Genomic DNA, 56,547 nt, shown 5'->3' with positions numbered 1-56,547 from the left:
TGATGGCGAACCGTCTCCGACAGCGACGACAACAACGTCTCAATATCCACCTTTTCTGGCTGCAGCTTGCGCTGGCCATCGCGGGATATCTTCAGGATGGCGTTGATCAGTTGATCCATTTTTTTGGTGGATGACCGAATGAAGCCGATCGCCTCCGGTATATCCTCATCAACCGCCAGCCGCGCTTCGCGGATGACCTCTTCTGTCGGACCTTTGCCGTCAGCCAGAATATAGCTCGTGACGGGCTTCAGCGACGTGTCGAATTCAGACAGGAAGCCCATGATATTGACCAGCGGGGCGCGCAGGTCGTGGGTGACGATATAGGCAAAGCGTTGGATTTCCTGATTGGCACGACGAAGATCCCTGGTTCTTTCCTCGACGCGTTCCTCAAGATGCCGGTTCAGTTCGTCTACGTCTTCCCGCGACTTGTTCAACGCGCGGATATAGGTGAACACAAGCAGGATCGAGCCGCCGACGACGGCGAGAATCGCGACAGCACCACCAATCGTCACCCAGCGCAACGTATTGGCGGCCTCAAGTTGATCGGTAACGATGATGCGAAGCCGATCGTCGGTATGCGACTGCAAATCCGACAACACGGTTCTGATCTCGTTCATGAACCGTTTGCCGTCATTATTGCGAACGACCTCAACCGCCTCAGTGATACGACCCTCGCGCTGCAAATCAATGGTCTCGCGGGTTTCCGCGAGCTTTGCATCGATTGCCTGCGTCAAGCTCGAAAGAGCCGCCTTGTACTGTTCATTGTCCTTCAGGAGATCGAGAAGTCTTGACTGGCGTTGAGGGAGGCCTTGCAGGGCCTCCTCATATGGCCCCAGATAATCCTGATTATTGGTAAGCAGATATCCGCGCTGACCGGTTTCGATGTCCTGCATCGTGGTCAGCACATCAAGAATTGCTGCACGCACACGACGGAGCTGCGCCGTCTCCTGGGAATAATGATTGTTCACCTGCACAAGCCACAGGGATGTGGAGACCATTCCAATCAAAATCGCAACGCCGACAGCAAGCATCAAAAGGCTTCGCTGGGCAAACGGTGAAAAACCAGTCACAGCAACAACATTCCCGGTAGGCAGCTAATTCGCGGGCCAACCTAGAGTACCGCTGCGCTTGAAGCGAATGATTTATTTTTAAGCGCTAATGGAACCGACCGATGATTTAATCATTATGTGACTCCACCCTCGCATATCGGAAGTTCGCAAGCCCGTTCCGTTAAGCTGACAGCGAGAGGGGAATCAAACCTTCGCCATGAGATAATGGCCGACACCCCAGATGTCTCCATCATCATGCCCGAAAAGCCCTGCGGTTGCCAGAAAGAACAATCGCCACCGTCGCTCCCACAGACGCGCCTCACTGCCATAAACGCGCTTCAGGATGGGCCTGATATGGTCGATTTCGCGATCGAAGTTTGCTAGCCAGTCGAGAGCGGTACGCCGATAATGAGAGCCAGACCAGCGCCACTCGCGCTCAACGCTGAAGATACCATCAAACCGGCGGGGGAGATCGAAAGCGGGCATGATGCCGCCCGTGAAGAAATGCTGCGCAATCCAATCCGCAGAATTGTTGTGATCGAAACGATACGACCTGTTGTGATGGTTGAACACATGCAGGAAAAACCTGCCGTCGGGCTTTAGCCAGGAATGCACGCGCGCAAAAAGCGCGCTCCAGTTCGACATATGCTCGAACATTTCAACCGAAACGACCCGGTCGAACTGCATGTCGGCCGCGAAATCATTCATATCCGCCGTTACGACCGATAGGTTGGAAAATCCCCGTTCCCGCGCACGCGCCATGATGTATTCGCGTTGGGATGAGGAATTAGAGACGGACGTGATCCTGGCGTGGGGATAGCGGCCGGCCATATACAGGGACAGCGAACCCCAACCGCAGCCGAGTTCGAGAATGTCCATGCCGTCCTCCAGGTCGGCATGCTCCACGGTTTCAGCCAGAGCGACATCCTCAGCCTCGTCGAGCGTTGTCCTGGCATTTGGATAATAGCAGCAGGAATATTTACGCTGAGCCCCGAGGACCAACGCAAAGAATTCTGCGGGCACCTCATAGTGCTGCTTGTTGGCCTCATCGGTATGACTTGCGACCGGGAAATTCGTCATATTCGCCACGAAATCGAGCTCGGCCTTGGTCGGAATTTTCGCAAGCCGTCGTTTGGTTCGCCCACAGAGCATGTCAATCCCAGCGAGCGTGAGGCTATCGGCGAGCGGCGCACGCTCGGCTGCGTTGATGGCGACGGCAAGCATATTCATGGTGTTTCCTCGATTTTGCGTGGGCCGGGGAAGAAAGCGTTGACGCGCTCCTGCAATGCGCGGAATTTTTCGCCGCGAGATTTCAACATGTGCTCTTCAAGCGGCGGAATGCCCGAGACGTGGACGAGCAGCCAGTACATCATGGCGGGCGCGGCGAGCGACGCCCACGACACGGCCTGGCCATGAACGGCGAGCAGCGGAAAACTGCACCAGAAAAGCCACTCGAAGAAATAATTGGGATGGCGGGAGTAACGCCAGAGGCCGGTTTCGCAGACGCCGGTCTTGGCTTCGGGAGATTTCCGGAACGCGGAAAGCTGCGCGTCCGAGATCGCTTCGCCCAGAAGCGCGCCAAGCGCGATGGCGATCGCAAAACAATCGACGAGGCGCGGAAACTCGGTGCCGTTACTGGCGGCAAGATAGACTGCAAGGACGAGTACGAAGGCAGCGACGGCCTGAATCTGCAGAAAGACGAAAAGCCGAAAAGAAGCGGCACTGCCCCATCCCTCGATAAGCTTTGCGTAACGAGGGTCTTCGCCGCCGCCGCGCGTGCGCAAGCCGATGTGTCCTGCGAGCCGTAACGACCAGACGACTACGAGAGCGGCAACGGCGACACGACGATGAGCATCGCCTGCAGCCAGAAGAATGGCGGTAATCCCCCCCACGCCGACGCTGGCTGACCAGACGGTATCGATCCAGCCGCTCGAGCCCGTCGCTCTCTGCAATGCCCAGGCACCTGCCATAAGCAACGACATCAGAACGGCAAGCATGATTACCACAGAAAACGTCACTGCTCCGGTCACCGTACTTTAAAGGTTGAGGTCGCGTTTCGTGACAGCAAATACGACCGAACCACCGAAAGAGTTTCAGGTTTCAGAAAAAAATTCAAAAAAACATTGGCCGCCTGAAACTTATCAGGCCACTCGCCCGTATCTGCCGCCAGACGTAGACAAATTTGTGAAATGCAACGGCGAGGAAACATGAGCGGCACTGAAGCGAGACAACACGTAGGCCAGCGCCGGATCGCCGTGGTGGGGACGGGCATTTCGGGCCTGTCGGCGGCGTGGCTTCTGTCGCAGCGGCATGATGTGACGGTTTTCGAAGCATCTGACCGTATTGGCGGCCATACCAATACCGTCACCTTCGACACTGATAATGGACCTGTTCACGTGGATACCGGTTTCATCGTTTATAACGAGGTGACCTACCCCAACCTCACCGCACTTTTCAAAGTCCTCGGCGTGCCAACGGCCGCATCCAACATGTCTTTCGCGGTGTCTCTCGATAATGGCAGCTTCGAGTATTCCGGCGGAACCGGATTTGGGCTTCTCGCACAGAAATCCAATCTCATCAGGCCGCGTTTCTGGTCCATGCTTGCCGACGTCCTGCGATTTTACCGCAACGCCCCTCGCGATCTGCCCAACATGGGCGACCTTTCGCTCGATGACTATCTGACCCGCAACCACTTTGGCTCGGCGTTCCGTGACGATCACCTCTACCCCATGGCAGCGGCGATCTGGTCAACGCCGGCGATGGAAGTCGGCCGATACCCGGCGGCACATTTCATAAAGTTCTGCCGCAATCATGGACTGCTGCTTTTGCGCAACCGACCGATCTGGCGCACAGTTGTTGGTGGCGCGCAAGAATATGTCAAACGCATCACCGCACCTTTCGATGACCGCGTGCACCTCTCAGCTCCCGTGACGCGCATCCACCGCCTGCCCGACGGCGTGGAGATCGTCAGCGGAAATGGAAAAGTCGAGCGTTTCGATGACGTTGTGATCGCGGCCCATGCCGATCAGGCCCTAGACATGCTGGCCGATGCAACGCCCCTTGAGCGGCGCATTCTCGGCGCATTTGCCTATACACAAAACCGAGCTGTCTTACACACCGACAGCAGCTTCATGCCGCGCCGTCGCGCCGCCTGGTCCAGCTGGAACTATGTGACGGACACGAAGAGGGATGCCGGCCAGCCGAGCATCACCTATTGGATGAACAGGCTTCAACCGCTCGGAGACACCGCCGACACTTTCGTGACGCTAAACCCGTTACGAGAGCCGGAGCAGGAAAAAATAATTGCCGAGGAAACCTATCAGCACCCCGTTTTCGACGCAGGCACCGAACAGATGCGCCAGCAGCTATGGGCGTTGCAGGGTCTGCGAAACACCTGGTTCTGCGGCGCCTATTTCGGCTCCGGCTTTCATGAAGACGGACTTCAGGCAGGCCTCGCCGTTGCCGAAGACCTTGGTGGGGTCAAACGACCGTGGCAGGTTGCCGACGATAGCGGCCGGATAATCCGGCTGGATATGTCAACGATCGCGAAAGACGAAGAACCGGTGGAGGCTGTTGCATGACGCCTCCCCTCGCCTCTGCACTCTTTCCAGGCCATGTGACCCATGCTCGCTTCAAGCCCAAAAGTCACAAGCTGGCCTATCGCATTTATTCTCTGCTTCTCGATCTCGACGAGCTGGACCTTCTCAACCGAAAACTGCGATTTTTTTCCGTCGACCGGTTCAACCTGTTTTCTTTCCATCGCAAGGACCGGGGCAATGGGAGCAGGACAGATCTTCGCCGCCAGATCGAAACAGCAATGATCGCGGCGGGCATCGTCGCCGACGGAGGGCCCATCCGACTGCTCACCATGCCGCGTCTGCTCGGCTGGTCCTTCAACCCTCTCAGCGTGTTCTTCTGCTACGGCCGCGACATGTCGCTGAAGGCAATCCTGTGGCAAGTGGATAATACCTTTGGTGAGCGACATTCCTATCTGATCCCCGTGGAGGCGCGTGAAGACGATGAGGTCGTCCAGCGGTGCGACAAAGCCTTCTACGTCTCCCCCTTCATGGACATGGAGCTGCGCTATGTTTTCCGCGTCGCGCCCCCTGCCGATACGCTTAAGATTGTTATTCAGACTTACGACAGGGATGGCATCGTCTTGACCGCGCGGCATCTGGCCCGACGCGAGGAGCTCACCGACCGTGCGCTCCTCAAAGCCTTCGTTCGCATACCGTTTCTGACACTCAAGGTCGTCCTGGGCATCCATTGGGAGGCCCTGAAAATCTGGTTCAAGGGCGTCGGCCTTCGAAAACGCCCGCCGCCGCCTGCCGAGCCTATCTCCTTCATTCCACCATTATCGTCGCAAATCGAGGCCAAGATTCATGACCCCGTTTGACAATCTATCGGAACTACCGGTGCAAAATGCCAGCCTGAACCGTGGCCCGCGCTTGGGCATCTGGCTCATCAACCGGCTCTTGAACAATATCGAGCGTGGCCGAATCCGTATCACCCTTCCAGGCGGCACAACGCTGGAACGATCGGGCGAGTCCGATGGCAGCGAGGCGGTCCTCGTACTGCACAACTGGCGGGCGATCCGCAGGCTTCTCGTCAACGGCGATATCGGCTTTGCCGAGGGCTACATGGAAAATGATTGGTCGACGCCCGACCTGACCGCACTTATCCGTTTCGCCGCGCAAAACCGCGAGGCCTTCGAAAATTCGACGCGCGGGAGTTTGCCGATGCGTTTCGTCAACCGGATCGCACATGCGTTGAACGCCAACACAAAACGCGGCAGCCGTCGCAACATCGAAGCGCATTACGATCTCGGCAACGAGTTCTACCGGCAATGGCTCGATTCCTCGATGCTCTATTCTTCGGCAATCTTCGATGACACGACAAAAACGCTCGAAACTGCGCAGCTCAGGAAACTGGATCGCATTGCCGAAAAGCTGCAACTGACCGGCGGCGAAAGCGTGTTGGAGATCGGCTGCGGCTGGGGAGCGCTGGCGATCCATCTCGCGACGCATAGCGGCTCCAACGTCACCGGCATCACGCTCTCTCCCTCGCAATTGCAATGGGCGACATCAGCGGTCGTAAAAGCAGAGAAAACAGCTTCCATCGATCTGAGGCTGCAGGATTACCGGGACGTGAATGGACAATTCGATCGTATCGTCTCGATCGAAATGTTCGAGGCTGTCGGAGAGGCCTATTGGCCCAGCTATTTCGAAGCGCTGAAGCGGTGCCTGAAACCTGGCGGCCGCGCAGTCCTCCAGATTATTTCGATCGATGAGGACCGCTTCGATACCTACCGGCGAAAGGCCGATTTCATTCAGAAATATGTTTTCCCCGGTGGCTTCCTGCCGTCCGACAGCGCACTTGAAAAAGCGGTCGGCAAAGCCGGCATGAAGCTCACTGACAAGGAGCTCTTCGGAAAGAGCTATGCTCGCACCCTCGCAGATTGGCGACACCGTTTCCATGCGAAGTGGCAGACGATATCGCTGCTAGGCTTTGACGAGCACTTCCGCAGGCTCTGGGATTATTACCTGTGTTATTGCGAGGCCGGCTTCATTGAGGGGACCATCAATGTAGGCTTCTACACGATCGAACATCCATGAGGCGCGACGAACTCGGAGATAAGCAATGCGCATCAAAAGGTTGAACATCGCATTCGCGCTGGTTCCTCTGCTTGCAGCGTTCAGCGCTACGGCAGCGGATATCGAGGGCAATTGGGCGCGCGGTGACGGCAAGGCGAAAGTGGCCATTGCTCCCTGCGGGCAAAACATGTGCGCCACCAATACCTGGATAAAGCCGGGCACGCCGAAGGAAAAGACTGGCGACCGGCTGATCATGACCATCAAGGAAAGCGGGGCTGGAAGCTATTCCGGCACCGCCTTCGACCCGCAGCGCGACAAGTCCTACAAGCTAACGGTGAAGGTGGCGGGTAACAGCATGACCACGAAAGGCTGCATTGTCGCCGGCCTCCTTTGCAAAGGCATCGACTGGACCAGGATCGACTAAGATTCTCCTCGGCTGTCCCATCGATCCAATTGATTGAACCGCTTCAACACCAACCTCGCATTCTCTCATGTCCTGAAAGGGAAAGTATCGATGAAGACCTATATCGCCGCCTATGTCCTGACCCTCGTCGCCTTTCTGGTGATCGATTTCATCTGGCTGAGCACGATGGCATCGCGCCTTTACCGACCGGCCATCGGCGAGCTTCTGGCAGACAATTTCAGGGCTGCGCCGGCGATCATCTTCTATCTCATCTACGCTGCGGGGCTGACGTTCCTCGCGGTCCGGCCTGCCCTGCTCTCGGGAGAATGGACGTCCGCGCTCCTCTATGGCGCAGTTGTTGGCTTCATGGCCTATGCCACCTACGATCTGACCAACCAGGCGACGTTGAAGACTTGGCCGACGACCCTTACCATTGCCGATCTGGTGTGGGGAACTTTTGTTTCCGCCGCCGCGGCGACCATTGGTTATCTCGTTACCGTGCGTCTGCTTGGCCCACTTGAAAATTCGGCGGGCGTCTCATGACAGCCTGTTCATTCACCACTCTATCGCCCTCGGTTTTGCCATGGCGCGAACTTCCTGTCAGGCGTCTCTTGTCTTCCTGCGAAAGACAACCCTATAAAGGGCGAGCAGCAAGGAAGGTTCGAATGCAGGGCACAGAGATCGCTACCCTTATCAACCGTGTCGGCATGGGTGATCGTTCAGCATTCGTCTCGCTTTATCAGGCAACCAGCCCGAAGCTTTTCGGCATCTGCATGAAAATCCTGCGCGACAGAACCGACGCCGAAGAGGCCCTGCAGGAAATCTATATCAAGGTCTGGCAGCGCGCCCGGACTTTCGCCACAACCGCCGGCAAGCCGACCACCTGGCTTGCGGCAATCGCCCGCAATCATGCAATCGACACGATCCGGGCACGCAAACCGATTGGCGACGACCTCGATGAGGCCTACGATCTGGCTGACGAGTCCGTCCGCGACCCCGAACAACAGGTCGTTCTGACAGATGAAGGCCGCAGGATCGACGATTGCATGAAGCAACTGGAGACGGTTCATGCACAGGCGGTGCGCCGGGCCTATGTCGAAGGTTTGAGCTATATCGAACTCGCAGACGAGCTACGCGTGCCGTTAAATACCATCAGAACATGGCTGCGGCGAAGTCTTCTCAAACTTAGAGAGTGCATGCAGCGATGACAACGGGCGACCAGAGCGGCGGAAAGCACTCGCGCGATGAAATACTCGCCGGCGAATATGTGCTTGGCGTTTTACCGCTCGAAAAGCGCCGCGAACTGGAACGGCGGATTGAAGACGACAGGGCTTTCGCGCAACTCGTGCAGCGCTGGGAAGCCGAGTTTTCCGACTTCAATGCCGAATATGCGGAACAGGTGCCAAGCGCCACTGTTTTTGCCCGTATTGAAGAGCGCCTGTTCGGCGGCAAGGCCGCCAACAACAACGGCAGCCTTTGGAATTCGGCATCGTTCTGGCGCTGGATTTCAGTCGCGACGAGTGCGGCGGCGGTGGCAGCCATCGTCTACGCAGCGCTGCCCGACAACCGGCAGGGCACCGCACCGCTTGTGGCTGAGCTTGCCACCACGGACAGCCAGGTCAATCTGCTCGCCTCTTACGATGCGGAATCGGGACGAATGCATATCGTCCCTGTTGCGACCGGCAAGAGCGACGAGAAGTCACTGGAACTGTGGCTTGTAATGGATGGCGGCAAGACGCGTTCGCTGGGCGTATTCCAGCCGGGGGCGACGGGTGACCTGATCATCCCCGCCAACATGCGCCAAGAGATAACGGCGGGCACGACCTTCGCCATCAGTGTGGAACCGTTCGGCGGATCGCCCACCGGTCAAGCGACCGGTCCGGTCATCGCGGTCGGCACGGCGCGGTCTTCATAGCCGCGCTTCGCCGCGCCTCAGGAGAGATTCTCTGGCTGGGAGGGCGGCAAGATCACTTTCGGACACAGAAAATTCAACGCCCGCGCCGGGAACGTTGAAAGCCTGCAATCTCTTCTTATGTCCTGTCAGGATGTATATCCGCGTTTGGAAACGCTGCGGAGAAGGAAGGAGATTTGATGATCGACGAATATGGCCCATACGTGCAGATGTCCACGCTGGGCGAACGGATGGCGGCCTGCTACCAAACGGACAATAATCTGGCGCTCGAACCGCATCTGGCTCACTATATGGACGAGGTGGAGGTTAATATCGCCGCCGATCGCTTCGATCATCTTGGTTTTCTGAACAGGATCAGCAGCCGCTTGCAGGTGACGCTGGCGGCGACGACCAACGGGCGGCGGCGGGAGTTTCTGGAGGCCGTCGTCGCGTCATTGAAAGACCGTATCGATAGCCATTCTCTGAACGTGGCTCAACAAGGGCAGGACGCCACGGATCTGGCGGAGCCTTGAAAACCGGCGCGAATCGCCACTCCGCTCATTCAACGAACACGCGAACACTCGACGCCCGGCCGTCAGCGTCTATGACCGTAAGTGTCGAAAAGCCTTGTCCCTCCGGCCGCCACTCGCTGTTGCGGCGATGAGATGGGTCTGGCAGCGGTCGGCCGTTGGCAAGCCACCGGAAGGGTGCGCGCCCGCCCTGGAGCTTGAGCACGAGCGGCGAAATGCCAGACTGACTGGAAAGCTCTACCCGCGCGCCTTCCGGCGGGTAGACGATGCGGGGTGCGCTCTCTCGCCTTGACGCCGACAGCAACCCGCTTGCCGTGGTCGTGAAACGGCGCTGGTTGGCTGGAAGGTCCGCCACCGAAAGGCGCGCCACGCCCGATGGCGCCGCAGGCATGGGCGTGATGGCGACGCCGGATTTCGCGAAAGCGTCGAACAGGATCGGGGCTGCCGTCGCATAGCCGGCAATCCCGGGGACGGAACCATTATCGGCGCGGCCAACCCACACACCGATGACATGCCGCCCGTCGTAACCCACCGACCAGGCATCGCGATAGCCATAGCTGGTGCCGGTCTTATAGGCGATGCCCCGCTGCTTCATCCCAAGCGGCGGCAACACGCCGGAGAGCGTGTCAGAGATATTCCAGATGGCGGCATCCGAAAACAGCCGGTCGCCCTCCATCCGTTCAGGCGAGGAACGTATGCCGTCTCCAAGACGAACCGGCTTCCCGCCACCGGCAAGCCCGGCGTAAAGCTGGACCAGATCAACCAGAGAAATCCCTGCGCCACCGAGCGCGATGGCAAGGCCCGGCGCTTCATTGGCGGGAAGCACAAGCTTGACACCCGCCCGCCGGAACCGGACCATCAGCGCAGCCGGGCTGACCGCATCCAAAAGCTTGACTGCCGGGACGTTGAGCGACAGTTGCAGCGCTTGGCGGATGCTGACATCGCCTTGATAATGCATGTCGAAATTGCGTGGCCGGTAACCTGAAAAATCTGCAGGCCGATCTTCAATAATGGTTTCCTGTCCGACAAGGCCGTCTTCAAAGGCGAGCCCGTAGATAAAGGGCTTGAGCGTCGAACCTGGTGAGCGGATGGCGCGGCTCATCTCCACGAAGCCGCGTCTTGCCGTATCGAGATAGTCCGCGGAGCCAACTTCTGCCAGAATATCGCCGGTCTGTGCATCCGCCATCACGATGGCAACAGAGACCTTGTCACCGATTTTTTCGGCCGCATGCCGGGCAACAGCTTCCAACTCCCGCTGAATCGTCAAATTTAGCGTCGAACGGACATTGGCAGCATTTGGATACCGGGCGCGGGCGGCGACTGCCATATGTGGCGCAAAGGCGGGCAAGTCCTGCCGGTTCAGAGGCACTGCCGCGGTTGAAGCCCGCTCCGCCTCTCCCTCTCCCACCACGCGCTCCACGGCAAGCCGTTGCAGGACCCGTTCGCGCGCCTGTTTCGCCGCGTCCGGAAAACGGTCCGGGCGGCGTTTTTCCGGCAGTTGCGGCAGCGCTACCAGAAGCGCCGCTTGCGCCGTGTCCAGCCGGGTCGGCTCCTTGTCGAACCAGGCGAGGCTTGCAGCTCTAACACCCTCGAGATTACCGCCATAAGGGGCAATATTCAGATAGAGATCAAGAATCTCGGCCTTATTAAGCCTTCTCTCGATCTGGAGTGCGCGCGCGGCTTGCAGCAATTTCGCTGAAAAAGATCGGTCGGCGCGCGGCTCGATCAGCCGCGCCACCTGCATGGACAGCGTCGAGGCGCCGGAGACGATCCGCCCGTTGCTCGCCAGTTGCCAGGCGGAGCGCAACAATGCCCAGGGGTCGACGCCGTGATGATCGTAAAAGCGCTGGTCTTCGTAGGCGACCAGCATCCGCAGGAATTGCGGATCGACCTCGCCGGCCGTGGTCCTCAACCGCCAGCGGCCATCCGGTGTCGCGAAGGCGCGCAACAGTTTACCGTCGCGGTCCAGCACCTCGAAGGATCGCTGCCCTGCGGCCTGCAACGGCGGCGGATAGGCCTTGTCGAGCGCATCAAGACCGAAGGCCGCGCCGCCGATAAGCAGCGCGGCCGTAACGATGCCGACGATGACAGCCTTTTTCCGCCTCATGGGGTTGCCGAGCGCACCTCCATGCGGCCGGTTGCCGTGCGGGCGGCGAATTGCGGCCGGTACATATCCTCAACCGAGGCTGCCGGATGGTCGTAGGTGCCGGGGGTGACGGCGCGAACCACATAAGCGAGAGCAATCTCCGAACTGTCGCCGGCCGATCGATCAAAGGCCGCGACGAAACGGTCGTAGCGGAATTCGGTATGTGCCGCTTCCGTCTCCGGCAACCAGTCGAAATTCGAAAGCGCCGCCGAATTGACAAGGCTCGGATTGTCGATTTCGAAACCGGAAGGCAAAAGATCGGTCACCAGAATACGCGACTGCCAGTTATTTTGCGGCACCACGTTCAGGACCACCACATAACGCTCGTTTTGCGTGACCTCGCTCGGGTTCACCTCTTCACCATCCATGGAATAATAGGTGCGGGTGATGGTGAAGCCCTCGCCTCCCGCGGCAAGCGGCTGCGCCGGGGGGGCCACGGTGGTGACAACAGCCGTGACCGGGTCGGCCGAGGCATTGGCGATCTTCAGGGGTGCCGCCAGCAATTCATCGCCGCTCATCCGCTTGCCGAAACCGCCGGTCTGCAGATCGCCGTTCACATCCAGACGGATATCCTTGTCCTCGCCTTTGACGGCGCGGGCGGCCAGCAGCATCCATGCCTGTTCCTGGGTGCTGGTATAGGGCTTCTTTTCCCACTCTTTGGCCACGGTACCCGCAAGCTGCGGCACGACGGCCGGAACAGGACGGCTTTCAGCCGCAAGCGCTAGCGTTGCCGCACCATCACGCAGGGCAGAACCATAATCGGCGCGGGCGAAGCTGACATTGGTTGTACGGCTTGCCATATCGAGCGAAGCGCCGAACACACTCTTCGAACGGGTCTGGTCGCCATAAAGCGAAAGGGCAGCGGCAACCTGCGCCTTGGCAAGCGGCGTCGGGAAATCGGCAAGCGCCGTATCGGCGTAATAACGCAGATCGTTGATCGCCGCCTTGCGGTTGCGCGCCAGCACATAAAGCGAATAGGCGATCTCGTTGCCGCGATCCTTGACATTGCTGTCATAGGAAAGACCATTCTGCAGGTTGTTCAGCGCCTGCACCATGGCCGCTTCGGGAACGTCGTAACTCTGCTCACGCGCCCTTGTCAGGAAGTCGGTGATATAGGCATCGAGCCACAGATCGCCATACCCTGGCGACCAGAGGCCGAAACTGCCGGAGCTCGACTGGAAGGACAGCACGCGGTAAATCGCTTCCTGCACCCGCTTGCGGGTGTCGGGGTCCTCGGCCATGCCGCTGTCCTTCGTCAGTTCCGAGACATAGAGCAGCGGCAAAGCGCGGCTCGTCGTCTGCTCGGCGCAGCCATAAGGATATTTATCCAGCATCATCACCAGCGCCGGAATATCGAAGGCGGGCGAGCGCGTGACGTTGATGGCGACGGAGGAACCGAGCAACATGCTGTCGGCCAGAAGATCACCGTTGATCGTCAGGCTGCTGTTCGGCGCGATCTTGATTTCGCGCCGCGTCGTCACCGGCAGAACGGCCGGGCGGACCGGAACATTCAGCACCTGCTCCAGCGAAACGCCTGATGCATTGGAAACCTTGATGGTGATCGCACCGTTGCCGGGCTGTTCACCCGTCAGCGGAACGGTGAGCGACGACTTGCCGCCTTTTTGAAGCGCCAATGTCTGCGACATCTCGCCCTGATCAACCGTCAAGGCCGTATTGCTCGTCACATCCAGTCGGTAATCACCGGCCTCGCCATCTGTATTGGCGATATCGAGCCGCAATTGCGAGACATCGCCGGGGGCGAGGAATTTCGGCGCGCTGGCGGTCACGACGACAGGATCGCGAATGATGGTATCGGAGACCGCATGGCCAACACCCGTCTTCGTCCAGGCCACAGCCATGATGCGCGCTGTGCCGTTGAACTGCGGAATATCGAAACTGACAGTCGCCTTGCCGCTAGCGTCAAGTTCGACCGGGCCGGCAAAGAAGGCCACCAGCTTTTCGGTGGGCGGACTGCCCTGAAGGGCTGCCTGCGCCCCGTCACCACCGGTGCGCAGCCGGCCGGTGGCGCCGAGCGAGCCGTCGATCAGGCGGCCATAGAGGTCGCGGATTTCAAGCCCCAGCCGACGCTGGCCGAAATACCACTCATCCGGCTTCGGCGGCTCATAGCGGGTGAGGTTCAGGATGCCCACATCCACGGCCGCAACGATGGCATAGGCTTTCTCACCGACGCCAGCACCGGCGACGGTGATCGGAATTTCAAGCGGCTGGCGCGGCAGCGTCTTCTGCGGCGCGCCGAGCGTGACAGCAAGCTTGCGCTCGGCCGGATCGACGGCAAGCCACTTGATGCCGATGGCGCGCATCGGCATACGGCTTTCCTGCGCATCGCCGGGCCGGAACAGCGTCGCCGTCACATAAGCGCCCGCCCCCCATTCCTCGGTGACCGGAATGTCGATCTCGCCACCATTCTCACCAATCTCGGCGTTCTGAACGGAAATCAGCTTCTCGGAACCGGACGTGATCATCAACTCGCCGGCAAAACGTGAGGATACCTTGAGTTTCGCCGTATCGCCGATCTTGTAGCTCTGTTTGTCGAGAGCGATTTCCAGCGCATCCGGCGTTTCCGTCGAGCTTGCCTCCACATAGAAACCGGCATCGAATTCGACGCTCGAAACGGGTGCGCCGTTACCCGCGCCTTCCACTTCCAGCCGGTAACGGCCCCAGGTGACGGGAACGGAAATCTCGCCGCCACTGGCATCGACGGAAAGCTTACCCGCTTCCTGCTGCTTGGTGTATTCCACCGGCTCATAGCGCCAGGAATTGCCCTGACGATACCATTGATAATTCCGCTCGACCTTGATGAGCTTCCAGGTGAGACCGTTCATCGCCTGTTTCTCACCATCGGCGCTGACGCCGATGATATGGAAACGACCGACGGAATTCTGGGCGAGATCGCCGGAAAATTGCGGCTTGATACCGATGAGAGGCGCTTCCGCCTTGATGGGTAGCGTCAGCGAGCGCTCCACGGCACGTCCGCCCGCCTCCTGCATGCGCACGGTAATATTGGCGGAAAGAAGCTGCGTGGTGGAGGGTAGATCGGTCAGATCAACATTGAAGCTCGCCTTGCCCTCTTCATCCAGCACCGGCAGATCGGCAAGCGTCGTGCGGTTTTCTTCTTCGCTCTCCTCATCGGCCAGACCGAAGAAGTAACCTTCGAAATCGGCGCTCGTGCGCGTCGGCTTGATCGCGATCTCGCCTTCCAGCGTCAGGCCGGCCGCCGGGGCGCCATAGAGATAGCGGCCATCGACATCGATTGCCGTTTCCGCGCCCGGATCGATCTGCTTTGCTTTGCTCGAAAGGTCGAATTCGGTGCGATCAGGCACGAAATCGTCAACGAGGAAGCTCTTTTCGCTGATCGCAGCCGTCTTCGGATCGGTATGGATGCGCAGCGTCCAGGTGCCGCGCATGGCATTTGCCTGTAACGGCAGATCCACCGAATGACCGCCAAGCGCCTTTCCGTCGCTGACAAAGCGCCGGTCCTCCACCCCGTCAGGGCGGGAGAAGATGAAGGTGAGCGGCAGATCCTCGATTGCCTTGCCATCGACATCACGGGCAAGCGCTGCGGCATGTACGGTCTCGCCGGCGCGGTAGATACCGCGTTCCGTCCAACTGAAAACGTCGATCGCGCCGGGTGCCGCACGTCCCGTCACGCCGCGATCCGAAAGATCGAAGCCGGCGCGGGTCATATCGAGGAACACATAGTCCTTATCGCCGTTGCGCGCCGTCAAGATAGCGGGCGCCTGCGCCGCCGTGCCGCGCATCAGGCCGGCAGAAAAGACGGCGCGGCCATCCGCATCGGTCTTCGCGGTACCCAACACCTCGTTGTTTTTGGCAAGCAACTGCAAATCCACGTCGGCAAGCGGCTTGGCGCTGCCGAGGGCGCGCACGAACACGTTCAAACCGTCGGTTCCGGCATAGGTGATGATGCCGGTATCGGACACCAGGAACCATTGCGTGGCGCGGGAATCCCATGTTTCCTGCGCCGTGCCAGGCGGAACGGCGGTCAGTACATAGATGCCGGGTTTGCGCTCCGGCAGGGCTTCATCCACCGGGAAGCTCGTCACCACATCCTTGTTGAGGTCGCGCTGGATATCGATTGATCCCTGCCAGACGAGTTCCCCAATCTCGTTTTCAATACGGTCGGCGTTGTAACCGTCCATTTGTGTCAAAAACTGAGAATTGGTCAGAAGCGCGGTGATGTTGCGGTCGCCAACGCGGTAGAGCTTCAGGTCTGCCTTGTCGGCATTAACGGAAACGATCGGAATGCCACGGCGCGCCGTACCCGGCAGCACGAAGTTTTCCCCGGTGAACCGCACAGTGGCGCTCCGGTCACGCACATAGATATCAAGATCAACCTGCTTTTCCAGCGGCTCTTCCACCGAGGACGGCAGGCCGGCGCGCAACGCGATCTTGTAGCGTTGGCCGTGGGTGAGGCCTTCGACGCAGATCTCACTGCCCTTCGCTTCGATGGCCTTGGGAGCGGCGCCGTCCAGCGTGATGAAGGAGGAATAATCGACACCGTTCTTAACCAGCGGTTCGGAAAACTGGACGCAGGCCCGCGGGCTTACGCTATCCGTATCCACCGTGTTGTTGATGACGCGGAAACCCTGACGCGTGCGCAGGTCGGCATAGGCCGCCTTTATCTGCGCATTATCCGTGAGCGCAAGGCTCTCCTTATAGGCATTGAGCGCCGCGCGATAATTCTGGGTTCTTTCAAAAGCTTTCGCCAGCCGATTCAAGGCCTCAGTGCGGGCCGCCACCGTGCGGCTCAGTTGATAGGCATTGATGGCGGCGGAAGCGGCCTGTCCGGCAATGGAATAATTGTCGGTGACTTGCGCGGCCTTTTCGGAAAGCTCCGCCCAAAGTGCGCCGTCATCGGGTGTGATGGCGAGCGCCTGCTTATAGGTGGTGACGGCATCCGGAATATTGCCAGCGGCAGCCTGTTGCCGTGCTGTTTCGACAAGTGTTTCCACGCCCTGCTGCGCCTCAGCCTCATCCACAGCAAGACCCGCTTTTAGCCGGCGCGCTTCCTGCTGCAGGCTGTCAGTGACGAATGACAGGCGCTGCGGCGCGCCGATATCTGGCTCTGTTGCCACTTCGACAATCTTGCCGGCGACAGCGCCCGGGAAGGCGTTCAGCTGATTGAAATCCGATTTAAGGAAGCACCATTTCACCTTTGGATTGTAGGTAAAGGCCTTGCAGGACGCGTCGCCCACGCAAATCTCACCGCACTGCTCCAAGGAGACGTTCTGCTCGGTCCGCAGATCGAAGCCGAAATAATCGCCATTCTGAGTCGTAACCACCTTCCGCGAAGGTTCTGCTGCCGTGACTGACGAAAAAATGAGGGCAGTCGAGACCGCAACCAACGAAATCCGGACGAGCGCGCGCAACGACATCAATATCCTCCCGCATCAGATATGTCGGGCGGAACTCTGGTCAAATCCACGCATGGTTGTCAACGCATCTTCGTCAATTAGCGACAGGCGATACGCACGGACGCATACCTTTGCGCCCCTAGTCCTCGATTTTGCGCGCTTCCGAGATCAGCATGATCGGCACCCCGTCACGGATCGGATAAGCAAGCCTTGCGCTTTCGGAGATGAGTTCGTTTCGAGCGCGATCATAGGAAAGACGGCCCTTGGTCAAAGGGCACACCAGAAGTTCCAAAAGCTTCGGATCGACATTGCTTAACCGGTCGTCCATGGCACCCGATCCTATTGCAGCACCGTTCCGCCCTCGCCGGAGCCCTGAGCCAGGACAATCTCGGTGATGGCAATCAGCGTTTCGGCGCGTGTCTTGAGATCGGGCGCTTCCAGAAGGGCCTGTTTTTCGGCCGGTCCGAACGGAGACATCATGGAAAGCGAATTGACGAGGACGCGGTTTCCCGCCCGCTCAACGCTCTCCCAGTCTGCCTCCAGTTGATTGGCATCGAGGAACGCGCGGAAAACCCGCAGCAGGTTCTCCCGGTCGACAGCCTCCTCGTCATATTCACCCGAAAGATCGGCGATGAAAGGCGCCTGCCGGAAGCTGCGATAGGGCTCAGCCGATGCCACTTCTTCCAAAAGACGGAAGCGGCATACACCCGTCAGCGAGATGATATAACGGCCATCACCTGTTTCAGAAAATGACGTGATGCGACCGAGGCAACCGACCGCGCTCAGCGGCCCACCCTCAAGTCCCGACTCGATAACGTGCAGCGCCGGCTGCACCATGCCTATGAGGCGGTGGGTCGCAAGGGCCGTGTCGATCATGGCAAGATAGCGCGGCTCAAAAATATTGAGCGGAAGATGGCCCTCCGGCAGCAGCAGTGCGCCGGGCAGCGGAAAGACCGGCACGGTCTCCGGCAAGTCATCGTTCTTCACATATCTCGCATTTCCGACATGCATGGGATCAAGCCCCCTGTTCACTGCTGCCCGGACTGCGGCAGGGCCGCCTCGTCCGGGCTACGTCCCTTTTACGAAAACAGTATCGCCGAAAGCTTCCTGCGGCCCGCAACCGTTGCGGGATCCTTGAAGCCCCAGGCCTCGAAAAACTCCAGGAGCTGGCGGCGCACGCCGTCATCGTCGAAGGTGCGGTCCTTGCGCATGACGTAAAGCAGATGGTCGGCCGCCTCATCACGCCGTCCCTGTGCGTTCAGGACCTTGGCAAGTTTCACGCGCGCCTCGTGATCATCGGGATTTTGCGCGAGATCACGTTCGAGCGCGACCGGATCGCCAATTTTACGAGCCTCCTCATATTGCGCTATCTTTTTAGAAACGAGCTGAATGGCGGCATCATCATTGAGTTCGGCGGGAAGAGAGGAAAGCAGCTCGCTCGCCCGCTCATATTGCCCGGCGGCGATCATGCATTCGGCGATACCGGCAATCGCTGCGGGGTTTTCCGGGTCGGCCTGCATGACTGCACCGAATATCTGTGCGGCGCCATTGAAATCACCATCGGCGAGGAGCTGCTTCGCCTCGGTCAGAGCCGCCTCGATTTCAGCCTTCGGATCACCCGCATCCGGACCGGCGAGCTTGTCGATAAACTGCTTGATCTGGCTTTCCGGTACGGCACCCATGAAGCCATCTACCGGCCGACCATCGACAAAAGCAACGATCGCGGGAATGGATTGAATACCGAGCTGGCCGGGAATGGACGGATGATCGTCAATGTTCAGCTTCACAAGCTTCACACGACCGTTAGCCTCATTGACCACCTTTTCGAGGGTCGGCGTCAGTTGCTTGCAAGGTCCACACCAGGGCGCCCAGAAATCCACCAGAACCGGCTGGCGGCGCGATTCTTCCATGACGTCCTTGGAAAACCCAGCCGTCGTGGTATCCTTAATGTGGCCGGAGGAAGCGCCGTTCAGTTCGCCATTTTGATGGACACTCGCGGTCATCTGCCCGCCATAAGAACCGCCGTAAGGATTATTGTCGCCGCTCATGCCGGCCTCCCGAAAACTCTGTCATCTGTCTTGCTTGAAGCAAAGATCGTATCTCACTCGCTGACTTTCAAGACAAGCGGCGTGTGCCCGGTGGCCTCAAGAAAGCGAATGAGATCCTTTGACGCGATTGTTGTGGTCTGGTCATTGGAAAGGGGATGGCCGTTGACCAACTCGTTTTTCAGTAGATCGCTGTCGAGCACGAAAGTTACCTGCCCGCCCTTGTCGTTTATCGCGCCGAAAACCGTTACCGATCCCGGCACGACCCCCAGATATTCAAGCATTTTTTCCGGCCGACCGAAGGAAACCCGGCTTGCCGCACCAATGACCTTGTGAACGCTTTTGAGATCGACAGCCGCATTTTCCTCCACGGTCAGCACGAAATACTGATCCTTTTTGTCTTTTACGAAGAGGTTCTTCGTGTGGCCGCCGGGAATGAGATCGCGCAACGACTGGGATTCCGCGACAGTAAACACCGGCTCATGCTGCCTGGTGGTGTGGGAAATGCCGAGCCCGTCCAGAAACTCGAACAGCTCCTTCGCAGTTTTCTGAGAATTTTCCGCCATAGTTTATCGCATGCCCCTGCCGATGATGTTGTCACTCCTTTCTGATTAAGGCGGCAACACACCATTGGCAACGCAGGAATATTGGCCAAAATGAAAAAATATCAATCATTTCCGCCGCTTGTCGCATTCACGAGAGAAATTTTCGCGTTTTTGTCATTTCCCTGTTGCATTCCAAAATCGATTGAGCGATATAGCGCCCGTCGCCACTTGGTGGCCCACGGTTCAGCCAACTACCCCGGACCGGTGGATTTGAGCGGGTGTAGCTCAGGGGTAGAGCACAACCTTGCCAAGGTTGGGGTCGAGGGTTCAAATCCCTTCGCCCGCTCCAAATTTCCCTAAACTCTTGGACAGTCCATGCTCTATATTGTGCGATCTTTTTAGCGCATGATGTCGCATCATTCCCGGAATGTCCTTTACCGCGCCACTGAAATCTCAAAAATTCTTGGGCAGGCGGAACTTCTGGCCAACGTAACAGTTCTCTCCGCGAGGCTCCTAACCTCAGTTCCCCTCGATTGCCCGCCGTGAGCGGGCATTTTTTTGTGTGAACATCTTGCCGCCCCCGGCAGGATCGGCACGTGAAGAGTTCACGGCGCTCCTGCTCTCCAATAGCTCGACAATGGGAGCAGCCCGACGCAACAATACTCAGCCTTGATCTTGCCATAATTAATTCAATGTGCTTTTGTGCAGGCGCCCTTGTGGGAGGGGGTAAAGGTTGAGACCCGCTTGTTGCATTCTTGCAGTGAGCGGGTTTCCCTTTTTCTGGCCTGCGCCAAGTGCGCTTTAGCGAACCGGATTTCCGGCTCTTGCCACAAACGCGAGGAAGATGACAATGCGTCGGCGGCCTGGGTTTAACCAGTCTACCTGCGTCCCCTTCCATTTCGATGGACTACGGCGTCACAACAGGCGGACATGGAACTCGGCTATCCCACGGAAACGCGCGCGCGGGTCACATTCATCCCCACTTCAACATTGCCGGACTTTCATTTGCAAGATCAAGCGGACTTGATTAGACGAATCCCTCTATATCGTGAGAACGGCGACTTAATTTCGCCATCACGCCTGCCTTTTTGAAAACCCATCCGGGAAATCTGCTTCTTCACGAAGTTCGAGGAACAACAACATGGCCAACGCGACCACCGCCGACAATAGCCGCACGCTTGCTGCTCTTGGTGTTACGGCGGGAATGATTTTCACCGTGGGCTCTGCCCTCGGCTTTCAGCATATCGGCGGTTACACACCCTGCGCGCTCTGCCTGTTGCAGCGGGATCCCTATTATTACGCCATTCCGCTCGGCATACTCGCGATTGCGACCAGCGTTTTCAAGTTACCGGTTGAGATTACCCGACTGCTTCTGGCGCTTATCGGCGTGGCGATGCTGATTGGGGCGGGGCTCGGCGTCTATCATGCCGGCGTGGAATGGGGCTTCTGGGCGGGCCCTGTCACCTGCGCGACCGGCGCGCCTTCCATCACGACCAACGCCGGCGATCTCCTCGGCAATCTGAACGCCATCAAGGCACCTTCCTGCAACGACGCGGCCTTGCGCGTGCTCGGTTTGTCCTTTGCTGGCTGGAACGTCATCGCAAGTGTCGCACTCGCGGCGATCGCTTTTTATGGCGCGAGCCGTAAAAGCCGTTAGGCGGAAAACCGTGTGCAGTCCTGAAGAGATCAGGGCTGCAGCTCGGTGTCCCAGTAAAGATAGTCCATCCAGCTTTCGTGCAGATAGTTAGGCGGGAAGAGCCGCCCATTATTGTGCAGATCCTGAACCGTGGGCTGGAAGGGCTTCTGCGACGGGAACATGCCCGCCTGTTTGGGAAGCTTACTGCCTTTTTTAAGATTGCAGGGAGAGCACGCCGCAACGACGTTGTGCCAGGTCGTTTCACCGCCATGCGCGCGGGGAATCACATGATCGAAAGTCAAGTCGTCCCGCGCACCGCAATACTGGCACTCAAACTTGTCCCGAAGGAAGACATTGAAGCGTGTAAAGGCAGGATTGCGGGTGGGCTGCACGTAGGTCTTGAGGCTGACCACACTCGGCAGCCGCATGGAAAAGCTGGGCGATGATACCGCGTGATCATATTCTGCAATGATGTTCACACGGTCTAGAAAGACAGCCTTGATCGCGTCCTGCCAGGACCATAACGACAAGGGATAATAACTCAGCGGCCTATAGTCTGCGTTCAAAACGAGCGCCGGCAGGGCCTGTGGTGAAACTGCAATCGTCAAGGGCTTCTCCTGAGCGATTCGGCATCTGCACTTGTATATTAGGTCCGTTGTTACAGGATTGTGAAGCCTATAAATGCAGCGGCAAAGAGCTTAATTTTCAAGCCCGGAAATGACCGTTTTATCATCCCTGACGCTCGGACGGCACAGTGGCGCCGCGTGGCGGAAATGACGCCGCTCGCTGACGCGGCCGGGAGGCGCTTCGGCCCGATCAAGGCAGAAAACATTCTCGCACCGGATGCACGATCGGTGATAGGATAATCGCCGACGGACACGGCTGCTACTCTCATGCCTGGGCGCCATGGCAAATGTGCGGCGACATCATCCATTATTTTTCAGCCGGAGAGACCTTTGGCCGGGATGCGGAAGCAACCTCCAAAATTCTTGACCTTGTGAAAAGGAGACAGTAACCGCAACTATGCCCAAGGTGCTGAACTGGATTCGCGGTCGTAAACAACCAGCCCTCCGCGACGACCGGAGGCGGCGCAGGATTGATCTTGGCGACAGGCCAATCTCCTTCCCGATCTATGCGATCGGTGACATCCATGGCAGTCTCGACCTCCTGTTGCAGGCGGAACGAAGGATCCTTACCGATATGGGGCCCGCCCCCTCCCCGGCGCTAATGGTTCTCCTTGGCGACTATGTCGACCGCGGACGTGATCCACGGGGCGTTCTGGAACACTTGCTGCAACCGCCACCAGCGCCGCTTCGCCGCATCGCCCTTTGTGGCAACCACGAACAGCTTTTCCACGACTTCCTCGATAATCCACAGGAGAATTTGAAGTGGCTCGACCTCGGTGGCCGAGAAACGCTTTTGTCCTATGGGATCGACATCGGCCACTTCATGCAAAAAGGCCGCCTTCGGCTCCAACCGCTTAAGGATGCACTGTTGGGCGCCATCCCGCAGACCCACCGCCGGCTTCTGGCCAGCCTGCCGGTCTATACACGGATAGGCTCCTATATCTTCGTCCATGCGGGCTTCAGACCGGGTCTGCCGCTGGAGGCGCAGACTGATGAAGACATGCTCTGGATCAGGGAGCCCTTCCTGTCTCAGGGTGCAGGGCTGGACCTCGTTGTCATCCACGGCCACACGCCGGTCACTGAGCCTGAGGCCGGCCCGCAACGCATCGGTATCGACACGCATGCTTTCAAAACGGGCAGGCTGACGGTTCTTAAAGTGTCTGATCAAGGTCTGCACCTGATCGGCTAAGCGATCAGCGCCTAGCGCCTATTGGACACTGTCCTGCATTACCCGTTACTCGACCGCGAGGATTTCGATCTCCCGGCCAGCCACGATAACGACATCACCGGCCGTTTTACCCGTCAACGCCCTTGCGACAGGTGACACGTAGGACATGGTCCCCGCAGCGGGATCCGCTTCGTCTTCTCCGACGATACGAAACCTCTGCGTTCGCCCGTCATCGCGGCTAAATGTCACAAGGCTACCGAAAGCAACGATCCCGTTTGACGGCGGGTCGGGCATTAGCTGCGCAGTGCGAAGGCGTTCGGACAGGTATCGCAGATCACGCAACGGGCTCGCCAGAAGGCGCCGTCTTTCATTGACGTCGTCAGTGGCATTGGCGGCTTCACAGGCCTCACGCGCAAGCCGCAACTCCTCCTCCAGCGCCTTCAGCCCGGCCCGCGTCACCAGATTGGGGTGCGGCGAGATTGGTCGGTCCGGCAAAACGGTTTCGGCAGCGGTCTCCGCGCTGTCTTCCTTGGTAAAGGCTACGCTCAATCCAGACACTCCGTTTTCACGATATCACGCTTGCTCCCGGCCAGATCCGCCATGGCTTTCGGCCCCTAACAATATCAAGCGGCGTTTGTTCAAACCCAAGATTTAACAGGTGAAACCGGTTGATGACAACGCTCCCCCGCCGACATTCCATGCAACCACAGCGGAATATACCCCTTATATCTTAGCCTAACAGCAGGCTTTTTACCCTGTTAGGGTGTGCATCAGGAGGAGCGAGGACACACGAACGGACAGGAGATTGGTCATGGCCCGGACAGTCGTGAATGCGCTTGGCGACACACTCTATTACAGCGGCAGCTCAACTGGATTTTTTTCCGCAACCGGCTCCGGTCCGCTGCTCAACGGGACTGCCGGCAATGATTCCATGTGGGGCGACAGCGCCGTCAATGTGACCATGGCAGGGGGGACTGGAGACGATATCTATTATCTCTACTCCGGCATCAACCGCGCGATCGAAAATGCCGGAGAGGGCGTCGACACCATCGATACCTGGATGAGCTACACCCTGCCTGAACATTTTGAAAACCTGCGGGTGACGGGCGATGGGCGCTACGCTTTCGGCAATGCGCTCGACAATATCATCACCGGCGGATCGGGCAGCCAGACGATCGACGGCGGGGCGGGAAACGACGTGCTGATCGGGGGTGGCGGAGCCGATACCTTTGTTTTCACGAGCGGCAACGGAACCGATCTTGTCATGGATTTCAGCGCCAATGACACGATCCGTCTCAATGGCTACGGCGTTACATCGTTCGACCAGCTGGTCGCCAGCGCCACCCAGCAGGGTGATAACCTCTGGCTCAATTTTTCGAATGGCGAGGCCGTTGTTCTCGCACGAACGACCATAAACGACCTTCACGCCGACCAGTTCGAACTCAGCCTCGACCGATCGGCGCTGAGCCAAACTTTTGCCGATGAATTCGATTCGCTATCGTTGCGTAGCGGCGGCCAGGGCAACTGGGACGCAAAATATTGGTGGGCGCCTGAGAAGGGAAGCTCGCTGACGACGAATGGCGAGGCGCAATGGTACGTCAACCCCGGCTATGCCGGAACGTCGGCAGTGAACCCCTTTAGCGTCGAAAACGGTATCCTCACCATACATGCCGAAAAAACCGCACAATCGATCGCCGATGAAGTCGAAGGTTACGATTACACATCGGGCATGCTGAACACTTATTCGTCGTTCAGCCAGACCTACGGCTACTTTGAAATCCGCGCCGATATGCCAACCGACCGGGGCGCCTGGCCGGCCTTCTGGCTTCTGCCGACGAATGGATCCTGGCCCCCGGAACTCGACGTCATCGAAATGCGCGGGCAGAACGCCAATACCCTCATCATGTCCACCCACTCCAATGCCGCCGGCGAGCCAACCTCTGTCATCAACAACGTCAGCGTGCCGAGCACAGAGGGCTTTCACACTTATGGCGTCCTATGGGATGCCGAACACATCACGTGGTACTTCGACGATGTGGCGGTGGCACAGACGGACACCCCTGACGATATGCATGATCCCATGTACATGGTCGTCAACCTTGCGGTCGGTGGAATGGCAGGAACGCCGTCGGACACCGACTTCAGCGACGGGTCGCAGATGATGATCGATTACATCAGAGCCTATTCGCTCTCGGACTGGGCAGCGTAAAAAAACCAACCGAGCGGCATATTCAGATTCCCAGCCCCCAGCGAAGCGTTTTCCTGAGGAGAAGGCGGATGACATAAACCCCGGTACGGCCGAAGAAATCATGCACGTGGTGATGGCCGGCAACCGCAGCCACGGCTCGAAGCTGGTGACAGACATCAAGTCCGCGGTAAGCGGCTTCAAGGTAAGCGTGACTGAAGTCGCTCACAGCCACATCATTGCGTGCCTCGCAGCCTTCACCGTTCCTGCGACTTCTGAAGGCGTATGACGATATTGGTGGGTGTCACCCCTTACTTTCGGATGGCCTGCTATGCCGATGTGGTTTCGATGGCATCCCACTCATAGCCAAAGGCAACGCCACGAAATGCCTAGCCGAGATTGTGGACCATGAAATAGATGAGTCCGCAATGTGCGATTGCCAGTACGACCCAGCCCCATTTGGCGAGCCTGATATCGGCATCGATAACCGTATTGCGGATTTCTCTCGTGTTTGCCGCCAGTTCGGGCCCAGCAGACGGGGTCTGCTTGACCACTTCTTCCACAAGGTTGAGCCGGTCATGATGCGGAATTCGGGGCTGAAAATCCCTGGCGCTCGCCCCATCGGAAAGCGCGCCCTCGCCAGCCGTGGCGCTCGCCGCCACGAACTGCGGCGATATCCCCCTGTTACGCAGATTACCTGAATTCGGCATCGTAATGGTCCACACAATAAATAAAGAAATATGGTCGCAGCAGGCAAGGACGCGCCTTGCCTGCTTGCGGCGTCAGATCCGGCCCCCGCCGCGCGATCCAACGCTTTAACCCCCGTTACTGCGGCGCCCTTGCGACAATGATCGCCTTAAGGAGCCAGTCCCACTGGCAAGCTACGCCTGCCCGTATAAGGTTTTGCTTCCCGCTGGAGCAGAAAGACAGATTTTTCCACCGGCAACGGTTCCACCGTTGTGTATCGCTGGAACCGCTTGGAAAACTCGAACCGGATGAGCCTGCCGTCGAACTTTCCCGCCAGCACACGGTAGCCATTAACGACTTCGTTCATGATTTCGAGCTCTTCGCCCCACGCCCAGCCGCCATAGGACGTGCCTTCATTCGAGCGCAGCACGATCTCGAAAAAATGCCCGCCTGCGACCATCGGCATACGAAAGAGAATATCGAGATTATCCTCGTCATCCTCATCCCCTCTTTCTGCCGATAACCGCGCATGCGCTACTCTCGCCTGCACCAGGGCCGACACTGGATAAAATGGGCGGCCTTTGAACCACATGAATTCACTGACCGCGTATCCGACGTCGTCGGCGCGCTGGTAGGGTTCGATGCGTGGCTCGAACGCCATGTAGCTTCCGTTAAACGCTATCACTTTCGCAATTCCCGATGCCCGCCTGCCCACACCCGCGTGCCCCATGCCTGCCGTGTTGCACCACTCTTGATGCTTCTGACCATGACAATAGGCATGCCGCGTCACACCAGCGTCAAATGAAGGCTGTGGTGGCTTTCAATTTCGCGGCCACGTTGTTAGATGATAGGGGGACAAGGGGAAAAAATGGCTGGAAACGCTGATTTGATACCGATCCGGCTTTTTGGCACACCGCGCTGTGATGCGGTGCGGGAAGCGTTTTTTCCGTCCAAGGGCTTCGCCCTCACCGCCGCCCTCATCCTGGCGCCGAATCAGTCCCTTTCGCGCCAGCACGCCGCATCATTACTGTGGGAAAACGTCGAGCAGAAAAGAGCGCTTGGTAATCTGCGGCAACTGATCCTGCGCCTGCAGAAGCTTGCCGATGACGATGAAGCCATCCTTCTCATCGAAGGAAACGATCTAAAGGCGGGCAAGCTTTCGCAGCGTACCGACCTTGCCATTTTCCTTGCCGGAGCAAGGGCAGACGACCCGATGCAGCGCCTCAATGCGCTGCTTGAATTTGGCGGCGAATTGCTGGAGGGGCTGGAGGCCGGTCAGGATCATCTCTACCTCTGGCTGCTTTCGGAGCGCCGTCGCCTGAGGGAGCTGTTCTTTTCCAGTTACACCCAGCTTCTGGAAGAGTTGACGCGGTTTGGCCGTGCGAGTTCAAACGATATCGCAAGGCTTGCCGAATGCGCCTGCAGGATAGAACCCGAGCGCGAAGAAACCTACCGTGCTGCCATGGCGGCCTATGCGCGTATCGGAAACATCAGCGCCTGCGACAATATTCAGGAGTTGCTGCTCGATCAATTGCGTCAGGAGGGTCGCGCGCCCGAGGCTGAAACCGTCGCGCTGAGGCGCAGGATACAAAGCCTCACCGCCACGATAACGGCGCCTGCGGACGCGGAAATCGGGAAGCTTGCAAAATCCGCGACCAAACCGCGCGTCGCTTTCGCCCTGCCGGCAACGGTCGACGGTCAACCGGTTTCTCCCGTCATGCAGGCCTTTGTCGAGGATGTCGCTAACAGTCTTGTCCGGTACCGGACCTTTACCGTGCTTTCGCCGCACAGCACTTTCGCGCTGGCGCATCAGCGGGCTGACGACAGCTATGCCATGCTGCGTGCGGATTACCGGGTCATGTCGACAGTGTTTGACGACAGCCGCATGTCCGTCGCGCTGATTGAAGAGGCAAGCGGTGAAATCGTCTGGTCGCTGGAAGCTGTTTTAACCCCGCGGCAAATCCATGCTGCCTTTCGCCTGCTCTCGAAACAGGTCGCGGCAGCACTTGCCCGCGAAATCGAGCGGCTTCAGGTGGAACCCGACCGCAACCATAACGGCGAGGCCTACCGGCAATTGCTCGAGGGTCAACAGCTTCTGCGGGGCAAATGTGATCTGCCGCTGCTGCGAAGAGCCCGTTCCATGTTCCGCAAGGCCGTCGATCTCGACCATAGCCTGGCGGTCGCACGCGCACGCGTGGCGCAGAGCCTGCAACTGGAATGGCTGATGCTCGGCGGCAACGACCCGCACCTGCTGCACCGCGCCAAGGCAGAAGCCGATTCTTCAATCGATATCGATCCGGCGCTTGGCGTCGGCCACTGGATGTGCGCCGTGGTTGCACTCTACCAGCGGGATTTCGACACATCTGCCGAAAAATTCTTCGAGGCTGAGGCGCTGGCGCCCAACTCCGCCGATCTTCTGCTTCAGCATGCGGATGCGCTTGCCCATTTCGGAGATGCGGAAATCGCCTGGGAAAAGTTTCAGCAGGCGATCGATCTCAATCCTTTGGCGCCTGACATCTACTGGTGGGCCGGCGCCAGCATCGCATTCAAGCGCGAGGACTACGGTACCGCAGTCGAATTGTGCGGGCGAATGGAAAATGACGAGCCGGCCCTGCGTGTCCTCACCGCCAGCCATGCGCTGCACGGCGATCTCGTTGCAGCCAGGGAAAGTGGGAGCAGGCTTCAGGAAAACTATCCGGGCATGACGGCAAGGGAGATCAGCAGCCTGTCTCCCGACCGCGACCCGGTAGCGAATGAGAGATTTTATCAAGCGCTTCGATTAGCTGGAATTAAATAGGAGATATTATGTCCTCGCATTTCTTCATTGTTGGAAAAAAGGATTTCGGTGTTCTGTTCATCCGCACCGCACCGCTGCGGGTGGCATCCGTCTCGCACGAGACAATTGCCGCTTATGAAGCCGCTCATCCCGGCGTGGACGGCTATGCCCGCGTCGCTGCCGCCGCGAAGTCCATGCTTGTCCGCCAGAACGGTGAGCCGGATGCGGAGTTGGATCAGGCTCAGATCCAGGGCATCGAAGCCCTGGTCGCCGGCGGCGCCGTGGTCTCCGAGGCCGATTTCGCCTTTATCGGCGAGGTGAATGATGCCGGCTGGGACTTCAACCGCATGGTCCAGGCCCCCATCGAAGCAGCCCTGAAGGCTGTCGGTCCTGCCGGCTCCGTCACCGGCGAGCTGTACGATGCCATCCTCTCCGACGACACCGGCGTGTCCCGCTGATCTTGGTTCCGCTGCCTTGACAGACGACGGCGCGTCCAATCCCGCGGCAACAGCGTCAAGGCGAGCCGACACCTGGTTCTCGGATCCCGGGCTGCTTCGGCGGTTCGGGATTTCCCGCGTCGGCGACGTAACCGGCCTTGATGTTATAGGCGTTCCCGTCTGGTTTGCGGTCCGTCCCAATTCCCGCGGACTGTCTGTCTCGCAGGGCAAGGGGCTTGTTGTAGAACAGGCTCGGGTTTCGGCCGTCATGGAAGCGATCGAGGGCGCCGTTGCCGAAGAAACCCGCCAACACGTCGCGGCTTTCGGGTCGCTGCTGGACATGCGGGATAAAGGCGTTCCCATTATTCCCCTCGGAACTGTCGGCAGGGTCGACATGGATGTTCTCGATCCGCGAAAAGAACGTGGCTGGGTTAAGGGTTTGTCGATCCGCAAGGAAGGGGACGTTTTTGCACCTTACGAACTTGTCGGCATGGATTTCCGCGTGGATTTCCCATGGGACCGGCAGGCCTTTCGCATGAGCTCCCAGGGGCTAGCAGCGGGTTTCGATTACGACCATGCCGTCCTCCACGCCCTGCTTGAACTCATCGAAAATGACGCCAGTGTCCTCCTCGACACGTTCGAAACCCGCGCGATAGCCCCACAGCCTACTTTCATCACGGCGGGGACCGACCGATCCCTCAACAGCCTTGTGCAGCGCCTGACGAATATCGGCGTGACACCGTCTTTCTTCGACCTTACGAATGGACTTGACGTGCCCGTGGTCATGGCAACCCTGCCCCGCCCTCTTCAGGCGCAGGATGGGCCGACCACCAGACATGCCGCGGGTGCCGCCTGCCGCCCTGATTTCCACGGCGCGGCACTCGCAGCCCTGCTGGAAGCAATCCAGTCCCGCCTGACGGATATCAGTGGCGCGAGAGACGATCTCGCTCCTCTGCGCTATCAAAGAGACAAAGCAGTTGCGGAACCCTTGAGTCACAGCATGCGGCCGGTGAAAAATGTGCCGTCCGATCTGTATTTCGCCAAAGGCACCGGGTCCGCGCCGGCATGGCGGCAACTCGCAAGCCACCTTTTCGCGCGCGGTATCGATGATATCTTTGTCTTCCCCCTGCAAACGATGGTTTCCGGCCTTTACGTCGTGCGGGTTCTTGCGAGCGGCCTTGCCCCTGTCGGCAGCGGACTTCAAAACATATCGCAGCGCGGCCTGGATCATCTGCTGACGTTGGGAGGGTTTTAATGAAGCCGGTGGTTTTTGCAGGTCCATCCATCTACGGCATGGCCAGAGAATCCATCCCCGACCTCGACCTTCGCGGACCGGCGGTCTGCGGCAATATTTTCGACGCCACCCGCAAAGGCGCCAAGGTCATCGGCTTGATCGATGGTCTTTACGGCGATTGTGCCGCCGTTTGGCATAAGGAAATTCTTTACGCGCTATCGAATGGCGTCACCCTCTATGGCGCCGCCAGCATGGGGGCGCTCAGGGCCGCGGAATGCGCTTCCTTTGGCATGATCGGTATTGGCGAGATTTTCGAGGCCTATCGGGACGGACAGCGCTTCTCCGACGCGGATGTGGCTGTGAGCCATGCACCCGATGAACTCGACTACCGTCCGCTGACCATCGCCCTGGTCGATGCCGAGGCAACCCTTAAAGCTTGCCGCAACACGATCACGCGTGAGGATTATAACCAACTCATGCGCGCTGTCGCTAGTCTGCATTTCAGCCGCAGGACCTGGCGCTCCATTGCAATCGAGGCAGGCTTCGGCTCCCCAATGGCGGCTATGCTCGCGGCCAATGCCGTCTCGATCAAGCGGGACGATGCGGCGCGCTTATTGGCAGCAGTCACCGGCGATAACGTCAAAACATCACCGCCGCCATCTTGGAAATTCCAAGACACCATGTTCTTTCAGCAGTTGATTGCGCGACAGACCGCAGCGGAAAAGAAAACGTGAGCGCGGTCCCGCACCCGCAACTCCTCACGGATTGCGGTGGGCTTATCGATACGATAGCCTTTGCCCTGCCTGGATCGTTTTTTGCTGAGAAGGCGGCCTGGGACGACGTTTCTCCGCTCAATCCTATCGGCAATCTACTCTCTGCCCTGCCCGCAGATGTCAACGCTGCTATTGTTGTTGGTCGCGCAAGCCTTACGCCGGCACAAAGCTGGCTGAGCGGACGGCAGCTCAAATGTTCTGCCGCGTTGATCCCTCTCGCCGGTCAGGATGACGTCCCGCATCCATGGGTTCAGGATATGCTCCATGTGCGCGTTGGCGAAGGGGACGCCGGGGCGTCTTTCGTTACCGTCACGGCGAATGCCGTTGGCACCAGTCTGGCTGCTTTTATCGGAGCGACGGTCACGCCCCCTGATGTCTTACTCCATGGCGGCAACCATCTCGTCGGGCCAAATTTCCGGCTGGTGGGTCAATCCAGCCTACGGGGGGACCGAGGTGTCGGCACTCATCCGCAACGATGGCAAGAGATCCGGGCTTTCGATACGAAAGACCTGTTCAGCTTCGGATACCGACCAGACGATCTCGGCAACGCCCAGCCGTTACGCAGGGCGAGCGTGACCGAAAGTGGTGGAGCAAATGCTGCCCAAAAAAACATTCACCAATGCGGCTTCCACGTCGATCAGTTCGTCTCCGTGACGGGGATGACCAGAAGCGGTCGACCTTTATTGCTCGTCGCCGATCCGATTGCGCATGGCGGATGTGACCGCGTCGCAAATGATCTGAAGCGAAAGCTGGATGCCTCTGTCCTCTCGCTTGCCCGGCAAGGATTTGAGATCGCCCGAAACCCCATTGCCGTGTCACCGGCGATCGACAGCAACAAATGCATGCCGAGGCTCTATAACAACGTCATTCTTGAAAACGTCACGCGTCCCGGACAGGAACGGCCATTTGTCTGGGTTCCCTGTTTCGGCGACGCAGAGCCGCTCGCAGAATTCGACGTAATGAACTGCAATATTTGGGAAGAACTGGGCTTCAAGCCTGTCCCTGTAAGCGGATGGAGCCATCTTTCGAGCCGCAACGGTGCGTTGCGTTGCGCGACAAAAATTGTAAAAAGGAGTCCGAATATAAAAGTATGAACAGAAAAACGTCTTATTCCGTCAATAAAGCTTCGCAATACCCGTGGAAATTGTGTTGAATGTATACCTTCAACAATATTAATAGACAATTCTCGGATTAAAAGCCTCACAACTGGAGGAAAGTGGAAATGCAGGCCAAACTACCCAGCCCGATCGATGTGCACGTCGGCGCACAAATCAGAATGCGCCGCAAGTCGCTCGGCATGAGCCAGAGCGCTCTGGCGGGGCGATTGGGCATTACCTTCCAGCAGGTGCAGAAATACGAGAAGGGCGCCAATCGCGTCGGCGCTTCCCGGCTGCAGGCCATTGCGTCAATCCTTGGAGTGGACGTCAGCTCGCTGTTTGCCAACGCCACGCCGGACGTCGGCTCCAACAGCGCCGCACTTGGCACGATCAACGCCATGCAGTCGTTCGTGGCATCGAACGAAGGGTTTGCGCTCAATCAGGCCTTCTCCCGCATCAAGAGCGCGACCGTTCGCAGAAGCATTGTTGCGCTTGTGACATCGCTTGCGGTTTCCGAAACCGCAGAAAATAATGCCCCATCCATGGATAAGACCGACGATTGACGCGGGTGTGACGCTCGCGTGACGCTCGGCATGGAAGATGATGAACAACGCGGGATCAGCGCGTTTCACATCGTCGACTGTCGAGAGGAAATCATGGTGGCGTCTACCACAGCAATACTTGAACAGGACAATGGAGACGAGATACTGGCGCTCGGGCGTATGGTATCCTATCTCTGCCAGCGCTCAAAAGCTCTGGAACTGGGCATGTCGACTTATTTTCTGGAAATGGCACTGCTATCGCTTGCTCAGGACATCAGTCAGCAGGAGCTGCCGCTGGTCAGCGCAGAGCTGAACGCAGCCGCTTTCTCGCAGACCGATCTTCATTGATATGACACTCAGCGAGGGTGCGCGGCTTGCACCCTTTCAGGCTGGCGCGGTTGCGACATCAGCAGCGTTTGGCAAGGCATGACAACAATGGCCCGGTATCACGCCGGGCCTTTGATATTTCCAGATGTCTGGACGAGCATCTTATCGGAACAACAACCGTTTCCAAAGGCCCTACCGCGCTGTCGTCAGAACGGCACCGCGCCCGGACCCGCCACAGCACCCGGTGGCACCTTGCCGAGAATGATCATGCCGAGCACTTCGTCCTTGGTGACATCTTCGGTCCGCGCGTGACCCACGACCTTGCCGTTTTTCATGACAAAAACCCGGTCAGCCAGATCGAAGACGTCGTGGATATCATGGCTGATGAGGAAGATGCCGATGCCCTGTCGTTTCAGTTCCTTGACGAGGTCGCCCACCTGCGCCGTTTCCTGCGGCCCGAGGGCGGCAGTCGGCTCATCCATGATGAGGATGCGGGCGTCGAACAGAATGGCGCGTGCAATGGCGACTGACTGGCGCTGACCGCCCGAGAGCGCCTTCACCGGTTCCTTGAACCGCCGGAAATTGGGATTGAGACGCCCCATCACCTCACGGGCCGAGGCTTCCATGGCGACATCATCGAGCGTACCCCATTTCGTCTTCAGCTCGCGTCCGAGATAAAGATTGGCCGCCGCATCGACATTATCCGCCACCGCCAGCGTCTGGTAGATGGTTTCAATGCCGTATTTCTTTGCGTCGCGGGGATTGCGGATATCCGCATCCGCGCCATTGATGAGGATTTCGCCCCCATCCCGCCGGTATGCACCAGACAATATCTTGATGAGCGTCGATTTGCCTGCACCGTTGTGGCCGAGCAGGGCGACAACCTCGCCGGGGAAAAGATCGACTGAGGCGTTTTCCACCGCGTGGATACCGCCGAAGGAGATGGAAATATTGCGCATTTCCACGAGGGGCGTGACTTGTTCCGTCATAGGAGTTCTCCTCGGTTCTTACTTGGCGCGGGCGCGGTAGATGGTGTCGAGCCAGACGGCGACAACCAGGACCACACCGACGACGATGCGCTGGAAGGGCGTATCGATGCCCACCAGCACCATGCCGGATTGCAGCGATTGCATGACGAGTGCGCCGAGCATCGCACCCGCTATGGTGCCGACGCCGCCGGCAAGCGAGGTGCCGCCTATGACCGCAGCCGCGATGGTGTAAAGCTCGTCGAGTTCACCCTGCGCGTTGGTGGCCGCGTTGAGGCGGGCCGTCGAGATTGCCGCCGCGATGGCGCAGAGAACGCCCATCAGCGTGAAAATCTTCACCGTGACCCAGCGCGTCTTGATGCCGGCGAGTTCCGCCGCTTCAGGGTTGCCACCGATGGCGAAGACATAGCGGCCGAAGCGCAATCTTGTCGCGATGAAGGTCATGACGGCACCGACGGCAAGCGCCATCAGCACCGGGACGGCAATGCCATGCGGAATGAATAGACCGCCATCCGGCCATGCGATACCATTGGCATCGGCATAATTGCGGGCAATATTGACCGGCCAGGGGTAGCTGTTGACGACGGCAACGAAACCGATGACGACTAAGCAGCCGAGCGCCACCAGGAAATATTCCGCCCAGACCGGCCGCAGCGGGAAACCGAAACGGCGGCGCTGATGGCGGGAGTTGAGGATGGCAGCAACGATCGCGACACAGGCGATGACAGCAGCGATCCAGCTCCATGTCGCGCCGATCGAGCCGCTGGTGCCGCCGCCCATCAGGCGGAAGGTGGAATCCATCGGCGCCACGGTGCGGCCGCTGGTGACGAACCAGGTGCCGCCGCGCCAGACCAGCAGGCCGCCAAGCGTGACGATGAAGGACGGCACATTCAGAAAGGCGATGATCGAGCCCTGCAGCATGCCGATAGCGCCACCGACGAGGATGCCGACCAGAAGCGTGACGATCCATGTCGCCCAATGTTCGAAACCGAGGATTTGCGGCAGGATTTCCGCCTGCATGACGCCCATGATCATGCCGGAAAAACCAAGAATGGACCCCACTGACAGATCGATATTGCGGGTGACGATGACAAGCACCATGCCTGTCGCCATCACAGCCACTGAGGCGGTCTGCACCGAAAGGTTCCAGAGGTTTCGCGGCGTCAGGAACAGGCCGCCGGACAGGATATGAAATCCGATCCAGATCAGAAGAAGCGCGCCCACCATGCCGAGCAGCCGGGTGTCCAGTTCGGTCGCGCTGATGAAGCGCGAAATCGAGCCCGCCTTTTCAGCCTTGGGGGACGCTGTGGAATTGGATTGTGTCATATCGGCCATGGACTGCCGGTCCTCCTTACATCTGAAAGGCGCCGCGCCACCTGATCGTGACGCGGCGCCCAAACATCAACCTACCGGTCTCAGTTGCAGGCCTTGACGGATCCGGCCTTCACACCCTGGCAGGCCGTTTCCTTCTTGATCCAGCCGGCGTCGATGACGGTGCCAAGATTGTCCTTGGTGATGGCGATCGGCTTGAGGAAGACCGACTGCATGGTGACCTTCTTCGGCCCGCCATCAAAGGTGGTGACGCCCTTGATCTCGGTCATCTTCTTGCCACCGGCCAGTTCCAGCGCAATGCCCGCCGCTTCCTTGCCCAGTTCACGGCTGTCCTTCCAGACGGATACCGTCTGCGTGCCAAGCGCAACGCGGTTGAGCGCGGCGAAATCGGCATCCTGACCGGAAACGGGAACCGAACCGGCCATACCCTGCGCGGCAAGAGCGGCGATGGCGCCGCCAGCCGTGCCGTCATTCGAGGCGACGACCGCATCGACCTTGTTGTTATTTTTGGTCAGGAACTGTTCCATGTTCTTCTGGGCGTTTTCCGGCTTCCAGCCATCGGTATAGGCCTCACCGACATTCTTGATCTTGCCGCCGTCAATGGCCGCCTTCAGCACTTCCTGCTGACCGGCGAACAGGAAATCCGCATTCGGATCGGAAGACGAGCCCTTGATGAAGACGTAGTTGCCTTCCGGCTTGACCTTGAAGACTTCGGCAGCCTGCAGGCGACCGACTTCCTTGTTGTCGAAGGTGATGTAGAAGGCATTCTTGTTTTCGATCAGACGGTCATAACCGACGACCGGAATACCCTCGGCCACGGCCTTCTCCACAGCCGGGCCAATCGCATCGCTGTCCTGCGCCAGGATGATCAGCGCGTTCGCGCCCTGGGAAATCAGCGATTCCACGTCGGTGAGCTGCTTTGCGGCAGAGGATTGCGCGTCGGCGGAAATGTATTTCGCACCGGCCTTGTCGAGCGCTGCCTTGATGGCCGCCTCATCCGTCTTCCAGCGTTCTTCCTGGAAATTCGACCAGGAAACGCCAACGACGAGATCAGCCGCGATGGCGGCGGTGTGCAAAGAAACGAGTACGGCTGTACCCGCCAAGAGCTTGGCAAATGAATTCATGATGTCCTCCCGGTAAGAGCGCTGCCCCACACCTCCATGCGGGGGAAAACGCCCGAAAAAGCTGCCGGTCTCTGTGGTTTCACAATTTTCTCGACAGTCGAGAAAATTAATGTCAGAGATTCCCGATGCTGTCAACAACGGCTGGAGACAGCATGCGGGTGCCTTGATCTTGCTTTCGGCATGCGCCATCAGAGCGAAAACGCACGACAGGAAAAAAGCCGTTCAGGGAGCATGCCCCAGCCCATGTCCGCCATTGCAAGTACGGAACTGGTGCGCCAGAAAAACAGCCTGTCGGTAATGGCAGCGTTGCGCCTGCACGGCAGTCTGTCCCACACCGACATGTCGACATTCACCGGGCTTGCCTCCGCAACAGTCTCGGCCATCACCACGGAACTGGAGCGGGCCGGAATCATCCTGCGCAAGGAACAGATCGCGGCCGCAGGGCGCGGGCGGCCGCGCATTCTCTTTGCACCTCACGGGGCCTTTTGTCATGTCGCCATCGTCATCATCTCGTCCGACAGCGTGCAATATTCGCTGGTCGATTATGCCGGGAAGCTGGTGGATCGCTTTACCGAACAGAGAATGACGACTGAGAAAGGCAGGTTCGGTGGGGCGATCCGTGCTGGCCTCGCAAGGCTTGCCGATCGCTCGCGCATAGACCGACATGATATCCTGCAGGTCTCGATCAGCAGCAAGGGGCTGGTGGATGCAGCGACGGCAACGCTTCTCTGGTCGCCGGTTCTCGGTGATGAAAAGATCGATTTCCAGCAGTTGGTGTCTGCGGATCAGCCTACGCGCGTGACGCTGAACAATGAAACCCTGCTTGCTGCCAAAGCCATCTGGATGCGGGAGCAGGCGAAGGACGGCAGTGCAACAGAAGCCCTTGTCACGCTGTCACTCGGTCACAGCATCGGTCTCGGTATTGCCCGCTCAACCGGCGGCGCAATCGAGGTCAGCGCCCCCAATTTCGGCCATATGCTGCATCTCGCCGACGGCGCTTTATGCCGCTGCGGCACCAGAGGCTGTATCGAAGCCTATTCGGGTTTCTACGCCATCCTGCGCTCGGCCTTCGAAGCACCGCCGCAGGCAGAGCCGGCAAAATTCGTTCCTGTCGCCGAGGTGGACAAGATCGCCGCCTCCGCCCGCGCCGGCGCGCGCATGGCCCGCTTCGCCTTCCGTACCGCCGGCCTTGCGCTCGGCAACGGCCTTTCGCGCCTGTTCAGCCTGCATGGCCATATGCCGGTTTTCATCACCGGACCCGGCACACGCTATTTCGACCTTCTGGAAAGCGGTCTGCGCGACGGCCTTGCGCAATCCCAAGCCGTCCGTTTCGGCGGTATGCCAAAAATTGCCATTGCCTCCAACGAGCCGGAACTGGTATTCGAGGGCCATATGGAACACGCGCTTTCCGCTGCCGACGATTATATTCTGAGCGCCGAAGCCGCTCAGAAACCGGTGCGGAATTCGGCAGGCTGAGAAGGCAGCCGACGGGTGTTCAGGCCCGCTGCGCCATGGCTTCTGGATTTTCTCTGACGCCTGTCAGCTCGGCCAAGAATTCGTCCAGCGCGGCCGCCTCGTCCTTGCTCAAACGCAGGCCCTGTTTCGTGCGGCGCCAGAGAATATCCTCGGCCGAAAAAGCCCATTCATTCTCCACCAGCCAGCGCACCTCGCACTCGTAAAGCGTGCCGCCGAAATGCCGCCCGAGGCCGGAGACATCGGTGGCGGATCCGAGCAGGTCCGCTGCCTTCGTGCCGTAGTTTTTGATGAGCCGCTCGGCATGGCGTTCATCCAGGAAGGAATAACGCGAGAGCAGCTTCTTCACCTGCGCGTCAAATCGCTGCGCACCAAAATCGCCGCCCGGCAGGTGGGAGCCGGCCGTCCAAGGCTTGCCCTTTGCACCGATTGCGGCACCGATCTTTTCCAGCGCATGTTCCGCCAGCCGCCGATATGTGGTCAGCTTGCCCCCGAAGATGTTGAGGAGCGGCGCTTCGCCCTCTGCCTCTTCCACCTTCAGCACGTAATCGCGGGTGGCCTCCTGCGCCTTCGAGGCGCCGTCGTCAAAGAGCGGTCTGACGCCGGAATAGGTCCAGACGATATCTTCCGGCCGAACCGGCTCGCTGAAATAGTCGCTGGCGGCGTCGCAGAGATAGGAGATCTCTTCCTCGGAAATGCGAACCTTGGCCGGATCACCCTTGTAGTCGCGATCCGTCGTACCGATCAGCGTGAAATCCCGCTCATAGGGAATGGCGAAGATGATGCGATTGTCCGGGTTCTGGAAGAAATAGGCGCGCGGATCAGCAAATTTTTTGCGCACGATGATGTGGCTTCCCTGCACGAGCCGGACGTTATGAACATCGTTGCGCCCGAAGACACCTGAAAGCACATTGTCCACCCAGGGACCGGCGGCATTGACCAGCATGCGCGCCCTGTGTGTGGCCGCCCGGCCGGTTTTTTCGTCCAGCGTCTCGATGAGCCAAAACCCGCCTTCACGCCGCGCCGAAACGACCCGCGTGCGGTTCATGATCGTTGCGCCGCGATTTGCGGCATCGCGTGCATTGAGAACCACGAAACGGGCATCATCCACCCAGCCGTCGGAATATTCGAAAGCCTTGGCGAAAACGGGCTTCAGCGGCTTGCCGGCCGGGTCCTTGCGAAGATCGAGCGTGCGCGTCGGCGGCAACAGCTTTCGGCCGCCGAGATTGTCGTAAAGAAACAGGCCGAGCCGAACCATCCAGGATGGACGCACGCCGCCCTTCTGCATGGGCAGAACAAAACGCATGGGCCAGATGACATGCGGCGCCATGGCCCACAGAATTTCCCGCTCCATCAGCGCCTCGCGCACGAGGCGGAATTCGTAATGTTCGAGATAACGCAAGCCACCATGAATGAGCTTGGTGGCGGCAGAAGACGTGCCGGAGGCAAAGTCGCCCTTTTCCGCAAGCGCTACGGAATACCCCCTGCCCACCGCATCGCGGGCAATGCCGCACCCATTAATGCCGCCGCCGATGACAAAAAGATCAAAAATGTTTTCGCCGGACATGGAGCCTCCGCGACAATGCAAGGGAAATACCCCTTATGGAAAGACAATTCTATAAAAACGAAATCAAACCGAATGTCAAAAGAAAACAAACGAACTATGAAGGCGCAAGTGAAAGCGCCACCGTGAGCGTCGCTTCACAGAGTCAGCCTCCTAGGAGGTTTATGTTTCAGCCGTGTGTCCGAGAAACCTGCTCGAGCTCGTAAAGCACCCCGCCCATATCCTTCGGATGCAGGAAAAGAACGGGATTGCCGTGCGCGCCGATCTTTGGCGTGCCATCGCCGAGAATACGGACGCCTTTTTGAATGAGGTCGTCGCGCGCCGCGAGAATATCCGGCACCTCGAAGCAGAGATGATGCGTGCCACCCCCCGGATTGCGTTCGAGAAAAGCGGCAATCGGCGAGTTTTCCCCGAGCGGGTGAAGAAGTTCGATCTTGGTGTTATCAGCCTGAATGAACACCACCGTCACACCATGTTCCGGCAGCGATTGCGGCTCGGAAACCCGTGCGCCGAGCGCCCTGTATCGCGAAATGGCGGCATTGAGATCAGGCACCGCAAGGGCGACGTGGTTCAATCTTCCGAACATGCTTGCCGACCCCTCACGCATTTCGCCTGATGCCCTCGAGCAGGTCGAGCACCTTGTTGGCCGCATCCATGACATTGGTGCCGGGGCCGAAGATAGCGGCGACACCGTGATCAAGCAGGAACTGATAATCCTGGCGCGGAATGACGCCGCCGACAACGACGATGATATCTTCCGCCCCCTTCTGTTTCAGCGCCTCGACCAGCTGTGGCGCAAGGGTCTTGTGCCCGGCAGCGAGCGACGACATGCCGACCACATGCACCTTGTTCTCAACGGCAAGCTCGGCTGCCTCCGCCGGGGTCTGGAACAGGGGACCGGCCAGCACGTCGAAACCGATATCGCCGAATGCAGAAGCGATGACCTTTGCGCCACGATCATGCCCGTCCTGCCCGAGCTTGGCGACCATGATGCGTGGTTTTGTGCCGATCCGTTCAGCCACACCTGAAAGGCGGGCGGCAAGCGTGGCCAGCTCCGGTTCATCCTTGTAAGCCTCGCCGTAGATATCGCTCACCACCTCAGGCACGGCGGCGTGGTCGCCGAAGGCCACGCGCAGCGCGTCGGAAATCTCGCCGACGGTAGCGCGGGCACGGGCCGCGACAACGGCGGCTTCGAGAATATTGCCCTCGCCGCTGCGGGCCACCTCCGAGAGCGCCTGCAAAGCGGCGGTTACGTCCTTGCCATCGCGACGACGGCGCGTTTCTTCGATGCGGCGGATTTGTGCGGCGCGCACGGCGGCGTTGTCGATATCGAGAACATCGATATCCTCTTCATTTTCTAGACGGTAACGGTTGACACCGACAATCACCTCTTCGCCCTTGTCCACCGCCGCCTGCCGGCGGGTTGCGGCCTCTTCGATCAGTCGTTTCGGCAGACCTTCGGCCACGGCTTTTGTCATGCCGCCAAGCCCCTCGACCTCCTCGATCAGAGCCCAGGCTTTCTCGGCCAGCTCCTTCGTCAGGCTTTCGACATAATAGGAACCGGCCAAGGGATCTACGACCCTGGTGACGCCGGTCTCATGCTGGAGGATCAACTGGGTATTGCGGGCAATGCGGGCGGAAAATTCCGTCGGCAGGGCAATCGCCTCATCAAACGAATTGGTGTGCAGCGATTGCGTGCCGCCGAGCACGGCGGACATGGCCTCGAATGCGGTGCGGACGATGTTGTTATAGGGGTCCTGCTCTTGAAGCGACACGCCCGAGGTCTGGCAATGGGTGCGCAGCATCAGCGACGAGGCCTTCTGCGGCTTGAATTCCTCCATGATGCGTGACCAGAGCAGGCGCGCGGCGCGCAGCTTCGCCGCCTCCATGAAGAAATTCATGCCGATGGCGAAAAAGAACGACAGACGGCCGGCGAAATCATCGACATTCAGGCCTTTTGCCAAAGCAGCCCGCACATATTCGCGACCGTCTGCCAGCGTAAAGGCCAACTCCTGCACGAGTGTCGCGCCGGCCTCCTGCATGTGATAGCCTGATATGGAGATGGAGTTGAATTTCGGCATCTCCTTGGCCGTATATTCGATGATGTCCGCGATGATCCGCATCGAGGGTTCAGGCGGATAGATATAGGTGTTGCGGACCATGAACTCCTTGAGGATGTCGTTCTGGATGGTGCCGGAAAGCGCTGCACGCGGAACGCCCTGTTCCTCCCCCGCAACGATGAAATTGGCGAGCACGGGAATGACGGCCCCGTTCATGGTCATGGAGACGGAGACCTTTTCGAGCGGAATGCCGTCGAACAGGATTTTCATGTCCTCGACACTATCGATCGCAACGCCCGCCTTGCCGACATCGCCCTCCACGCGTGGATGGTCGCTGTCATAACCGCGGTGGGTGGCGAGATCGAAGGCGACGGAAACGCCCTGCTGGCCGGCGGCCAGCGCCTTGCGGTAAAAGGCATTGGAGGCTTCCGCGGTGGAGAAACCGGCATATTGACGGATGGTCCAGGGCCGTCCGGCATACATGGTGGCGCGCGGACCGCGGGTGAAAGGGGCAAATCCCGGCAGGCTATTAAGATGGGAAACATGTTGCAGGTCGTCTGCCGTATAGAGCGGCTTGACCTCGATACCCTCGGGGGTGTGCCAGACGAGCGTTTCCGGTGAACGCTTCAGCTCCTTTTCAGCAAGGTGAAGCCAATCCCGCACCGTTTTTTCACCCGACATGCATCTCTCCCCTTTTGCATTTCGCTTCAGCATTCTGGCGGGTGATCATGACGAAAATCGAACGATCTACCCCGTGCCCATAAACCGCTGCGGCTCGCTTGCGTTCCGAAGAAACGGCAGCAGCATTACTCGAACTCGAGAATGACCTCGTCCACCGCGAGGCTGTCGCCCGGTTTTGCCGCCACTCTCACAACACGGCCGCGTTTTTCCGCGCGCAGGATGTTTTCCATTTTCATGGCCTCCACCGTCGCCAGCGCCTGACCGGCCTCCACCTCGTCACCCTCACCCACCGAGATACCGGTAATGACACCGGGCATGGGGCAGAGCAGCAGTTTCGAGGTATCCGGCGGCAATTTTTCCGGCATCAGCAGCGCCAGTTCCGCCACGCGCGGGCTGCGCACGCGGGCGCGAACATCCATGCCGCGCCAGCGCAGGCGAACCGCTGCACCCGCAAGATCGACCTTGGCAGCGATCACGTCGCCTGCCACCGTAAACAGGCCAAGGCTTTGGCCAGGAAGCCAGCCGGTATCGATGGTCAGCGCCATCCCATCCTCAAAACGGACCGCCGCGCCATCCGCGCCGGTTTCGACGCTGACCCCGTGGCGGAACGCGCCAAACGAAACCACCCAGTCACCACCGACAATGCGGCGGTGATTGCCGATGGTGCCGGAGATTTCAACCGCGCGGTTTTGCAGGCGCTGATTGACGATGGCGGCAATGGCGGAAAGCTTGCGCGCGGCGGCCTCATCCGGCTCGACGCCGGAAAAGCCTTCCGGAAACTCTTCTGCTATGAAGCCGGTCGTCAGCCTGCCAGAGCGAAAGCGCTCATGCTGCATGACGGCGGAGAGAAACGGCAGATTGTGGCCGATGCCTTCAACCTCAAAACGATCCAATGCCTCTCCCATGGCATCGATGGCTGTCGCCCGATCCTTGCCTAGAGCGCACAGCTTGGCGATCATCGGATCGTAATACATCGAGATTTCGCCGCCTTCGAAGACGCCGGTATCGTTGCGAAGAATGGTGCCGTTTTCCTGCGCCCCCTCATGCGGCGGGCGATATCGCGTCAGTCGGCCAATAGAGGGCAGGAAGTTGCGATAGGGGTCTTCGGCATAAAGCCGGCTTTCGATTGCCCAGCCGTTCAGCTTCACATCCGCCTGCCCGAAGGAGAGCTCTTCACCTGATGCCACACGGATCATCTGCTCGACCAGATCGATGCCCGTGACCAGTTCCGTCACCGGATGTTCCACCTGCAAACGGGTGTTCATTTCAAGGAAATAAAAGTTGCGGTCGCCATCGACGATGAATTCCACCGTGCCGGCCGAGTGGTAACCGACCGCTCTCGCCAGCGCCACGGCCTGCTCGCCCATGGCCTTCCGCGTCGCCTCGTCCAGAAAGGGCGACGGCGCTTCCTCGATGACCTTTTGGTTACGCCGCTGGATCGAGCATTCGCGCTCCCCGAGGTAAAGGATATTCCCGTGCTTGTCGCCCAGCACCTGAATTTCGATATGGCGCGGCTGGGTGACGAATTTTTCGATGAAAATGCGATCGTCACCAAAGGAGGATTTCGCCTCGTTTTTGGAGGATTGAAAACCCTCGCGCGCCTCGGCGTCGTTGAAGGCAATGCGCATGCCCTTGCCGCCGCCGCCGGCAGAGGCCTTGATCATGACGGGATAACCGATCTGCGAGGCGATCTTCACCGCCTCATCCGCATCCTCGATCAGCCCCATATGGCCGGGAACGGTGGAAACGCCGGCTTTCGCCGCCAGTTTCTTCGAAGTAATCTTGTCACCCATGGCCTCGATCGCGCCAACGGGCGGACCGATAAAAACGACACCCGCCTTTTCCAGCGCCTGGGCGAAGGCGGCGTTTTCCGACAGGAAGCCGTAGCCGGGATGGACAGCATCCGCCCCGGTCTTCTTGATCGCCTCGAGAATCTTCTCAATGACGATATAGGACTGTGACGAGGGTGCAGGGCCAATGTGGACGGCCTCATCCGCTTGTCTCACATGCAGCGCATTGGCATCCGCGTCCGAATAAACCGCAACGGTGGCGATGCCCATCTTCTTCGCCGTCTTGATGACCCGGCAGGCGATCTCGCCGCGATTGGCGATAAGGATTTTCTTGATCATGCGGTTATGCCCCTCTTCCCTCAGCACGAACCCTTAAACAGTCCTCAAATCTCGAAGAAATTCTCGAAGGACTCCGGGAAGTTCTGCCGCGCGACGCGTTCGTCTATGACGAGCATCGCCTGGTAGGAAACAGGATCGAAATTCTTCTCCGCCGGCACCACCTCACGGCCGAAAAGCAGGTTGAGGCGGGCGGCGTCGAGATTGCCGCGCTCGAAGGGCTCAGGCCCAAAATGGTGCCAGAGCGAGTGCAGGAAGGCAGCATCGATGCGATGCTCCTTGGTGTCGTTGCGCGCCCGCCGGGGTATCATCTTGATCGGTGTTACCCCTTTGGGGTTGGCGCGGCGGATGGTGAACTGGACGCCCGTGCTCGGCATGCCGGAGGGAAAACCCTTGTGTTTGGTCATTTCGGGCAGGTTCGCCATCTCTAATCCTTCTCTTTTTTCTTACGCCTTGCCGATCTTGTCCTGCGTCTTCGTGTCGAAGTCGGAGGCATCGTGGCGTTCATGCAATTGTTCGGACGGATCGCCGGAGGTCTTGTTGACGATCACGCCGCGTTTTACCGCCGGGCGTTCGCCGACTTCAAGCGTCCAGCGCATGACATTCTTGTAGCCATCGGCTTCAAGGAAAGCACCGGCATCGCCGTAGGCCTGGCCGAGCGCGATCTTGCCATACCATGGCCAGACGGCCATATCGGCAATCGTGTATTCGGAGCCGGCGAGATATTGGTTTTCAGCGAGGTGGCGGTCGAGCACGTCGAGCTGGCGTTTAACTTCCATGGCATAACGGTCGATCGCATATTTGATCTTGATCGGCGCATAGGCATAAAAATGGCCGAAACCGCCGCCGAGGAAGGGCGCGGATCCCATCTGCCAGAACAGCCAGTTCAGCGCCTGCGTGCGGGCATTGCCCTCCTTCGGCAGGAAGGTGCCGAATTTTTCCGCGAGATAAACGAGGATGGAACCGCTTTCGAAAACGCGTGTCGGCTCAGATGTCGAATGATCCATCAGCGCCGGGATCTTGGAATTGGGATTGACGCCAACAAACCCGGAACCGAACTGGTCGCCTTCGCCGATCTTGATCAGCCAAGCATCATATTCGGCGTCCTTGTGGCCGGCAGCCAGCAATTCTTCCAGCATGATGGTGACCTTCTGGCCATTCGGCGTCGCCAGCGAATAAAGCTGCAGCGGATGTTTGCCGACAGGCAACTCCTTGTCATGGGTGGGACCGGCGATCGGGCGGTTGATGTTGGCGAACTGGCCGCCATTGCCCTTGTCCCAGGTCCAGACCTTGGGCACTTCATATCCGGCGGGGAAATTATCTGCGGAGGAATTTTCGGCCATGAAAATGGGTCCTTGTGCGTTTCGGGAGGACATCCGGACATCCGGGCGCCTGAACATCCATATAGTAAGGTGGCCGAAGCATTTTTCCAGCCCTTCAGCAGATCAGAGCGGAATGGTATCGTGTTTCTTCCAGCGGGTTTCGACGTTCTTGTTGCGCAGCGACGCAAATGCGCGGGCGATGCGGCGGCGCGAGGAATGCGGCATGATGACCTCATCGATAAATCCGCGCTCCGCCGCGACGAAGGGATTGGCGAAACGCTCCTCATATTCTCTTGTTCGCGCGGCGATCTTTTCTGGATCGGAGAGCTCTGAGCGATAGAGAATTTCCGCCGCCCCCTTCGCTCCCATCACGGCGATTTCCGCGGTCGGCCAGGCATAATTCACATCAGCGCCGATATGTTTGGAGGCCATCACGTCATAAGCGCCGCCATAGGCCTTGCGTGTAATCAGCGTCACCATCGGTACCGTCGCCTCGGAATAGGCGAAGAGAAGTTTCGCGCCGTGCTTGATGACGCCGCCATATTCCTGCGCCGTACCGGGCAGGAAACCGGGCACATCCACCAAAGTCAGAAGCGGAATATTGAAGGCGTCGCAGAAGCGCACGAAACGCGCCGCCTTGCGCGAACTGTCGATATCGAGGCAGCCGGCCAGCACCATCGGCTGGTTGGCGACGACGCCGACCGTCTGGCCTTCGAGACGGATGAAACCGGTGATGATGTTGCGGGCAAAAGCCTCCTGCAACTCGAAGAAATCGCCCTCGTCGGCCAGCGCGTGGATCAGCTCCTTCATGTCATAGGGCTTGTTGGAACTGTCGGGGATCAGCGTGTCCAGCCGAGCTTCCAGCCGTGCCGGGTCATCATGGAAGGGGCGCGCCGGCGGCTTTTCGCGATTGTTGAGTGGCAGGAAATCGAACAGCAGCCGCACATGTTCCAGCGTCTCGATGTCGTTTTCGTAAGCGCCATCGGCGACAGAGGATTTTTTGGTGTGGGTGGAGGCTCCGCCCAGTTCTTCGGCCGTGACGATCTCGTTCGTCACCGTCTTCACCACATCCGGCCCCGTCACGAACATGTACGAGGTGTCGCGCACCATGAAGATGAAATCGGTCATGGCCGGCGAATAAACCGCACCGCCCGCACATGGCCCCATGATGACGGAGATCTGCGGCACGACGCCGGAGGCGACAACATTTCGTTTGAAGACATCGGCATAACCGCCAAGCGATGCCACGCCCTCCTGAATGCGCGCGCCGCCGCTGTCGTTGAGGCCGATAACGGGCGCGCCGTTACGGACCGCCATATCCATGATCTTGCAGATTTTCTGGGCGTGGGTTTCCGAGAGCGAGCCGCCGAGCACGGTAAAATCCTGCGAAAACACATAGACCTGCCGGCCATTGATGGTGCCCCAGCCGGTCACGACGCCGTCTCCCGCCACCTTCTGCTCCGCCATGCCGAAATCCACCGCCCGGTGGGTGACATACATGTCGTATTCTTCGAAGGAACCTTCATCGAGCAGCACGTCGATGCGCTCGCGCGCCGTCAGCTTGCCCTTGGCATGCTGCGCATCGATGCGCTTGACGCCGCCGCCGAGCCGCGCCTCTTGTCGCCGCGTTTCCAATTGCTCCAGAATGCCGGGCATGTTTCCTCCGTGCGTTTCCCCAAAATCAATAGCTTAGAAAACATTCGCCTAGAAGCCTTGATCGTGCGCGTATGCGTGCCATAAATATTTGCAATATTTAATTTTGCAAAGTTGCAACATGGCGACAGAAAAGCTCTTCATCGGCCGCAAGGTGCGCGGCCTTCGCGAAAATGTCCGCGCCACGCAGGCGCAATTTGCCGAACGGCTGGGCATCTCCGCAAGTTACCTGAACCAGATCGAAAACAACCAGCGCCCCGTTTCGGCCAGCGTTCTTGTGACGCTGGTGGAAAAATTCCAGCTTGACATGGCGGAACTGGCGACGGGCGAAAGCGACCGGCTGGTTTCCGCCCTGCGCGAGGCGCTGAAAGACCCACTGTTCCTGAATTACGAGCCTGGGCTTCAGGAGTTGAAGCTGATTGCCCAGAATGCACCGGGCTTTGCCCATGCGCTGCTGCGCGCCCATCAGGCCTATCGGCAAAACAGCGAGCAACTGGTGCAGCTGGATGACCGGCTGGGTCGCGGAACGGCACAGGTGGAAAGAACTCCCTATGAGGAGGTGCGAGACTTCTTCCACTTCGTCGACAATTACGTTGCCGAGATCGATCTTCTGGCCGAGGAGCTGGCGCAGGAACTGGAGATCGAGGGAGGCGGGACCGACAGCATTCTGGCAGCGCATCTCAGGAACCGTTACGGCATCCATATCACAAGAACCGAGGCGGCAGGCGGGTTGATCCGGCATTTCGATCCTGTCGGCAAAACGCTCGCCCTCAGCTCCTACATGGCCGCGTCCACCCGCTGTTTTCAGCTTGCGTTACAGATCGCCCAGCTTCACGCCGGCGCGACGGTGGACAGGGTGCTGGCCGGGGCCGGTTTTCGCGACACGGAAGCGGCCGAAATCTGTCGGATCGGACTGCACAACTATTTTGCGGCAGCCCTCATCCTGCCCTATGGGCAGTTTCACCGGGCGGCGCAGGAGCTACGCCACGATCTCGAACTTCTCGCCGTGCGTTTCGGCGCGAGCCTTGAACAGGTGGCCCACCGCCTGAGCACCTTGCAACGGCCGGGTATGAAAGGCGTACCGATCTTTTTCGCCAAAATCGACCGCGCCGGCAATATCACCAAACGCCACAGCGCCACGCGGCTGCAATTTGCCCGTTTTGGCGCGGCCTGTCCGCTGTGGAATATCCATCAGGCTTTCGAAAGCTCCGACAGGATCGTGCGGCAGCTGGCGGAAACGCCTGACGGCGTGCGCTATCTTTCCATCGCAACGCAGATCGAGAAGGCCGCCGCCGGTTTCAATACGGAAAGGCCGCGTTACGCCATCGCGCTTGGCTGCGAAATTTCCCACGCGCAGAACTTCGTTTACGCCGATACGCTCGATCTCGGCAATGCGGCGTCCTTCAAACCGATCGGCATTTCCTGTCGCGTGTGCGAAAGGGTGGATTGCGTGCAGCGCGCCGTGCCGCCGCTGAAACGAAAATTGCAGTTCGATCATCTATCGCGCGGTGCTCTACCCTATCGGATCGCGGACTTTTAGGGCTCACGCGGCCAGTCACGGCAAAGGTGCCATGGCGCGCCGCATGATGTTGGCATAATAGCCCCAGAACAACCGGGCGGCGACAGAACGCCATGGTGACCAGAGAGTTGCGCGCTCCGCCAGCCACTTCGCTTCCGGCCTTACCTCGAGATCAAGCGCATGCGCCACCGCCGATCGCAACGCCACATCCCCCACCGGAAAGATATCCGGGTGCCCGCCGCAGAACATCAGATAGACCTCCGCCGTCCACGGGCCTATGCCACGAAGCGCCACGAGTTCGGAGAGGGCGGCACTCCCCTCCTTGCGCACCACGCCATCAAGATCGACCTTTCCTTCGGCGACGGCGCGGGCCAGCCCTTCCAGTGTCGTCGCCTTGGCGCGCGACAGGCCGAAGGTGGCGCGCAATTCCTCGGGCGCGGCCAGATAACTCTGCGCCGTGACCGCGCCGCCGGTGCCGGCGATGATTCTCGCCCAGATGGCATTGGCGCTGGCGCGCGACACCATCTGCGAGACAACGATGTGAGCAAGGCCGGCAAAGCCGGGCTCGTGAATGCGCAGTTCCAGCGGACCGGCTATTTCAATGACGGGGCGCAGCGCCGGATCAAGGAGAGCGAGATGTTCCAGCCCTTCGTTGATATCGTCCATCCCGGTGATGATTTTCATATCGGTCATTCCATTCGCCGCCAGCCCGCTGGCGGGGAGCATTAAAACATGGCAAAAGAAACCATGCCTTCGCCTCGCCGTCAAAAACCGGTTTACCGTTTCGCGCCCAGCTCCAACGGCCGACTGCACCTCGGCCATGCGCTCTCCGCTTTCCTGAACCATGACATGGCGCGGAATAATGACGGCCGCTTTCTTTTGCGCATTGAGGATATCGACCAGACTCGCTGCACGCCGGAGCTGGAACAGGCGATCTATGATGACCTCGGCTGGCTAGGCCTCGACTGGGAAGAACCGGTCCGGCGGCAATCACAGCATTTCGATGAATACCGCGCGTCTCTGGACAGGCTGATCAAGGCCGATCTTGTCTATCCCGCCTTCTTGAGCCGTGGCGAAACCAAAGCCCTCGTCCGCGCCCTCGAAGCGGAGGGCAATTTGTGGCCGCGTGATCCCGATGGCGCACCACTTTACCCTGATATCGACAGGCAGAGACCAAGAGCCGAGCGGGAAGCTCTGCTAGCCTCTGGCAGGCCGCACGCATGGCGCCTCGACATGGAAAAGGCGATCCGTACCACTGCGAGTCCCCTTTTCTGGCAGGAAGGCGGCGATGGCGAGACGGGACTGATCGAGGCTCGGCCCGCGCTCTGGGGCGATGTCGTGCTGTCACGTTCCGATGCGCCCTCCAGCTATCATCTCTCCGTTGTCGTCGACGATGCGCTACAGGGTATTACCCATGTGGTGCGCGGCATGGATCTCTTCCATTCGACCGCGATCCATCGGCTTCTGCAGCAACTGCTGGATTTGCCGCAGCCTGCCTATCATCATCACAGGCTGATTCTTGGCACAGATGGGCGCAAGCTTTCGAAAAGCGAGGGCAGCACCGGCCTTTCTGCCCTTCGTGCCGAAGGGGCAACGCCTTCAGATATCCGCCGGATTGTCGGCCTCGTCTAACGCCCGCTCCCGGCGTATGCCATTGCTGCCGATATTGCGTCGGATAATTTGACGGACCTTGTATTTCATCAGGGCGGCATTCACCTCCGCGCCCAGCATGAAGATGACGCCGACCATGTAAAGGAAGACCAGAACCACCATCACAGACGCAAGCCCGGCATAGGTGGCGGCATAATTGGCGAAGGTGGAGAGGTAATAGGCGAAGATCGCTGCACCGATGACCCAGAAAAGCAGGGTCAGCAGCACGCCCGGCCAGACATCCCAGATGCGCCGCTTGCCGGCGGGCAGCCACAGGTGAGCCGCCACGAGGCCGGCGGTAAGCACCACGATCGTGCCGTAGAGACCAAGGCTGGAGACCGTGTTCAGCAGATCTGTCAGCCACGGGAACCGCGCTTCGGCAAAGGATGCGGCGACAGGCACCGCAACGAGAACGATGCTGATGCCGGCAAAGACCACGACCGCGATCAAAACATAGAGAAGGCTGAGCAGGCGGGTCACATACCACCAGCGCGTCTCGGTGACACGATAGGCGCGGTTCAGCGAAATTCGCAACGCCTCAACGCCGTTGGACGCAAAATAAGCGGCCGCCAAAACCGAAATTGTCAACAGCCCGCCACGGGGAATGGTCAGAACCTGCTGCACCTGCGCGGCAAGCGGTCCCGCAATGGCGGCTGGCCAGGTATCGAAAATGAGATGTACCGCCGTTTCGGAAAACTGGTCGGCGCCGAGAAAACCGGCGAGCGCCGTGCCGAAGATGAGAAACGGAAACAGGGCCAGCAGAATGGAGAGCGCCATGTGGCTCGCCATCGCCCAGCCGTCATCCTCGGCAAAATGGGAATAGGCATCGAAGGCAACCTTGCCTGCCAGGCGCACTGCGGCAACCATGTCACCTCCATTCATCGGCATTTCATTTGTAACTTCGCGCTGAATATGGGAAATCAGCTTCGTTTTGTACAGCGCGCAAGCCCGGCTTTCGGTTCCGTCACTGAAAAGGATTTTGCGCAATTTAATCTCGTCTGCCCAGGAGATGTCCGGGGCAAAAAACCAGCAGCGGAGCGGCCATGTCTGAAAAACCGGTCATCATCATCACCGGCTGTTCCTCTGGCATCGGCGCCTATTGCGCCAGCGCGCTGCAACGGGACGGCTGGCGCGTCTTCGCCACCGTGCGGCGCATCGGCGACATGGCGGCGCTTGAAAATCAGGGCGTCGAGGCCCTGATCATGGATTACACAAAACCCGAAACCATCGCTGCCTTGGTCGAAACCGTCGCAACCCGAACCGGCGGCCGGATTGATGCGCTCTTCAACAATGGCGCTTATGGCCAGCCGGGGGCGGTGGAGGATTTGCCTGTCGAAGCGTTACGCGCGCAGTTCGAAACCAATGTCTTCGGCTGGCACGATCTGACACGGCGGGTCATACCCTTCATGCGCGACAGGGGTGTGGGTCGCATCGTGCATTGCTCTTCTATTCTGGGCCTCGTTCCTTATCGCTATCGGGGCGCTTACACGGCATCGAAATTCGCAATCGAAGGGCTGGGTGTGACGCTGCGCATGGAGCTTGAGGGCAGCGGCATTCACGTGAGTCTCATCGAACCTGGACCGATCACCTCAAAATTCACGGCGACGGCGCTTGCCCACGTCAGGCAACATATCGATCTCGAAAACTCGGCTCATGCCGCGGAATATAAACGGCAACTCGCCCGCATGGATGGCTCCGGCCCAGTCAACCGCCACAAACTCGGCCCCGATGCTGTCTATGCGGTGCTGAAACATGCCCTGACGGCGGCAAAGCCGAGACCGCATTATCCCGTTACTGTTCCAGCCAAACAGGGTCTTATCCTGAAACGGCTCTTGCCTGCCGGACTTTTCTATCGTCTGTTGCGGAGATTCGATTGAGGAGGAGTATCCCCTAAATGTCCGGCTTCACCACCGTTCTGGCCCTTATCGTCATGGGCCTCGTTGTCATCGTGTTGATACGCGGCCTCTTCAATATGCTGAAAGGGCAGGACGCCAACCGCTCAAACAAGCTGATGCAGCTTCGCCTGTTGTTGCAGGCCATCGCCATCGTGCTGATCATGCTCACCCTCTGGCTGACCGGCGGCGGCCGCTGACATGGTCAAGCTGAACAAGATTTATACCCGCACCGGCGACAAGGGCACGACCGCACTGGTTTCCGGCCCGCGCCGTCTGAAGCACGATCTACGCGTCGAGGCCTATGGCACCGTCGACGAGACCAATTCGGCTATCGGCGTCGCGCGGCTTCACACGGCCGGCATGGATACGCTCGATGCGATGCTTTTTCGAATTCAGAACGATCTCTTCGATCTCGGCGCCGATCTAGCCACGCCCGACGATGGCGAGCCACTCTCCTATGAGCCGCTGCGCATCGTCGAGAGCCAGGTCACCCGACTGGAGACCGAAATCGACGAACTCAACGCCTCTCTTGAGCCGCTTACCTCCTTTGTCCTGCCGGGCGGCAGCGCGGCAGCAGCCAATCTGCACATGGCGCGGACAATCTGCCGGCGGGCGGAAAGGTTGATGGTGGAGCTTTCCGTTGCCGAGAGTGAAATCGTCAGTCCGGCGGCCATCAAATATGCAAACCGCCTGTCGGATTTCCTTTTCGTGGCCGCCCGCTTCGCCAATGATGCGGGCCGGGCCGACATTTTGTGGGTTCCAGGCAAGAACCGCTAGATCGCATCAATCGCGCTAATGAGGGCGTTCCATGTTCATACCGCTGCACGATGCGAACTCCCTCAAACATATCCGGCTGCAATATGTTACAATCGGCCTGATCGTGGTGAATATTCTCGTCTGGCTGTTTACTGGCGTTCTTGCCAGCGATACTGAGGCCAATGCGGCGGCGCTCGGCCTCGGCTTCATCCCCGCGGTCGTGTTCGATTATGCCTATCTGGAACCGGCGCTACAGGTGGTGCCTGACGATCTCACCGTCATCACCTATTCGTTTCTTCACCTCGACTTCTGGCATCTTGCCGGAAACATGCTGTTTCTCTGGGTGTTCGGCGACAATGTCGAGGATGCGCTCGGCCATTTCCGCTTCCTGATCTTCTATATCCTCTGCGCGGTCGCGGGAGCGCTGTTTCACGGCCTAGTGGCTCCCACCTCGGAGGGACCGCTGATCGGCGCTTCAGGCGCGGTGTCCGGAGTGGTTGCGGCCTATTTTCTGCTCCATCCCAAGGTTCGCGTGTGGGTGCTCGTCTTCATGCGCATTCCGCTTCCCCTGCCCGCTTTCATTCCGCTGGCGCTATGGATTGGCCAGCAGTTCCTGATGCTGGCGCTCGGGCTCGAGGAAAACGTTTCCTGGGGTGCGCATGTCGGCGGCATTTTGGCGGGCGCGATCTTGGTGATTTTCATGCGCAGGCGGGGCGTTCCCCTGTTTGACCGAACGATTGTTCCACCGAGGGCGGCGCAGTTCAAGAATACGTCGCAAACGGCGGGGTTGTCGCAAATCGAACGCGGCTATGACGGCGGTAGATGAGCGTTGCGTAGGAGATAGAGTATTTACGTTAACGTCAACGTAAGATATGCCTTACGTGCATGTGATAATGAAGATTGATCCGTTGTGTTTGCGGGAAAAATGCTTATCCATGTCGCCACCTGTTTTTGGAGGTCCGCGCGGTCAACTGGCCCAAGCGGACAGGAGTTTGAGGAAGACCGCCGATGAAAATCCTTGTCCCCGTTAAACGAGTCGTCGATTACAACGTGAAGATCCGGGTTAAGCCCGATGGTTCTGGCGTTGAGCTTGCCAACGTCAAGATGTCGATGAACCCCTTCGACGAAATCTCGGTGGAAGAGGCCCTTCGCCTGAAGGAAGCCGGCAAGGCCGAAGAAGTCGTGGTCGTTTCCATCGGACCTGCCAAGGCGGAAGAAACGCTGCGCACCGCGCTTGCCATGGGTGCGGACCGCGCCATCCTGATCGAGACCGACGAAACCGTCGAGCCGCTCGCCGTCGCAAAGCTCTTGAAGGGCGTGGCCGAGGCTGAGCAGCCTGGTCTCGTCATCGTCGGCAAGCAGGCGATCGACGACGACTCGAACCAGACCGGCCAGATGCTGGCTGCCCTGCTCGGCTGGGGCCAGGGCACCTTCGCATCCAAGGTCGAGCCGTCGGATGGCAAGGTGGCAGTCACCCGTGAAGTTGATGGCGGCCTGCAGACGATCGAGCTGAAGCTTCCCGCCGTCGTCACGACCGATCTTCGCCTGAACGAACCGCGTTATGCTTCGCTGCCGAATATCATGAAGGCGAAGAAGAAGCCGCTCGACAAAAAGGCTCCGGCCGATTTCGGCGTCGACGTCTCGCCGCGCCTGAAAGTGCTGAAGACCGAGGAGCCCGCAGGCCGCAAGGCTGGCATCAAGGTCGCTTCGGTTGGCGAGCTCGTCGAAAAGCTCAAAGCTGACGGCATTCTCTAAGTTTCGGAAAAGGGAGATAATCTCATGGCCATTCTTCTTCTGGCAGAACACGACAACGCAACCCTTTCCGACCTGACGGCAAAGACGCTGACGGCGGCAACGCAGATTGGCGGCGACGTGCATGTGCTGGTTGCCGGTTCGGGCGCAAAGGGCGCTGCTGACGCGGCGGCGAAACTTTCCGGCGTCTCCAAGGTGCTGCTTGCCGACGACGCATCCTACGCCAATTCACTGGCCGAGCCGCTGGCAGCGCTGATCGTTTCGCTGGCGCCCTCGTACGACGTCATCATTGCACCGGCAACGGCTTCGGCCAAGAACGTCATGCCGCGCGTTGCGGCCCTTCTCGACGTGGCGCAGGTCTCTGAGATCATCGAAGTCGTATCGCCTGATACCTTCAAGCGCCCGATCTATGCCGGCAACGCCATCCAGACCGTGCAGGCAACCGATGCCAGGAAGGTCATCACCGTGCGTCCGACCGCCTTTGCGGCAGCGGCAGAAGGTGGTTCGGCAGCGGTCGAGACGATCGCGGCCGCTGAAAATCCCGGCGTCTCCTCTTTCGTTTCCGATGCGCTTGCCTCGTCCGACCGTCCGGAACTGACCTCCGCAAAGATCATCATCTCCGGTGGCCGTGCCCTCGGTTCTTCGGACAAATTCAAGGAAGTCATCCTTCCCGTTGCCGACAAGCTCGGTGCTGCCGTTGGTGCATCGCGCGCTGCCGTCGATGCCGGTTATGCGCCGAACGACTGGCAGGTTGGCCAGACCGGCAAGGTGGTCGCACCGCAGCTTTACATCGCGGCCGGCATTTCCGGTGCCATCCAGCATCTGGCCGGCATGAAGGATTCGAAGGTCATCGTCGCCATCAACAAGGATGAAGAAGCGCCGATCTTCCAGGTTGCCGATTACGGTCTCGTCGCAGACCTGTTCGAGGCACTGCCGGAACTGCAAAAAGCCCTTTGATTTTCAATACATGATGAAGGCGGCGCGTTTTTTGAACGCGCCGCCTTCTCTTTTTCGGCGATATGCGTAACATCGCCAGCGAATTAGCAGATGAAGCACATGGGAGAACCGCATATGACCGCCCCCTTTAAGAACATCGGTGTCATCGGAGCCGGTCAGATGGGATGCGGCATAGCGCATGTTTCCGCCATTGCCGGCTACCGGGTCCATATCTACGATCTTTCGAAGGAAGGCATCGAGGCCGGCCTTGCCACGATCAACGGCAATCTCGCCCGCCAGGTGACTAACGGCAAGCTTTCCGACGAGGCCCGCAAGCAGGCACTGACACTCATCAGCGGTTCGACCGACGTCAACGATCTGGCGCCGATGGATCTTGTCATCGAAGCCGCCACGGAAAATGAAGAGATCAAGCGCAAGATCTATGCGCAGGTCTGCCCGGTGCTAAAGCCGGAAGCGCTTCTTGCCACCAATACATCTTCGCTCTCCATCACCCGGCTTGCCTCTGCCACCGACCGTCCCGAACAGTTCATGGGCATCCACTTCATGAACCCGGTGCCCGTCATGAAGCTGGTAGAACTGGTGCGCGGCATCGCCACCAATGAAAAGACCTTCG

General features: G+C 59.1%; 54 protein-coding genes and 1 tRNA gene (2 of these 55 cut by a window edge). 30 read left to right on the top strand and 25 right to left on the bottom strand.

Annotation, left to right across the window (positions count from 1 at the left end):
* The 3 genes from AT6N2_RS21730 to AT6N2_RS21720 all read right to left on the bottom strand — a co-directional run.
* Positions 1–1,031 carry the 5' portion of a sensor histidine kinase gene (locus AT6N2_RS21730; protein WP_209091349.1) on the bottom strand. 424 nt of this gene lie to the left of the window's left edge, so 1,031 of the gene's 1,455 nt are visible here — the first part of the coding sequence; its start codon is at positions 1,029–1,031; its stop codon lies beyond the left edge, outside the window.
* A 222-nt stretch (positions 1,032–1,253) separates the two neighbouring features.
* A complete protein-coding gene (locus AT6N2_RS21725) occupies positions 1,254–2,279 on the bottom strand; it encodes an SAM-dependent methyltransferase (RefSeq protein WP_209091347.1) in 1,026 nt (341 codons plus the stop codon).
* Positions 2,276–3,046 (bottom strand): DUF1295 domain-containing protein, encoded by a 771-nt coding sequence (locus AT6N2_RS21720; RefSeq protein ID WP_209091951.1) that lies wholly within the window; start codon positions 3,044–3,046, stop codon positions 2,276–2,278. The genes AT6N2_RS21725 and AT6N2_RS21720 overlap by 4 nt, the downstream gene beginning before the upstream one ends.
* 210 nt (positions 3,047–3,256) lie before the next feature.
* Here AT6N2_RS21720 and AT6N2_RS21715 point away from each other — a divergent pair, with 210 nt between their 5' ends.
* The 8 genes from AT6N2_RS21715 (at position 3,257) to AT6N2_RS21680 (ending at position 9,470) form a co-directional block, all read left to right on the top strand.
* Positions 3,257–4,630, top strand: coding sequence for an NAD(P)/FAD-dependent oxidoreductase (locus tag AT6N2_RS21715; protein WP_209091345.1), 1,374 nt, complete (start codon positions 3,257–3,259; stop codon positions 4,628–4,630).
* Entirely contained in the window at positions 4,627–5,445 is an 819-nt protein-coding gene (locus AT6N2_RS21710; RefSeq protein WP_209091344.1) for a DUF1365 domain-containing protein, read from the top strand. Before AT6N2_RS21715 ends, AT6N2_RS21710 begins: the two co-directional genes overlap by 4 nt.
* Positions 5,432–6,664, top strand: a complete 1,233-nt coding sequence (locus tag AT6N2_RS21705) for an SAM-dependent methyltransferase (protein ID WP_209091343.1) — start codon at positions 5,432–5,434, stop codon at positions 6,662–6,664. The genes AT6N2_RS21710 and AT6N2_RS21705 overlap by 14 nt, the downstream gene beginning before the upstream one ends.
* Before the next feature lie 25 nt (positions 6,665–6,689).
* Positions 6,690–7,067 (top strand): DUF2147 domain-containing protein, encoded by a 378-nt coding sequence (locus AT6N2_RS21700; RefSeq protein ID WP_063946889.1) that lies wholly within the window; start codon positions 6,690–6,692, stop codon positions 7,065–7,067.
* 90 nt (positions 7,068–7,157) lie between these two features.
* On the top strand, positions 7,158–7,589 hold the full coding sequence (locus tag AT6N2_RS21695) for a DUF2177 family protein (RefSeq protein WP_063946888.1): 432 nt from the start codon (positions 7,158–7,160) through the stop codon (positions 7,587–7,589).
* A 122-nt stretch (positions 7,590–7,711) separates the two neighbouring features.
* Positions 7,712–8,254, top strand: a complete 543-nt coding sequence (locus AT6N2_RS21690) for a sigma-70 family RNA polymerase sigma factor (RefSeq protein WP_209091342.1) — start codon at positions 7,712–7,714, stop codon at positions 8,252–8,254.
* A complete protein-coding gene (locus AT6N2_RS21685; RefSeq protein ID WP_209091341.1) occupies positions 8,251–8,961 on the top strand; it encodes an anti-sigma factor in 711 nt (236 codons plus the stop codon). The genes AT6N2_RS21690 and AT6N2_RS21685 overlap by 4 nt, the downstream gene beginning before the upstream one ends.
* Positions 8,962–9,137: 176 nt before the next feature.
* Complete coding sequence (locus AT6N2_RS21680) at positions 9,138–9,470, top strand: hypothetical protein (protein ID WP_209091340.1); 333 nt, start codon at positions 9,138–9,140, stop codon at positions 9,468–9,470.
* A gap of 25 nt (positions 9,471–9,495) precedes the next feature.
* Here AT6N2_RS21680 and pbpC read toward each other — a convergent pair whose 3' ends face one another.
* The 6 genes from pbpC to AT6N2_RS21650 form a co-directional block, all read right to left on the bottom strand.
* Complete coding sequence (pbpC, locus tag AT6N2_RS21675) at positions 9,496–11,574, bottom strand: penicillin-binding protein 1C (protein WP_209091339.1); 2,079 nt, start codon at positions 11,572–11,574, stop codon at positions 9,496–9,498.
* Positions 11,571–17,027 carry an alpha-2-macroglobulin family protein gene (locus AT6N2_RS21670; protein ID WP_209091338.1) on the bottom strand — a complete coding sequence of 1,819 codons (5,457 nt, stop codon included), beginning with the start codon at positions 17,025–17,027 and terminating at the stop codon, positions 11,571–11,573. Before AT6N2_RS21670 ends, pbpC begins: the two co-directional genes overlap by 4 nt.
* Positions 17,028–17,145: 118 nt before the next feature.
* The gene (locus AT6N2_RS21665) at positions 17,146–17,334 is read right to left on the bottom strand and encodes a Trm112 family protein (protein ID WP_063946882.1); all 189 of its coding nucleotides are present in this window, start codon (positions 17,332–17,334) and stop codon (positions 17,146–17,148) included.
* Positions 17,335–17,345: 11 nt separating this feature from the next.
* Positions 17,346–18,017 (bottom strand): LON peptidase substrate-binding domain-containing protein, encoded by a 672-nt coding sequence (locus tag AT6N2_RS21660; RefSeq protein WP_209091337.1) that lies wholly within the window; start codon positions 18,015–18,017, stop codon positions 17,346–17,348.
* Between the two features lie 68 nt (positions 18,018–18,085).
* Complete coding sequence (gene trxA / locus AT6N2_RS21655) at positions 18,086–19,054, bottom strand: thioredoxin (RefSeq protein ID WP_209091336.1); 969 nt, start codon at positions 19,052–19,054, stop codon at positions 18,086–18,088.
* Positions 19,055–19,107: 53 nt separating this feature from the next.
* On the bottom strand, positions 19,108–19,617 hold the full coding sequence (locus AT6N2_RS21650) for a prolyl-tRNA synthetase associated domain-containing protein (protein ID WP_209091334.1): 510 nt from the start codon (positions 19,615–19,617) through the stop codon (positions 19,108–19,110).
* Positions 19,618–19,870: 253 nt separating this feature from the next.
* Here AT6N2_RS21650 and AT6N2_RS21645 point away from each other — a divergent pair.
* Together AT6N2_RS21645 and AT6N2_RS21640 are read left to right on the top strand one after the other, a co-directional pair.
* Positions 19,871–19,945, top strand: a tRNA-Gly gene (locus AT6N2_RS21645).
* Between the two features lie 792 nt (positions 19,946–20,737).
* The gene (locus tag AT6N2_RS21640) at positions 20,738–21,253 is read left to right on the top strand and encodes a disulfide bond formation protein B (RefSeq protein WP_209091332.1); all 516 of its coding nucleotides are present in this window, start codon (positions 20,738–20,740) and stop codon (positions 21,251–21,253) included.
* A gap of 29 nt (positions 21,254–21,282) precedes the next feature.
* Here the strand turns inward: AT6N2_RS21640 and AT6N2_RS21635 are convergent, their stop codons facing one another.
* Entirely contained in the window at positions 21,283–21,840 is a 558-nt protein-coding gene (locus AT6N2_RS21635; RefSeq protein WP_063946877.1) for an HNH endonuclease, read from the bottom strand.
* A 415-nt stretch (positions 21,841–22,255) separates the two neighbouring features.
* On the opposite strand from AT6N2_RS21635, the gene AT6N2_RS21630 reads away from it, so the two are divergent.
* Positions 22,256–23,047 (top strand): metallophosphoesterase family protein, encoded by a 792-nt coding sequence (locus AT6N2_RS21630; RefSeq protein WP_209091331.1) that lies wholly within the window; start codon positions 22,256–22,258, stop codon positions 23,045–23,047.
* 45 nt (positions 23,048–23,092) lie between these two features.
* On the opposite strand, the gene greA is transcribed toward AT6N2_RS21630, so the two are convergent.
* Positions 23,093–23,575: a transcription elongation factor GreA gene (greA, locus tag AT6N2_RS21625; RefSeq protein WP_209091330.1), complete on the bottom strand. Its 483-nt coding sequence runs from the start codon at positions 23,573–23,575 to the stop codon at positions 23,093–23,095.
* 262 nt (positions 23,576–23,837) lie between these two features.
* On the opposite strand from greA, the gene AT6N2_RS21620 reads away from it, so the two are divergent.
* Both AT6N2_RS21620 and AT6N2_RS24450 read left to right on the top strand, forming a co-directional pair.
* Positions 23,838–25,235, top strand: a complete 1,398-nt coding sequence (locus AT6N2_RS21620; RefSeq protein ID WP_209091329.1) for a family 16 glycosylhydrolase — start codon at positions 23,838–23,840, stop codon at positions 25,233–25,235.
* A gap of 100 nt (positions 25,236–25,335) precedes the next feature.
* Positions 25,336–25,500, top strand: coding sequence for a hypothetical protein (locus tag AT6N2_RS24450; protein ID WP_209091328.1), 165 nt, complete (start codon positions 25,336–25,338; stop codon positions 25,498–25,500).
* 100 nt (positions 25,501–25,600) lie between these two features.
* Here AT6N2_RS24450 and AT6N2_RS21610 read toward each other — a convergent pair whose 3' ends face one another.
* Together AT6N2_RS21610 and AT6N2_RS21605 are read right to left on the bottom strand one after the other, a co-directional pair.
* A complete protein-coding gene (locus AT6N2_RS21610; protein WP_209091327.1) occupies positions 25,601–25,921 on the bottom strand; it encodes a hypothetical protein in 321 nt (106 codons plus the stop codon).
* Positions 25,922–26,067: 146 nt separating this feature from the next.
* Positions 26,068–26,559, bottom strand: coding sequence for a hypothetical protein (locus tag AT6N2_RS21605; RefSeq protein ID WP_063946872.1), 492 nt, complete (start codon positions 26,557–26,559; stop codon positions 26,068–26,070).
* 207 nt (positions 26,560–26,766) lie between these two features.
* Here AT6N2_RS21605 and AT6N2_RS21600 point away from each other — a divergent pair, with 207 nt between their 5' ends.
* The 7 genes from AT6N2_RS21600 (at position 26,767) to AT6N2_RS21570 (ending at position 33,105) form a co-directional block, all read left to right on the top strand.
* On the top strand, positions 26,767–28,695 hold the full coding sequence (locus AT6N2_RS21600) for a BTAD domain-containing putative transcriptional regulator (protein ID WP_425292751.1): 1,929 nt from the start codon (positions 26,767–26,769) through the stop codon (positions 28,693–28,695).
* Positions 28,696–28,703: 8 nt separating this feature from the next.
* On the top strand, positions 28,704–29,132 hold the full coding sequence (locus tag AT6N2_RS21595; protein ID WP_063946870.1) for a hypothetical protein: 429 nt from the start codon (positions 28,704–28,706) through the stop codon (positions 29,130–29,132).
* A gap of 16 nt (positions 29,133–29,148) precedes the next feature.
* A complete protein-coding gene (locus tag AT6N2_RS21590; RefSeq protein WP_233282565.1) occupies positions 29,149–30,366 on the top strand; it encodes a YcaO-like family protein in 1,218 nt (405 codons plus the stop codon).
* Positions 30,366–31,079 (top strand): TfuA-like protein, encoded by a 714-nt coding sequence (locus AT6N2_RS21585; protein ID WP_063946869.1) that lies wholly within the window; start codon positions 30,366–30,368, stop codon positions 31,077–31,079. Before AT6N2_RS21590 ends, AT6N2_RS21585 begins: the two co-directional genes overlap by 1 nt.
* The gene (locus AT6N2_RS21580) at positions 31,076–32,212 is read left to right on the top strand and encodes a hypothetical protein (RefSeq protein WP_209091324.1); all 1,137 of its coding nucleotides are present in this window, start codon (positions 31,076–31,078) and stop codon (positions 32,210–32,212) included. The genes AT6N2_RS21585 and AT6N2_RS21580 overlap by 4 nt, the downstream gene beginning before the upstream one ends.
* Before the next feature lie 128 nt (positions 32,213–32,340).
* On the top strand, positions 32,341–32,778 hold the full coding sequence (locus AT6N2_RS21575) for a helix-turn-helix domain-containing protein (protein ID WP_063946868.1): 438 nt from the start codon (positions 32,341–32,343) through the stop codon (positions 32,776–32,778).
* A gap of 93 nt (positions 32,779–32,871) precedes the next feature.
* Positions 32,872–33,105, top strand: coding sequence for a hypothetical protein (locus tag AT6N2_RS21570; protein ID WP_063947040.1), 234 nt, complete (start codon positions 32,872–32,874; stop codon positions 33,103–33,105).
* 185 nt (positions 33,106–33,290) lie between these two features.
* Here the strand turns inward: AT6N2_RS21570 and AT6N2_RS21565 are convergent, their stop codons facing one another.
* The 3 genes from AT6N2_RS21565 to xylF all read right to left on the bottom strand — a co-directional run bounded on the left by AT6N2_RS21565 (position 33,291) and on the right by xylF (position 36,526).
* A complete protein-coding gene (locus AT6N2_RS21565) occupies positions 33,291–34,073 on the bottom strand; it encodes an ATP-binding cassette domain-containing protein (protein ID WP_063946867.1) in 783 nt (260 codons plus the stop codon).
* Positions 34,074–34,091: 18 nt separating this feature from the next.
* Positions 34,092–35,405: a sugar ABC transporter permease gene (locus tag AT6N2_RS21560; RefSeq protein ID WP_063946866.1), complete on the bottom strand. Its 1,314-nt coding sequence runs from the start codon at positions 35,403–35,405 to the stop codon at positions 34,092–34,094.
* Positions 35,406–35,485: 80 nt separating this feature from the next.
* Positions 35,486–36,526: a D-xylose ABC transporter substrate-binding protein gene (xylF, locus tag AT6N2_RS21555; protein ID WP_063946865.1), complete on the bottom strand. Its 1,041-nt coding sequence runs from the start codon at positions 36,524–36,526 to the stop codon at positions 35,486–35,488.
* Positions 36,527–36,769: 243 nt separating this feature from the next.
* On the opposite strand from xylF, the gene AT6N2_RS21550 reads away from it, so the two are divergent.
* The gene (locus tag AT6N2_RS21550) at positions 36,770–38,002 is read left to right on the top strand and encodes an ROK family transcriptional regulator (protein ID WP_209091322.1); all 1,233 of its coding nucleotides are present in this window, start codon (positions 36,770–36,772) and stop codon (positions 38,000–38,002) included.
* A gap of 19 nt (positions 38,003–38,021) precedes the next feature.
* Here the strand turns inward: AT6N2_RS21550 and AT6N2_RS21545 are convergent, their stop codons facing one another.
* The 7 genes from AT6N2_RS21545 to AT6N2_RS21515 all read right to left on the bottom strand — a co-directional run bounded on the left by AT6N2_RS21545 (position 38,022) and on the right by AT6N2_RS21515 (position 47,408).
* Positions 38,022–39,566, bottom strand: coding sequence for a glycerol-3-phosphate dehydrogenase (locus AT6N2_RS21545; protein WP_209091320.1), 1,545 nt, complete (start codon positions 39,564–39,566; stop codon positions 38,022–38,024).
* A gap of 166 nt (positions 39,567–39,732) precedes the next feature.
* Positions 39,733–40,149: a methylmalonyl-CoA epimerase gene (gene mce / locus AT6N2_RS21540; RefSeq protein WP_209091318.1), complete on the bottom strand. Its 417-nt coding sequence runs from the start codon at positions 40,147–40,149 to the stop codon at positions 39,733–39,735.
* A 13-nt stretch (positions 40,150–40,162) separates the two neighbouring features.
* Positions 40,163–42,304: a methylmalonyl-CoA mutase gene (scpA, locus tag AT6N2_RS21535; RefSeq protein ID WP_209091316.1), complete on the bottom strand. Its 2,142-nt coding sequence runs from the start codon at positions 42,302–42,304 to the stop codon at positions 40,163–40,165.
* Between the two features lie 125 nt (positions 42,305–42,429).
* The gene (locus AT6N2_RS21530; protein WP_209091314.1) at positions 42,430–44,433 is read right to left on the bottom strand and encodes an acetyl-CoA carboxylase biotin carboxylase subunit; all 2,004 of its coding nucleotides are present in this window, start codon (positions 44,431–44,433) and stop codon (positions 42,430–42,432) included.
* 44 nt (positions 44,434–44,477) lie between these two features.
* On the bottom strand, positions 44,478–44,855 hold the full coding sequence (locus tag AT6N2_RS21525; RefSeq protein WP_063946859.1) for a hypothetical protein: 378 nt from the start codon (positions 44,853–44,855) through the stop codon (positions 44,478–44,480).
* 21 nt (positions 44,856–44,876) lie between these two features.
* A complete protein-coding gene (gene yghU, locus AT6N2_RS21520) occupies positions 44,877–45,773 on the bottom strand; it encodes a glutathione-dependent disulfide-bond oxidoreductase (RefSeq protein WP_209091312.1) in 897 nt (298 codons plus the stop codon).
* Between the two features lie 102 nt (positions 45,774–45,875).
* A complete protein-coding gene (locus AT6N2_RS21515) occupies positions 45,876–47,408 on the bottom strand; it encodes an acyl-CoA carboxylase subunit beta (RefSeq protein WP_209091310.1) in 1,533 nt (510 codons plus the stop codon).
* 118 nt (positions 47,409–47,526) lie between these two features.
* Between AT6N2_RS21515 and AT6N2_RS21510 the strand changes: the two genes are divergently transcribed.
* A complete protein-coding gene (locus AT6N2_RS21510) occupies positions 47,527–48,945 on the top strand; it encodes a helix-turn-helix domain-containing protein (protein ID WP_209091308.1) in 1,419 nt (472 codons plus the stop codon).
* Between the two features lie 15 nt (positions 48,946–48,960).
* Here AT6N2_RS21510 and AT6N2_RS21505 read toward each other — a convergent pair whose 3' ends face one another.
* Complete coding sequence (locus AT6N2_RS21505) at positions 48,961–49,617, bottom strand: DNA-3-methyladenine glycosylase family protein (protein ID WP_209091306.1); 657 nt, start codon at positions 49,615–49,617, stop codon at positions 48,961–48,963.
* Between the two features lie 39 nt (positions 49,618–49,656).
* On the opposite strand from AT6N2_RS21505, the gene gluQRS reads away from it, so the two are divergent.
* Positions 49,657–50,556, top strand: coding sequence for a tRNA glutamyl-Q(34) synthetase GluQRS (gene gluQRS / locus AT6N2_RS21500; RefSeq protein ID WP_209091304.1), 900 nt, complete (start codon positions 49,657–49,659; stop codon positions 50,554–50,556).
* Here the strand turns inward: gluQRS and AT6N2_RS21495 are convergent.
* Positions 50,524–51,441 (bottom strand): YihY/virulence factor BrkB family protein, encoded by a 918-nt coding sequence (locus AT6N2_RS21495; protein WP_063947038.1) that lies wholly within the window; start codon positions 51,439–51,441, stop codon positions 50,524–50,526. The two genes, gluQRS and AT6N2_RS21495, sit on opposite strands and share 33 nt — an antisense overlap.
* A gap of 176 nt (positions 51,442–51,617) precedes the next feature.
* Here AT6N2_RS21495 and AT6N2_RS21490 point away from each other — a divergent pair, with 176 nt between their 5' ends.
* The 7 genes from AT6N2_RS21490 to AT6N2_RS21460 all read left to right on the top strand — a co-directional run.
* Positions 51,618–52,451, top strand: coding sequence for an SDR family oxidoreductase (locus AT6N2_RS21490; protein ID WP_209091302.1), 834 nt, complete (start codon positions 51,618–51,620; stop codon positions 52,449–52,451).
* 17 nt (positions 52,452–52,468) lie between these two features.
* Entirely contained in the window at positions 52,469–52,666 is a 198-nt protein-coding gene (locus tag AT6N2_RS21485; protein ID WP_003497428.1) for a twin transmembrane helix small protein, read from the top strand.
* 1 nt (position 52,667) lies between these two features.
* Positions 52,668–53,246: a cob(I)yrinic acid a,c-diamide adenosyltransferase gene (locus AT6N2_RS21480; protein ID WP_209091300.1), complete on the top strand. Its 579-nt coding sequence runs from the start codon at positions 52,668–52,670 to the stop codon at positions 53,244–53,246.
* A gap of 31 nt (positions 53,247–53,277) precedes the next feature.
* Positions 53,278–54,051: a rhomboid family intramembrane serine protease gene (locus tag AT6N2_RS21475; protein ID WP_209091299.1), complete on the top strand. Its 774-nt coding sequence runs from the start codon at positions 53,278–53,280 to the stop codon at positions 54,049–54,051.
* Between the two features lie 182 nt (positions 54,052–54,233).
* Entirely contained in the window at positions 54,234–54,980 is a 747-nt protein-coding gene (locus tag AT6N2_RS21470; protein WP_144576545.1) for an electron transfer flavoprotein subunit beta/FixA family protein, read from the top strand.
* Positions 54,981–55,004: 24 nt separating this feature from the next.
* Positions 55,005–55,934 (top strand): electron transfer flavoprotein subunit alpha/FixB family protein, encoded by a 930-nt coding sequence (locus AT6N2_RS21465; protein WP_209091298.1) that lies wholly within the window; start codon positions 55,005–55,007, stop codon positions 55,932–55,934.
* A gap of 114 nt (positions 55,935–56,048) precedes the next feature.
* A protein-coding gene (locus tag AT6N2_RS21460) for a 3-hydroxybutyryl-CoA dehydrogenase (RefSeq protein ID WP_063949214.1) crosses the window boundary here: on the top strand, positions 56,049–56,547 show its 5' portion. Its footprint extends 383 nt past the window's final position; 499 of the gene's 882 nt are visible here — the first part of the coding sequence; the start codon lies at positions 56,049–56,051; the stop codon falls past the right edge of the window.

Source organism: Agrobacterium tumefaciens (assembly GCF_017726655.1).
GTDB lineage: Bacteria > Pseudomonadota > Alphaproteobacteria > Rhizobiales > Rhizobiaceae > Agrobacterium > Agrobacterium tumefaciens_B.
This window is presented reverse-complemented; position numbering and strand designations above follow the sequence as displayed.

Excerpts from the sequence above, each read along its gene's own strand:
- AT6N2_RS21670 (WP_209091338.1), bottom strand. The coding sequence starts at position 17,027 with ATGTCGTTGCGCGCGCTCGTCCGGATTTCGTTGGTTGCGGTCTCGACT.
- AT6N2_RS21530 (WP_209091314.1), bottom strand. The coding sequence starts at position 44,433 with ATGATCAAGAAAATCCTTATCGCCAATCGCGGCGAGATCGCCTGCCGG.
- AT6N2_RS24450 (WP_209091328.1), top strand. The coding sequence starts at position 25,336 with ATGCACGTGGTGATGGCCGGCAACCGCAGCCACGGCTCGAAGCTGGTG.
- AT6N2_RS21630 (WP_209091331.1), top strand. The coding sequence starts at position 22,256 with ATGCCCAAGGTGCTGAACTGGATTCGCGGTCGTAAACAACCAGCCCTC.
- AT6N2_RS21600 (WP_425292751.1), top strand. The coding sequence starts at position 26,767 with ATGGCTGGAAACGCTGATTTGATACCGATCCGGCTTTTTGGCACACCG.
- AT6N2_RS21495 (WP_063947038.1), bottom strand. The coding sequence starts at position 51,441 with ATGGTTGCCGCAGTGCGCCTGGCAGGCAAGGTTGCCTTCGATGCCTAT.
- AT6N2_RS21720 (WP_209091951.1), bottom strand. The coding sequence starts at position 3,046 with ATGCTTGCCGTTCTGATGTCGTTGCTTATGGCAGGTGCCTGGGCATTG.
- AT6N2_RS21680 (WP_209091340.1), top strand. The coding sequence starts at position 9,138 with ATGATCGACGAATATGGCCCATACGTGCAGATGTCCACGCTGGGCGAA.
- AT6N2_RS21705 (WP_209091343.1), top strand. The coding sequence starts at position 5,432 with ATGACCCCGTTTGACAATCTATCGGAACTACCGGTGCAAAATGCCAGC.
- AT6N2_RS21575 (WP_063946868.1), top strand. The coding sequence starts at position 32,341 with ATGCAGGCCAAACTACCCAGCCCGATCGATGTGCACGTCGGCGCACAA.
- AT6N2_RS21690 (WP_209091342.1), top strand. The coding sequence starts at position 7,712 with ATGCAGGGCACAGAGATCGCTACCCTTATCAACCGTGTCGGCATGGGT.
- AT6N2_RS21525 (WP_063946859.1), bottom strand. The coding sequence starts at position 44,855 with ATGGCGAACCTGCCCGAAATGACCAAACACAAGGGTTTTCCCTCCGGC.
- AT6N2_RS21470 (WP_144576545.1), top strand. The coding sequence starts at position 54,234 with ATGAAAATCCTTGTCCCCGTTAAACGAGTCGTCGATTACAACGTGAAG.
- AT6N2_RS21710 (WP_209091344.1), top strand. The coding sequence starts at position 4,627 with ATGACGCCTCCCCTCGCCTCTGCACTCTTTCCAGGCCATGTGACCCAT.
- AT6N2_RS21700 (WP_063946889.1), top strand. The coding sequence starts at position 6,690 with ATGCGCATCAAAAGGTTGAACATCGCATTCGCGCTGGTTCCTCTGCTT.
- AT6N2_RS21550 (WP_209091322.1), top strand. The coding sequence starts at position 36,770 with ATGTCCGCCATTGCAAGTACGGAACTGGTGCGCCAGAAAAACAGCCTG.
- gluQRS (WP_209091304.1), top strand. The coding sequence starts at position 49,657 with ATGGCAAAAGAAACCATGCCTTCGCCTCGCCGTCAAAAACCGGTTTAC.
- AT6N2_RS21505 (WP_209091306.1), bottom strand. The coding sequence starts at position 49,617 with ATGACCGATATGAAAATCATCACCGGGATGGACGATATCAACGAAGGG.
- AT6N2_RS21640 (WP_209091332.1), top strand. The coding sequence starts at position 20,738 with ATGGCCAACGCGACCACCGCCGACAATAGCCGCACGCTTGCTGCTCTT.
- AT6N2_RS21515 (WP_209091310.1), bottom strand. The coding sequence starts at position 47,408 with ATGCCCGGCATTCTGGAGCAATTGGAAACGCGGCGACAAGAGGCGCGG.
- AT6N2_RS21650 (WP_209091334.1), bottom strand. The coding sequence starts at position 19,617 with ATGGCGGAAAATTCTCAGAAAACTGCGAAGGAGCTGTTCGAGTTTCTG.
- AT6N2_RS21465 (WP_209091298.1), top strand. The coding sequence starts at position 55,005 with ATGGCCATTCTTCTTCTGGCAGAACACGACAACGCAACCCTTTCCGAC.
- AT6N2_RS21480 (WP_209091300.1), top strand. The coding sequence starts at position 52,668 with ATGGTCAAGCTGAACAAGATTTATACCCGCACCGGCGACAAGGGCACG.
- AT6N2_RS21685 (WP_209091341.1), top strand. The coding sequence starts at position 8,251 with ATGACAACGGGCGACCAGAGCGGCGGAAAGCACTCGCGCGATGAAATA.
- AT6N2_RS21570 (WP_063947040.1), top strand. The coding sequence starts at position 32,872 with ATGGTGGCGTCTACCACAGCAATACTTGAACAGGACAATGGAGACGAG.
- yghU (WP_209091312.1), bottom strand. The coding sequence starts at position 45,773 with ATGGCCGAAAATTCCTCCGCAGATAATTTCCCCGCCGGATATGAAGTG.
- AT6N2_RS21605 (WP_063946872.1), bottom strand. The coding sequence starts at position 26,559 with ATGGCGTTCGAGCCACGCATCGAACCCTACCAGCGCGCCGACGACGTC.
- pbpC (WP_209091339.1), bottom strand. The coding sequence starts at position 11,574 with ATGAGGCGGAAAAAGGCTGTCATCGTCGGCATCGTTACGGCCGCGCTG.
- trxA (WP_209091336.1), bottom strand. The coding sequence starts at position 19,054 with ATGAGCGGCGACAATAATCCTTACGGCGGTTCTTATGGCGGGCAGATG.
- AT6N2_RS21475 (WP_209091299.1), top strand. The coding sequence starts at position 53,278 with ATGTTCATACCGCTGCACGATGCGAACTCCCTCAAACATATCCGGCTG.
- AT6N2_RS21510 (WP_209091308.1), top strand. The coding sequence starts at position 47,527 with ATGGCGACAGAAAAGCTCTTCATCGGCCGCAAGGTGCGCGGCCTTCGC.
- AT6N2_RS21545 (WP_209091320.1), bottom strand. The coding sequence starts at position 39,566 with ATGTCCGGCGAAAACATTTTTGATCTTTTTGTCATCGGCGGCGGCATT.
- AT6N2_RS21725 (WP_209091347.1), bottom strand. The coding sequence starts at position 2,279 with ATGAATATGCTTGCCGTCGCCATCAACGCAGCCGAGCGTGCGCCGCTC.
- AT6N2_RS21490 (WP_209091302.1), top strand. The coding sequence starts at position 51,618 with ATGTCTGAAAAACCGGTCATCATCATCACCGGCTGTTCCTCTGGCATC.
- xylF (WP_063946865.1), bottom strand. The coding sequence starts at position 36,526 with ATGAATTCATTTGCCAAGCTCTTGGCGGGTACAGCCGTACTCGTTTCT.
- AT6N2_RS21620 (WP_209091329.1), top strand. The coding sequence starts at position 23,838 with ATGGCCCGGACAGTCGTGAATGCGCTTGGCGACACACTCTATTACAGC.
- scpA (WP_209091316.1), bottom strand. The coding sequence starts at position 42,304 with ATGTCGGGTGAAAAAACGGTGCGGGATTGGCTTCACCTTGCTGAAAAG.
- AT6N2_RS21565 (WP_063946867.1), bottom strand. The coding sequence starts at position 34,073 with ATGACGGAACAAGTCACGCCCCTCGTGGAAATGCGCAATATTTCCATC.
- AT6N2_RS21485 (WP_003497428.1), top strand. The coding sequence starts at position 52,469 with ATGTCCGGCTTCACCACCGTTCTGGCCCTTATCGTCATGGGCCTCGTT.
- AT6N2_RS21695 (WP_063946888.1), top strand. The coding sequence starts at position 7,158 with ATGAAGACCTATATCGCCGCCTATGTCCTGACCCTCGTCGCCTTTCTG.
- AT6N2_RS21585 (WP_063946869.1), top strand. The coding sequence starts at position 30,366 with ATGAAGCCGGTGGTTTTTGCAGGTCCATCCATCTACGGCATGGCCAGA.
- AT6N2_RS21715 (WP_209091345.1), top strand. The coding sequence starts at position 3,257 with ATGAGCGGCACTGAAGCGAGACAACACGTAGGCCAGCGCCGGATCGCC.
- mce (WP_209091318.1), bottom strand. The coding sequence starts at position 40,149 with ATGTTCGGAAGATTGAACCACGTCGCCCTTGCGGTGCCTGATCTCAAT.
- AT6N2_RS21665 (WP_063946882.1), bottom strand. The coding sequence starts at position 17,334 with ATGGACGACCGGTTAAGCAATGTCGATCCGAAGCTTTTGGAACTTCTG.
- AT6N2_RS21610 (WP_209091327.1), bottom strand. The coding sequence starts at position 25,921 with ATGCCGAATTCAGGTAATCTGCGTAACAGGGGGATATCGCCGCAGTTC.
- AT6N2_RS21660 (WP_209091337.1), bottom strand. The coding sequence starts at position 18,017 with ATGCATGTCGGAAATGCGAGATATGTGAAGAACGATGACTTGCCGGAG.
- AT6N2_RS21560 (WP_063946866.1), bottom strand. The coding sequence starts at position 35,405 with ATGGCCGATATGACACAATCCAATTCCACAGCGTCCCCCAAGGCTGAA.
- AT6N2_RS21595 (WP_063946870.1), top strand. The coding sequence starts at position 28,704 with ATGTCCTCGCATTTCTTCATTGTTGGAAAAAAGGATTTCGGTGTTCTG.